At 58.0% G+C, this 56306-nt stretch carries 54 protein-coding genes and 2 pseudogenes (2 of these 56 cut by a window edge); 29 read left to right on the top strand and 27 right to left on the bottom strand.

Features of this window, described 5'->3' with window-relative positions:
• Positions 1–1087, top strand: the 3' portion of a protein-coding gene (kynU, locus tag HX811_RS19930; RefSeq protein WP_003212302.1) for a kynureninase. The gene continues 164 nt to the left of window position 1, outside the view; 1087 of the gene's 1251 nt are visible here — the last part of the coding sequence; its start codon lies beyond the left edge, outside the window; the stop codon is at positions 1085–1087.
• Positions 1088–1252: 165 nt separating this feature from the next.
• Positions 1253–2659, top strand: coding sequence for an amino acid permease (locus HX811_RS19925; RefSeq protein ID WP_177047047.1), 1407 nt, complete (start codon positions 1253–1255; stop codon positions 2657–2659).
• On the opposite strand, the gene HX811_RS19920 is transcribed toward HX811_RS19925, so the two are convergent.
• Positions 2605–3501, bottom strand: a complete 897-nt coding sequence (locus tag HX811_RS19920; protein ID WP_177047045.1) for a LysR substrate-binding domain-containing protein — start codon at positions 3499–3501, stop codon at positions 2605–2607. The genes HX811_RS19925 and HX811_RS19920 overlap by 55 nt on opposite strands.
• A gap of 190 nt (positions 3502–3691) precedes the next feature.
• On the opposite strand from HX811_RS19920, the gene HX811_RS19915 reads away from it, so the two are divergent.
• The 5 genes from HX811_RS19915 to HX811_RS19895 all read left to right on the top strand — a co-directional run bounded on the left by HX811_RS19915 (position 3692) and on the right by HX811_RS19895 (position 8753).
• Positions 3692–4456, top strand: coding sequence for a sulfite exporter TauE/SafE family protein (locus HX811_RS19915; RefSeq protein ID WP_177040602.1), 765 nt, complete (start codon positions 3692–3694; stop codon positions 4454–4456).
• 117 nt (positions 4457–4573) lie between these two features.
• The gene (locus HX811_RS19910; RefSeq protein WP_008436691.1) at positions 4574–5164 is read left to right on the top strand and encodes an NAD(P)H-dependent oxidoreductase; all 591 of its coding nucleotides are present in this window, start codon (positions 4574–4576) and stop codon (positions 5162–5164) included.
• 41 nt (positions 5165–5205) lie between these two features.
• Positions 5206–6102 carry a LysR family transcriptional regulator gene (locus HX811_RS19905; protein WP_177047043.1) on the top strand — a complete coding sequence of 299 codons (897 nt, stop codon included), beginning with the start codon at positions 5206–5208 and terminating at the stop codon, positions 6100–6102.
• A gap of 104 nt (positions 6103–6206) precedes the next feature.
• A complete protein-coding gene (locus HX811_RS19900) occupies positions 6207–7100 on the top strand; it encodes an NAD-dependent epimerase/dehydratase family protein (RefSeq protein WP_177047041.1) in 894 nt (297 codons plus the stop codon).
• A 207-nt stretch (positions 7101–7307) separates the two neighbouring features.
• Complete coding sequence (locus HX811_RS19895) at positions 7308–8753, top strand: SulP family inorganic anion transporter (protein WP_087693438.1); 1446 nt, start codon at positions 7308–7310, stop codon at positions 8751–8753.
• 129 nt (positions 8754–8882) lie between these two features.
• On the opposite strand, the gene HX811_RS19890 is transcribed toward HX811_RS19895, so the two are convergent.
• Positions 8883–9275, bottom strand: coding sequence for a lysozyme inhibitor LprI family protein (locus HX811_RS19890; protein ID WP_177040605.1), 393 nt, complete (start codon positions 9273–9275; stop codon positions 8883–8885).
• A 193-nt stretch (positions 9276–9468) separates the two neighbouring features.
• Between HX811_RS19890 and HX811_RS19885 the strand changes: the two genes are divergently transcribed.
• From HX811_RS19885 to HX811_RS19870, 4 genes are read left to right on the top strand one after another with little or no spacing between them, the layout of a single operon-like run.
• Positions 9469–10872, top strand: coding sequence for a gluconate:H+ symporter (locus tag HX811_RS19885; protein ID WP_177047039.1), 1404 nt, complete (start codon positions 9469–9471; stop codon positions 10870–10872).
• Positions 10873–10887: 15 nt separating this feature from the next.
• Positions 10888–11748, top strand: a complete 861-nt coding sequence (locus tag HX811_RS19880; protein ID WP_102604479.1) for a MurR/RpiR family transcriptional regulator — start codon at positions 10888–10890, stop codon at positions 11746–11748.
• Position 11749: 1 nt separating this feature from the next.
• Positions 11750–13213: an amidohydrolase family protein gene (locus tag HX811_RS19875; RefSeq protein ID WP_177047037.1), complete on the top strand. Its 1464-nt coding sequence runs from the start codon at positions 11750–11752 to the stop codon at positions 13211–13213.
• A 29-nt stretch (positions 13214–13242) separates the two neighbouring features.
• On the top strand, positions 13243–13611 hold the full coding sequence (locus HX811_RS19870) for a glyoxalase superfamily protein (protein ID WP_177021603.1): 369 nt from the start codon (positions 13243–13245) through the stop codon (positions 13609–13611).
• Between the two features lie 651 nt (positions 13612–14262).
• On the opposite strand, the pseudogene HX811_RS32280 reads toward HX811_RS19870, so the two are convergent.
• The 6 genes and pseudogenes from HX811_RS32280 to HX811_RS19845 form a co-directional block, all read right to left on the bottom strand.
• A pseudogene (locus HX811_RS32280) lies at positions 14263–14859 on the bottom strand (methyl-accepting chemotaxis protein); the annotation flags it as partial.
• Positions 14860–15117: 258 nt separating this feature from the next.
• Positions 15118–16149: pseudogene (locus HX811_RS32275) on the bottom strand (methyl-accepting chemotaxis protein); the annotation flags it as partial.
• Positions 16150–16366: 217 nt separating this feature from the next.
• Positions 16367–22111 (bottom strand): membrane-targeted effector domain-containing toxin, encoded by a 5745-nt coding sequence (locus tag HX811_RS19860; RefSeq protein WP_177047033.1) that lies wholly within the window; start codon positions 22109–22111, stop codon positions 16367–16369.
• A gap of 64 nt (positions 22112–22175) precedes the next feature.
• On the bottom strand, positions 22176–23978 hold the full coding sequence (locus HX811_RS19855; RefSeq protein WP_177047061.1) for a CocE/NonD family hydrolase: 1803 nt from the start codon (positions 23976–23978) through the stop codon (positions 22176–22178).
• Between the two features lie 19 nt (positions 23979–23997).
• A complete protein-coding gene (locus HX811_RS19850; protein ID WP_177028365.1) occupies positions 23998–25437 on the bottom strand; it encodes a YfcC family protein in 1440 nt (479 codons plus the stop codon).
• A 108-nt stretch (positions 25438–25545) separates the two neighbouring features.
• Positions 25546–26442 (bottom strand): LysR family transcriptional regulator, encoded by an 897-nt coding sequence (locus HX811_RS19845; protein WP_177009231.1) that lies wholly within the window; start codon positions 26440–26442, stop codon positions 25546–25548.
• A 172-nt stretch (positions 26443–26614) separates the two neighbouring features.
• Between HX811_RS19845 and HX811_RS19840 the strand changes: the two genes are divergently transcribed.
• On the top strand, positions 26615–27838 hold the full coding sequence (locus HX811_RS19840) for an OprD family porin (RefSeq protein WP_177047031.1): 1224 nt from the start codon (positions 26615–26617) through the stop codon (positions 27836–27838).
• Between the two features lie 6 nt (positions 27839–27844).
• Here the strand turns inward: HX811_RS19840 and HX811_RS19835 are convergent, their stop codons facing one another.
• The 4 genes from HX811_RS19835 to HX811_RS19820 all read right to left on the bottom strand — a co-directional run bounded on the left by HX811_RS19835 (position 27845) and on the right by HX811_RS19820 (position 30866).
• Positions 27845–29302, bottom strand: a complete 1458-nt coding sequence (locus HX811_RS19835; RefSeq protein ID WP_177047029.1) for a glycosyltransferase family 39 protein — start codon at positions 29300–29302, stop codon at positions 27845–27847.
• Between the two features lie 111 nt (positions 29303–29413).
• The gene (locus HX811_RS19830; RefSeq protein WP_177047027.1) at positions 29414–29962 is read right to left on the bottom strand and encodes a nucleotidyltransferase family protein; all 549 of its coding nucleotides are present in this window, start codon (positions 29960–29962) and stop codon (positions 29414–29416) included.
• Entirely contained in the window at positions 29959–30468 is a 510-nt protein-coding gene (locus HX811_RS19825; protein WP_177047025.1) for a hypothetical protein, read from the bottom strand. The genes HX811_RS19830 and HX811_RS19825 overlap by 4 nt, the downstream gene beginning before the upstream one ends.
• A 110-nt stretch (positions 30469–30578) precedes the next feature.
• On the bottom strand, positions 30579–30866 hold the full coding sequence (locus HX811_RS19820; RefSeq protein WP_177047023.1) for a DUF6124 family protein: 288 nt from the start codon (positions 30864–30866) through the stop codon (positions 30579–30581).
• Between the two features lie 726 nt (positions 30867–31592).
• On the opposite strand from HX811_RS19820, the gene HX811_RS19815 reads away from it, so the two are divergent.
• Both HX811_RS19815 and HX811_RS19810 read left to right on the top strand, forming a co-directional pair.
• Positions 31593–32636 (top strand): DUF1837 domain-containing protein, encoded by a 1044-nt coding sequence (locus HX811_RS19815; protein WP_236639983.1) that lies wholly within the window; start codon positions 31593–31595, stop codon positions 32634–32636.
• On the top strand, positions 32629–35268 hold the full coding sequence (locus HX811_RS19810) for a DEAD/DEAH box helicase (protein ID WP_177047022.1): 2640 nt from the start codon (positions 32629–32631) through the stop codon (positions 35266–35268). The genes HX811_RS19815 and HX811_RS19810 overlap by 8 nt, the downstream gene beginning before the upstream one ends.
• Positions 35269–35558: 290 nt before the next feature.
• Here HX811_RS19810 and HX811_RS19805 read toward each other — a convergent pair whose 3' ends face one another.
• The 5 genes from HX811_RS19805 to HX811_RS19785 all read right to left on the bottom strand — a co-directional run bounded on the left by HX811_RS19805 (position 35559) and on the right by HX811_RS19785 (position 39952).
• Positions 35559–36875, bottom strand: coding sequence for a hypothetical protein (locus tag HX811_RS19805; RefSeq protein ID WP_177047021.1), 1317 nt, complete (start codon positions 36873–36875; stop codon positions 35559–35561).
• 124 nt (positions 36876–36999) lie between these two features.
• Positions 37000–37287: a hypothetical protein gene (locus tag HX811_RS19800; RefSeq protein ID WP_073860045.1), complete on the bottom strand. Its 288-nt coding sequence runs from the start codon at positions 37285–37287 to the stop codon at positions 37000–37002.
• A complete protein-coding gene (locus HX811_RS19795) occupies positions 37284–38264 on the bottom strand; it encodes an integrase domain-containing protein (protein ID WP_177047020.1) in 981 nt (326 codons plus the stop codon). Before HX811_RS19795 ends, HX811_RS19800 begins: the two co-directional genes overlap by 4 nt.
• On the bottom strand, positions 38242–38601 hold the full coding sequence (locus HX811_RS19790) for a hypothetical protein (protein ID WP_177046899.1): 360 nt from the start codon (positions 38599–38601) through the stop codon (positions 38242–38244). The genes HX811_RS19795 and HX811_RS19790 overlap by 23 nt, the downstream gene beginning before the upstream one ends.
• Positions 38585–39952 carry a YfjI family protein gene (locus HX811_RS19785; RefSeq protein ID WP_177047019.1) on the bottom strand — a complete coding sequence of 456 codons (1368 nt, stop codon included), beginning with the start codon at positions 39950–39952 and terminating at the stop codon, positions 38585–38587. Before HX811_RS19785 ends, HX811_RS19790 begins: the two co-directional genes overlap by 17 nt.
• A 1340-nt stretch (positions 39953–41292) precedes the next feature.
• On the opposite strand from HX811_RS19785, the gene HX811_RS19780 reads away from it, so the two are divergent.
• From HX811_RS19780 to HX811_RS19770, 3 genes are all read left to right on the top strand, one after another.
• Positions 41293–41595, top strand: coding sequence for a hypothetical protein (locus tag HX811_RS19780; protein ID WP_028617989.1), 303 nt, complete (start codon positions 41293–41295; stop codon positions 41593–41595).
• 112 nt (positions 41596–41707) lie between these two features.
• Positions 41708–41926, top strand: coding sequence for a hypothetical protein (locus HX811_RS19775; protein ID WP_028617988.1), 219 nt, complete (start codon positions 41708–41710; stop codon positions 41924–41926).
• 62 nt (positions 41927–41988) lie between these two features.
• On the top strand, positions 41989–42420 hold the full coding sequence (locus HX811_RS19770) for a hypothetical protein (RefSeq protein WP_177047018.1): 432 nt from the start codon (positions 41989–41991) through the stop codon (positions 42418–42420).
• A gap of 506 nt (positions 42421–42926) precedes the next feature.
• On the opposite strand, the gene HX811_RS19765 is transcribed toward HX811_RS19770, so the two are convergent.
• The 6 genes from HX811_RS19765 to HX811_RS19740 all read right to left on the bottom strand — a co-directional run bounded on the left by HX811_RS19765 (position 42927) and on the right by HX811_RS19740 (position 48795).
• Positions 42927–43472 (bottom strand): hypothetical protein, encoded by a 546-nt coding sequence (locus HX811_RS19765; RefSeq protein WP_177047016.1) that lies wholly within the window; start codon positions 43470–43472, stop codon positions 42927–42929.
• Between the two features lie 428 nt (positions 43473–43900).
• Positions 43901–45157 carry an integrase domain-containing protein gene (locus HX811_RS19760; RefSeq protein ID WP_177047059.1) on the bottom strand — a complete coding sequence of 419 codons (1257 nt, stop codon included), beginning with the start codon at positions 45155–45157 and terminating at the stop codon, positions 43901–43903.
• A gap of 273 nt (positions 45158–45430) precedes the next feature.
• Positions 45431–46627, bottom strand: coding sequence for a HEPN/Toprim-associated domain-containing protein (locus HX811_RS19755; RefSeq protein ID WP_177047014.1), 1197 nt, complete (start codon positions 46625–46627; stop codon positions 45431–45433).
• Positions 46569–47798: an Arm DNA-binding domain-containing protein gene (locus HX811_RS19750; RefSeq protein ID WP_177047012.1), complete on the bottom strand. Its 1230-nt coding sequence runs from the start codon at positions 47796–47798 to the stop codon at positions 46569–46571. Before HX811_RS19750 ends, HX811_RS19755 begins: the two co-directional genes overlap by 59 nt.
• 159 nt (positions 47799–47957) lie before the next feature.
• The gene (locus HX811_RS19745; protein WP_177047010.1) at positions 47958–48635 is read right to left on the bottom strand and encodes a hypothetical protein; all 678 of its coding nucleotides are present in this window, start codon (positions 48633–48635) and stop codon (positions 47958–47960) included.
• A complete protein-coding gene (locus HX811_RS19740) occupies positions 48628–48795 on the bottom strand; it encodes a hypothetical protein (protein WP_177047006.1) in 168 nt (55 codons plus the stop codon). Before HX811_RS19740 ends, HX811_RS19745 begins: the two co-directional genes overlap by 8 nt.
• Before the next feature lie 147 nt (positions 48796–48942).
• Here HX811_RS19740 and HX811_RS19735 point away from each other — a divergent pair, with 147 nt between their 5' ends.
• The gene (locus HX811_RS19735) at positions 48943–49125 is read left to right on the top strand and encodes a hypothetical protein (RefSeq protein WP_177047004.1); all 183 of its coding nucleotides are present in this window, start codon (positions 48943–48945) and stop codon (positions 49123–49125) included.
• Positions 49126–49132: 7 nt separating this feature from the next.
• Here the strand turns inward: HX811_RS19735 and HX811_RS19730 are convergent, their stop codons facing one another.
• From HX811_RS19730 to HX811_RS19715, 4 genes are all read right to left on the bottom strand, one after another.
• On the bottom strand, positions 49133–49585 hold the full coding sequence (locus HX811_RS19730) for a hypothetical protein (protein ID WP_177047002.1): 453 nt from the start codon (positions 49583–49585) through the stop codon (positions 49133–49135).
• 40 nt (positions 49586–49625) lie between these two features.
• Positions 49626–49784: a hypothetical protein gene (locus HX811_RS19725; protein WP_177021569.1), complete on the bottom strand. Its 159-nt coding sequence runs from the start codon at positions 49782–49784 to the stop codon at positions 49626–49628.
• Positions 49785–49849: 65 nt separating this feature from the next.
• The gene (locus HX811_RS19720) at positions 49850–50170 is read right to left on the bottom strand and encodes a response regulator transcription factor (protein ID WP_177047000.1); all 321 of its coding nucleotides are present in this window, start codon (positions 50168–50170) and stop codon (positions 49850–49852) included.
• Positions 50171–50305: 135 nt separating this feature from the next.
• Positions 50306–51034: a LexA family transcriptional regulator gene (locus HX811_RS19715; RefSeq protein WP_177046999.1), complete on the bottom strand. Its 729-nt coding sequence runs from the start codon at positions 51032–51034 to the stop codon at positions 50306–50308.
• Between the two features lie 106 nt (positions 51035–51140).
• Between HX811_RS19715 and HX811_RS19710 the strand changes: the two genes are divergently transcribed.
• The 11 genes from HX811_RS19710 to HX811_RS19660 form a co-directional block, all read left to right on the top strand.
• On the top strand, positions 51141–51437 hold the full coding sequence (locus tag HX811_RS19710; protein ID WP_177046998.1) for a Cro/CI family transcriptional regulator: 297 nt from the start codon (positions 51141–51143) through the stop codon (positions 51435–51437).
• Positions 51434–51628, top strand: a complete 195-nt coding sequence (locus HX811_RS32270; protein WP_177046997.1) for a Cro/CI family transcriptional regulator — start codon at positions 51434–51436, stop codon at positions 51626–51628. The genes HX811_RS19710 and HX811_RS32270 overlap by 4 nt, the downstream gene beginning before the upstream one ends.
• 276 nt (positions 51629–51904) lie before the next feature.
• Positions 51905–52237 (top strand): hypothetical protein, encoded by a 333-nt coding sequence (locus HX811_RS19700; RefSeq protein WP_177046996.1) that lies wholly within the window; start codon positions 51905–51907, stop codon positions 52235–52237.
• The gene (locus HX811_RS19695; RefSeq protein ID WP_177046995.1) at positions 52234–52503 is read left to right on the top strand and encodes a hypothetical protein; all 270 of its coding nucleotides are present in this window, start codon (positions 52234–52236) and stop codon (positions 52501–52503) included. The genes HX811_RS19700 and HX811_RS19695 overlap by 4 nt, the downstream gene beginning before the upstream one ends.
• Positions 52500–52805 carry a hypothetical protein gene (locus HX811_RS19690; RefSeq protein WP_177046994.1) on the top strand — a complete coding sequence of 102 codons (306 nt, stop codon included), beginning with the start codon at positions 52500–52502 and terminating at the stop codon, positions 52803–52805. Before HX811_RS19695 ends, HX811_RS19690 begins: the two co-directional genes overlap by 4 nt.
• Complete coding sequence (locus HX811_RS19685) at positions 52802–53566, top strand: BRO family protein (protein WP_177046993.1); 765 nt, start codon at positions 52802–52804, stop codon at positions 53564–53566. The genes HX811_RS19690 and HX811_RS19685 overlap by 4 nt, the downstream gene beginning before the upstream one ends.
• Positions 53563–53874 (top strand): hypothetical protein, encoded by a 312-nt coding sequence (locus tag HX811_RS19680; RefSeq protein WP_177046992.1) that lies wholly within the window; start codon positions 53563–53565, stop codon positions 53872–53874. Before HX811_RS19685 ends, HX811_RS19680 begins: the two co-directional genes overlap by 4 nt.
• A 100-nt stretch (positions 53875–53974) precedes the next feature.
• A complete protein-coding gene (locus tag HX811_RS19675; RefSeq protein WP_177046990.1) occupies positions 53975–54202 on the top strand; it encodes a hypothetical protein in 228 nt (75 codons plus the stop codon).
• Positions 54199–55005, top strand: coding sequence for a helix-turn-helix domain-containing protein (locus HX811_RS19670; protein ID WP_177046988.1), 807 nt, complete (start codon positions 54199–54201; stop codon positions 55003–55005). The genes HX811_RS19675 and HX811_RS19670 overlap by 4 nt, the downstream gene beginning before the upstream one ends.
• Positions 54989–55819: an ATP-binding protein gene (locus tag HX811_RS19665; RefSeq protein ID WP_177046986.1), complete on the top strand. Its 831-nt coding sequence runs from the start codon at positions 54989–54991 to the stop codon at positions 55817–55819. Before HX811_RS19670 ends, HX811_RS19665 begins: the two co-directional genes overlap by 17 nt.
• Positions 55816–56306: the beginning of a replicative DNA helicase gene (locus HX811_RS19660; protein ID WP_177046984.1), read on the top strand. The gene runs 883 nt beyond the window's last position; only the first 491 of its 1374 coding nucleotides appear in the window; the start codon lies at positions 55816–55818; its stop codon lies off the right edge, out of view. Before HX811_RS19665 ends, HX811_RS19660 begins: the two co-directional genes overlap by 4 nt.

The following is a 56306-nucleotide window of genomic DNA, read 5'->3' as shown; positions in this document are numbered from 1 at the left end:
GTGGGGCAATGGCCTGATTCGCAGCTGGAACAGTGCCGGCTGGGCCGACCTGTCCCAGCGCCTGGGCAATCGCCTGGCACCGCTGATCGGTGCCCGCGACGGTGAAGTGGTGATCACCGATACCACCTCCATCAACCTGTTCAAAGTGCTCAGCGCCGCGCTGACCGTGCAACGCGAACGCGCGCCAAGCCGCAAGGTGATCGTCAGCGAAGCGAGCAATTTCCCCACCGACCTGTACATCGCCGAAGGCCTCACCGAACTGCTGCAACAGGGCTACTCCCTGCGCCTGGTCAACAGCCCGGACGAACTGCCGAAAGCCATCGACCAGGACACGGCCGTGGTGATGCTCACCCACGTCAACTACAAGACCGGCTACATGTACGACATGCAGGCCCAGACTGCCTTGAGCCATGAATGTGGCGCGCTGGCGATCTGGGATCTGGCGCATTCGGCGGGCGCGGTGCCGATCGACCTGCATCAGGCCGGTGCCGATTATGCGATTGGTTGCACTTACAAATACCTCAATGGCGGGCCCGGCTCCCAGGCGTTTGTGTGGGTCAACCCGGCGCTGGTGGATGTGGTTACGCAGCCGCTGTCGGGCTGGTTCGGGCATACCCGACAGTTCGCCATGGAATCGCGTTATGCCCCGAGCCAGGGCATCGCCCGCTACCTGTGCGGCACCCAGCCGATTACCTCGCTGGCGATGGTGGAGTGTGGCCTGGATATTTTCGCCCAGACCGATATGGCCAGCTTGCGCTCTAAATCCCTGGCGTTGACCGACCTGTTTATCGAGTTGGTGGAAAGCCGTTGCGCCGCCCACGACCTGACCCTGATCACCCCGCGTGAGCATGCCCGACGGGGTAGCCACGTCAGCTTCGAACACCCGGAAGGCTACGCGGTTATCCAGGCCTTGATCGCTCGCGGCGTGATTGGTGATTATCGCGAGCCGCGCATCATGCGTTTCGGGTTTACCCCGCTGTACACCAGCTTTGCTGAAGTGTGGGATGCGGTGGAAATCCTGGGTGAGATTCTCGATCAGAGAACCTGGGACCAGCCGCAGTTCAAGGTTCGCCACAGCGTCACCTGAGTAAACGCAGAGCAAAAAATGTGGGAGCGGGCTTGCTCGCGAATGCGGTCTATCAGTCTCTGATGTATTGACTGGCACACCGCATTCGCGAGCAAGCCCGCTCCCACAGGGAACAGTGTTTCAACCAGAAAGCAGTGCAATCACAATAATAAAGGGGCACGCCACGTGACCACGCCAAACCAAGGCTTTGCCGAAATCACCAATCGCGAACTGGGCCTCAGGCGCCAGCTCACTTCCGGCCAGATGAGCATGATCGCCATCGGTGGCGCCATCGGCACCGGGCTGTTCATGGGCAGCGCCTACGCCATCGGCTATGCCGGGCCCAGCGTGCTGGTGAGCTATGCCATCGGTGCGCTGATCACTTTGCTGTTGATGGGCTGCCTGGCGGAGATGACCGTGGCGCATTCCACCTCGGGCTCCTTCGGCGCGTATGCCGAATTTTACGTCAGCCCGCTGGCCGGTTTCCTGGTGCGCTATGCGTACTGGGCGGCGATTGTGCTGGCTGTGGGCGCCGAGGTCACGGCGGTGGCGATGTACATGAAGTACTGGTTTGCCAACGTGCCGGAATGGGTGTGGATCGTCTCGTTTTCCAGCGTGCTGATCGTACTCAACGCCATCAGCGTCAAGACCTTCGGCAACTTCGAGTACTGGTTCTCCACGATCAAGATCAGCGCCATCGTTGGCTTCATCATCCTCGCGGTGTACGTGGTGTTCGGCTCCGGCAACCCGGATTACGGTGTGCAGAACTACACGGCCCACGGCGGCTTTTTCCCGAACGGGTTGAGCGGCATGTGGATCGCGGTGATCGTCTCGATCTTCAGTTACCTGAGCGTGGAAATGATCGCGGTGGCCGCCGGTGAAGCGGCCGACCCGGAGCAGGCGGTGAAAAAAGCCTTCCGCGCGACCATCGTGCGCCTGGTGGTGTTCTACCTGCTGACCCTGGCGCTGATGTTGGCCATCGTGCCATGGAACCAGGCCGGCCACGCCCAGAGCCCGTTCGTCACGGTGATGCAGACCATCGGCATTCCCGGCGCCACCGGGGTGATGAACTTCGTGATCCTGATCGCTGCGCTGTCGGCGATGAACAGCCAGCTCTACATCACCACCCGCATGATGTTCAGCCTGTCCCGCGCCGGTTTTGCGCCCAAGTCCATGGGCGCCTTGAGCAAGAGCGGGATCCCGTTGAACGCCTTGTTGCTGTCCAGCTCGGGCATTGCCCTGGCGACCCTGCTGAACGTGGTTTACCCGGAAAGCTCGTTCACCCTGATGATGGCGATCTCGATGTTTGGCGCGATCTTCACCTGGTTCATGATCTTCCTCACGCACCTGTTTTTCCGTCGCTACCGCAAGCGTCACGGCGGGGCGAAGCTGTCGTTCCAGCTGGCGCTGTTTCCCTACAGCACACTGCTGGGCCTGGTGCTGATGGGCGAGGTGATGATCACCACGTTTTTCACCGATGCGTTCAAGATGACGCTGGTGTTCGGGGTGCCGTTCCTGCTGATTCTGTCGGCGGTGTACTACGTATTTTTCCGCAAGGGCGCGGCCAAGGCATCGAACAAGGCTTTGGCATAACCAGGCAATTGCTCGAACTCGCGGGCGCATAACAGCAGTTTGCGACAGGCCCAATCCTCGCTCAGGGTTTGGGCCTTGAAGCGCCGCTCCAACGGCCAGCGCTCCAGCGCGGCCAGGGGCACGATCCCCAGCCCGGCGCCCCGGGCGACCATGCGAATCAGCCCGTCAAACCCATCTGCGCGGATGCGTGTCTGCAAGCGAAAGCCTGCGTGCAATGCCTGTTCCTCCAGGTACACCGCCAGCGCGCTGTCGGCGGCCAGGCCCACGTAGTCGTGCTGCAGGCTGTCGATAAAACTCACGGTGCGCCCGGCCAGCGGATGTTCCAGCGGCATGATCAGCACCAGCGGGTCGTCGCGAAAGGGCAGGGTTTGCAGGCCGTGGGTATCTACTGCGTCGGAAATAAGCCCCAGGTCTGCCGCGCCCTGGCGCAAGGCGTGGGTGATGCGCAGGCTTGGCAGTTCCTGCAGGTCGATGTCGAGGTTGGGGTGCTCGTGCAGAAAGTCCGCCAACAGTTCCGGCAGGTACTCGCTCAGGGCGGTGGTGTTGCACAGCAGGCGCACTTGGCCCTTGACGCCGTTGGCGTATTCCGCGAGGTCTTGCTGCAGGTGATCGGCTTGCTGCAACAGCAGGCGGGCGTGACGGGCGAGGGCTTTACCCGCAGCAGTCGGGGTGACGCCACGGCGGCCACGTTCAAGAAACTCGATGCCCAGGGAGGCTTCCATCGCCCGGATCCGTGCACTCGCCGCCGCCAGGGACAAATGGCTGCGGCTGGCGCCGGCGGTGATATTGCCGGTGTCGAGGATGTGCAGGTACAGGCGCAGGTCGATCAGGTCAAAGTGCATGGGCTGGGGATCTCAGTGTCTGTACGGGCCTCTTCGCGAGCAAGCCCGCTCCCACATTTAGATCTGTGAACCCTTTCAAAATGTGGGAGCTGGCTTGCCTGCGATGAGGTCATCTGCCTCATGCAAAACAAGAGGCTGCCTCAGTATATGGCGAATTTTCAGACATCACCCAAACCTGCAAAATCGACCCATGAATACCTTACTCGCGTTCTACCAAAACCTCGGCCCGGCCCTGACATGGCTGGTGATCGGCACCTTCCTGCTGGCCGGTACGGTCAAGGGCGTCATCGGCCTGGGCCTGCCCACCGTCGCCATGGGCATGCTCGGCCTGGCTATGTTGCCGGCGCAGGCTGCGGCGTTGCTGATCATCCCGTCCACCGTCACCAACCTCTGGCAACTGGCCTTCGGCGGTCACCTGAGCGCGTTGATCAAACGCCTGTGGCCGATGCTCCTGCTGATTTTCCTCGGCACCGGGCTGGGCTCGGTGTGGCTGGGCATGGATGGCGGGCATTGGGTGGTGCGCGCGTTGGGCGGCGCGCTGCTGGTGTATGCCTTGAGCGGGCTGTTGCTGCCGACGTTCAAGGTAAGTCCGGCCACCGAGCGTTGGCTGGGCCCGCTGTGCGGCGTGCTGACCGGGGTGATCACCTCGGCCACCGGGGTGTTTGTGATACCGGCGGTGCCGTATCTGCAAGCGTTGGGCTTGAACCGCGATCAGCTGGTACAGGCGTTGGGGCTGTCGTTCACCGTGTCGACGCTGGCGCTGGCAGCCGGGCTGTTCTGGCGTGGCAGCCTGGGCGGCGGTGAATTGAACGCCTCGTTGTTGGCGCTGGTTCCCGCGCTGCTCGGGATGTGGCTGGGCCAGGCCCTGCGCCAGCGCATCAGTGCCGTGCTGTTCAAGCGGGTGTTCTTTATCGGCATGGCCGCGCTGGGAGGTCATCTGCTGATCAGTGGTTAACAATATGCCGCTGATTCGTGCGCCTTGGTCAAATGTATTTTGCCGCCGGGACGCTTATTCCAACGGACTGACCCCGTTACCCTGCCTTCAGACATTTTTAATCTTTAGGCACCCCCTATGAAAAAAGTACTCCTGCTCAACGGCGGTAAGAAATTCGCCCATTCCGACGGTCGCTACAACAGCACCCTGCATGAAGCCGCCCTGGCGGTACTGGACCGTGGCGGCATCGACGTCAAGGAAACCCACATCGACGCCGGCTACGACGTGGCCGAAGAAGTCGCCAAATTCCTCTGGGCCGACGTGATCATCTACCAGATGCCCGGCTGGTGGATGGGCGCTCCGTGGATCGTCAAGAAGTACATTGATGAAGTCTTCACCGAAGGCCACGGCAGCCTGTACGCCAGCGACGGCCGCACCCGCTCCGACTCGTCGCAGAAATACGGCAGCGGTGGCCTGATCCAGGGCAAGCAATACATGCTGTCCCTGACCTGGAACGCTCCTCAGCAAGCGTTCGACGACCCCACCGACTTCTTCGAAGCCAAGGGCGTGGACGCGGTGTATTTCCCGTTCCACAAGGCCAACGAGTTCCTCGGCATGACCGGCCTGCCGACCTTCCTCTGTGTGGACGTGATGAAACGCCCGGCCATCGAAGCCGACGTGGCGCGTTATGAACAGCATCTGGCACAGGTGTTTAACCTGAGTCTGTAATGCGGCTAGTATCCGTGCAGCCGCTATAAAGAGGATTCACGTTGAAAGCCCGATCCGATGAGCTACAGATCTTCGTCTGCGTGATTGAATGCGGGTCGATTTCCGCCGCAGCCGAGCAGGTCGGGCAGACGCCGTCGGCGGTCAGCCGCACTTTGTCGCGCCTGGAAGCCAAGCTCGACACCACCCTGATCAATCGCACCACCCGGCGCATGGACCTGACCGAAGAGGGCAAGTATTTCTTCGAGCGGGCCAAGGTGATCCTCGAGCAGATGGACGACCTGGAAGAACGCCTGTCGTCGCGCCAGCAAACCCCGTCGGGGCGCCTGCGGATCAACGCGGCGTCGCCGTTCATGCTGCATGCGATCGTGCCGTACATCGCCGAGTTTCGTGGCCTGTACCCGGATATCCAGCTGGAACTGAACAGTAACGACCTGATCATCGACCTGCTGGAACAGAGCACCGACATCGCGATTCGTATCGGTGCCCTGGCCGACTCGACGTTGCACGCCCGCTCACTGGGGTGCAGCCCGCTGCATATCCTCGCCAGCACGGCGTACCTGGAACAGCACGGCACGCCCACTACCGTTGCCGAACTGGCCGAACACACGTTGCTCGGCTTCACCCAGACCGAAACCCTCAACCACTGGCCGTTGCGCCATGTGCACGGCGATCGCTGGCAAATCCAGCCCGGTGTCGCCGCTTCCAGCGGTGAAACCTTGCGCCAGCTGGCGCTGGAAGGGCAGGGCATCACCTGTTTATCGGACTTCATGACCGCCCAGGACATCAAGACCGGGCGCCTGATACCGGTGCTGGCCGAGTTCAACAGCGGCTATCGTCAACCGATCAATGCGGTGTACTACCGCAACTCGCAATTGGCCTTGCGCATCCAGTGCTTCCTGGACTTTATCCAGGGCAAGCTGGTCAGCTACGCCAGCTGATTCGTGACCTCTGCGCAAGATTGAATTGGGCAATACGGACTTATTCGGAATGGATAGGTCCGCAATACTGAGTCCATCAATTACTCACGCAGGGAGACACCTCCATGAACGTATTCATCACCGGCGCTGCCGGTTTTATCGGCGGTTCCATCGCCACTGGCCTGGTCAAGGCCGGCCATAACGTCACCGGCCTGGTGCGCAGCACCGAACAGGCTGCGGAAATGACTGCACTGGGCATCACGCCGGTAATCGGCACGCTGGATGACAACACGCTCTTGACCGAACAGGCGAAGAAAGCTGACGCGGTGATCAACGCCGCCAGCAGCGACCATCGCGGCGCCGTGGAAACCTTGCTGGCCGCGCTGCGCGGTTCCAACAAAACCTTCCTGCACACCAGCGGTTCGAGCATCGTTGGCGATGCGTCGGGCGGTAAGTCCAGCGATGTCATCTACTTTGAAGACAACCTGCCGGCGCCGACTGTCGACAAGGCTGCTCGCGTGGCCATCGACAACCTGATCCTGGCTGCCGCCAAAGATGGCGTGAACTCGGCAGTGATCTGCAACACCCTGATCTACGGTCACAGCCTGGGCGTCAAGCGCGACAGCGTGCAGTTGCCACGCTTGCTCAAGCAGGCACGCAAAAGCGGTGTAGTGCGGCATGTGGGCACCGGGCAGAACATCTGGTCCAACGTGCACATTGAAGACGTGGTTGCGTTGTACCTGCTGGCGCTGGAAAAGAATGTGCCGGGCACTTTCTACTTTGTGGAGAGTGGCGAAGCGGCGTTTGTCGACATGACCACCGCGATTGCCGAAGCGCTGAAGCTGGGTAAACCACAGGATTGGCCATTGGCGGATGCCGAGGCCGAGTGGGGTTATGAAATGGCCAACTATGGCCTGGGCTCCAACAGCCGGGTGCGCGGCAAGCATGCGCGGGAATTGCTGGGATGGGCGCCGAAGCGGACTTCTGTAGTCGAGTGGATTCGCAACGAGATGGTGTGATGTTCGCTTGAGACCGAGGCGAGCTCTTCGCGAGCAAGCCCGCTCCCACACTTAACCGAGTTCCAACTTTGGAATGCGGTCAAATGTGGGAGCGGGCTTGCTCGCGAAAGGGGCGACTCGGTCCAACGGTCTTACCCAACACTAGCCCCACCCCGCCCAATTCCGTACCATCCCCAGCCTTATCCCTCGCAACTCCCCGGTACTTCAATGAACCTCACCCGTCTGCGCGCCGACGCCCTGGCCGGACTCACCACGTCTTTTGCCTTGCTGCCCGAATGCATCGCCTTTGCCCTGGTGGCTCATCTCAACCCGCTGATGGGCCTCTACGGCGCATTCATCATCTGCACCCTTACCGCGCTGTTCGGCGGCCGGCCTGGCATGGTCTCCGGGGCCGCCGGCTCGATGGCGGTGGTGATCGTCGCGCTGGTGGTGCAGCACGGCGTGCAGTACCTGCTGGCCACGGTGTTGCTGGGCGGGTTGATCATGGTCGCCTTCGGCCTGTTGCGCCTGGGCAAGCTGGTGCGCATGGTGCCGCACCCGGTGATGCTCGGGTTCGTCAACGGCCTGGCGATCATCATTGCCCTGGCGCAGCTGGAGCATTTCAAGAGCGGTGACACCTGGCTCAGCGGCACGCCGCTGTACGTAATGACCGGCCTGGTCGCGGCAACCATGGCCATCGTCTACCTGCTGCCGCGCCTGACCCGCGCCGTACCGCCAGCCCTGGTGGCGATCCTCGGCGTTGGCCTGGCGGTGTACCTGCTCGGCCTGCCGACCCGCACCCTGGGCGACATGGCCCACATCGCCGGCGGCCTGCCGACCTTCGCGCTGCCACAGATTCCCTGGACCCTCGAAACCCTGCACATCATCGCGCCCTACGCGATCCTGATGGCCATGGTCGGCCTGCTGGAAACCCTGCTGACCCTCAACCTCACCGACGAAATCACCGAAACCCGCGGCTACCCGGACCGCGAAAGCGTGGCCTTGGGTGCCGCCAACATGGTCTCGGGCCTGTTCGGCGGCATGGGCGGTTGCGCGATGATCGGACAAACCGTGATCAACCTCAGTTCCGGCGGGCGCGGGCGCTTCTCCGGGGTATTTGCCGGGGTGATGATCCTGCTGTTCATTCTGTTTCTGTCACCGCTGATCGAGCGCATTCCGCTGGCGGCGCTGGTGGGGGTGATGTTTGTGGTGTCCCAGCAGACGTTTGCCTGGGCTTCGTTGCGGGTGATCAACAAGGTGCCGCTCAACGACGTGCTGGTGATCATGGCGGTGACGGTGATTACCGTGTTCACCGACCTGGCGACGGCGGTGCTGTGCGGGATTGTGATTGCGGCGCTGAACTTCGCCTGGCAGCAAGCGCGCGAGCTGTACGCGGATGAACATATGGAAGCGGACGGCAGCAAACTCTATCGGGTGCACGGCACGCTGTTTTTTGCCTCGACCACGCCGTTTTTGAATCGCTTCGATCCGGCCAACGACCCGGCCCAGGTGACGCTGGATTGCCGTCACTTGAGCTTCGTCGACTATTCAGCGATTGCTGCGTTGATGACCCTGCGCGAGCGCTACACCAAGGCCGGCAAGCATTTGCGGGTGCTGCACCTGTCCGAGCGCTGCCGCAAACTGCTCAAGCGTGCACGGGTGCAGCACGACTGACCGTTGTTGAAGTGCGATGATCGTTCCCACGCTCTGCGTGGGAACGCCGCTTTGGACGCTCCGCGTCCGCTCTTAAAATCGTGACGCGGAGCGTCACAGGATGCATTCCCACGCAGAGCGTGGGAACGATCATGGTCCGACCAGGTTTTCCAATTCCTGGGCGCGGGTCTGGGTCATGTCCAGCACGCAGCCGGAGCCGTTGACCTGATCAATGGTGCCGCCGGTGGCCGAGCCGATGAAGCCGCAATTGGCATCGCGAAACTTGATCCACTGGCGCTGTACGTCCTGCAATTGCTGCTTGCGGTTGCCTTCCATCGCCGTCATCGCGGTTTTGTAGGCGGTATTCAGGCGCGCGTCCTGCACCTTGGTTTCCTTGGCGTTGCAATCGACCATGTCGGCGGTGGTGTTGGCGCCGTCCATGCATTTTTTCAGTGCCGGGTTCTCATCGGCCGAGGCCGTGCCGCACAAGGCCAGCAACAGTGCGCCGGCGGCGAAAGGAACAAGCAGGGGGTTACGATTCATTCTGGGTTTTCCTGGTCATGAGTCGGTGTGCAGTCTAAGACTCGGCCTGCGCAGTTGAGTTTCCAGCCCCGGCGATCTTCATGTAAAAACGCCCCCCGAATTTTCATCCACTGACCCTGGGCATATCCCTGCGCGACAGGGCTTGTCTGTGGGCGAAAATTACTTTCATAAAAATTGAAAATGCACCTCGGTAATGATTTATGACTTTCACAACCTATTCGACGTGACCCTTTCCGAGGAGTACCGCATGGCCGCATCACCGGGGTATTGGCTGTTGATCTACGCCGCCATCGCCATCATTGCATTGATCGTATTGATCGCGCGTTACCGGCTCAACCCGTTTATCGTCATCACCCTGGTGTCTATCGGCCTGGCGCTGTTGGCCGGGATGCCGGCGGACACGATCATGGGCTCCTACGAGGCCGGCGTCGGCAAGACGCTGGGGCATATTGCGCTGGTGGTCGCGCTGGGCACCATGCTCGGCAAGATGATGGCCGAGTCCGGTGGCGCCGAGCAGGTGGCGCGCACGCTGATCAACCGGTTCGGCGAGCGTAACGCGCACTGGGCAATGGTGTGTATCGCGTTCCTGGTGGGGCTGCCGCTGTTTTTCGAGGTCGGTTTTGTGTTGCTGGTGCCGATCGCGTTTACCGTGGCGCGGCGGGTGGGCGTGTCGATCCTGATGGTCGGCCTGCCGATGGTGGCCGGCTTGTCGGTGGTGCATGCGCTGGTGCCGCCGCATCCGGCGGCGATGATGGCGGTGCTGGCCTATAACGCCTCGGTCGGGCAGACGGTGCTGTATGCAATTTTGATCGGCATACCCACCGCGATCATTGCCGGCCCGCTGTACGCCAAATTTATCGTGCCGCACATTCACCTGCCGGCGGAAAACCCGCTGGAACGCCAGTTCATCGACCGCGCGCCGCGCACCCGCCTGCCGAGTTTCACCCTGACCATGGGCACCATCCTGTTACCGGTGGTGCTGATGATGATCGGCGGCTGGGCCAACCTGATTTCCACACCGGGCACCGCCTTTAACCAGTTCCTGTTGTTTATCGGTAACTCGGTGATTGCGCTGCTGGTGGCGACCCTCGTGAGCTTCTGGACGCTGGGCCTGGCCCAGGGTTTCAACCGCGAATCGATCCTCAAGTTCACCAACGAATGCCTGGCACCGACCGCCAGCATCACCTTGCTGGTGGGCGCGGGCGGTGGTTTGAACCGGATTCTGGTGGACGCCGGGGTCACCAATGAAATCCTCGGCCTGGCCCACGCCTTCAACCTGTCGCCTTTGGTGATGGGCTGGCTGTTCGCTGCGCTGATGCGCATCGCCACCGGCTCGGCCACCGTGGCCATGACCACCGCCTCGGGGGTGGTCGCACCGGTTGCGATGGGCCTGGGTTATCCACACCCGGAATTGCTGGTGCTGGCCACCGGCGCGGGTTCGGTAATCTTTTCCCACGTAAACGACGGCGGCTTCTGGCTGATCAAGGAATACTTCAATATGACGGTGATCCAGACCTTCAAGACCTGGACCGTGCTGGAGACCCTGATTTCGGTGGTCGCCTTCGGTCTGACTTATGGTTTGTCCTGCATCTTGTAACCCGGAGCCGAACCGATGGACATCCTCTACCAGATCCGCGCCCGCCAGGATTCCTTCAGCGCCGGCGAAGGGCGTATCGCCAGGCTGATGCTCGATGATGTCGGCTTTGCAGCGTCCGCCAGCCTGGAAGAATTGTCCCAACGGGCCGAGGTCAGCACCGCCACCTTGTCGCGTTTTGCCCGCAGCGTCGGCTGCCGCGACCTGCGTGACCTGCGCCTGCAGCTGGCCCAGGCCAGCGGTGTCGGCAGCCGTTTCCTCGACCCGGCGGGCCTGCCGGAGCAGTCGGCGTTCCACCGGCAGATTCTCAGCGATATCGAGGCGACGTTGCGCCGGCACCTGTCCGGTTTCAACCAGCGCAGTTTTGTCGACGCCGTGAGCCTGCTGGGCAATGCGCGGATGATCCACGCGTTCGGCATGGGCGGGCCGTCGAGCCTGTGCAGCGACGAGTTGCAAGTGCGCCTGGTGCGCCTGGGCTACGCGATCAACGCCTGCCACGACCCGGTGATGATGCGCGTGACCGCCGCCACCCTGGGCCCGGAGCATGCGCTGATCGTCTGCTCGCTGACCGGCATCACCCCGGAGGTATTGGGCGTGGTGGCGCTGGCACGCAACTACGGCGCAAAAATCATCGCCATCACCCTGCCGGATTCACCGCTGGCGCAGTTGGCCGACGTGCTGCTGCCGCTGCAACCGGCCGAAACCAGTTTTATCTACAAGCCAACGGCGGCGCGCTACGGAATGCTGTTGGCCATCGATGTGCTCGCTACCGAGCTGGCCTTGGCCATGCCGGACGACAACCAGGAACGCCTGCGACGGATCAAGCTGGCCCTGGACGATTATCGCGGTGGCCCTGACAGCCTGCCGCTTGGAGATTGAGATGAAGTACCACACGCTGATCCGCCAGGCGCTGATCATTGATGGCAGCAACACCCCCGGCTATGTCGCCGATGTGGCAGTGCACGAGGGGCGTATCGAGAAGATCGGCGACCTGTCCCGGGACAGCGCCGAGCATGAAATCGACGCTGCCGGGCGCGTGTTGGCGCCGGGGTTTATCGACGTGCACACCCACGACGACACGGTGGTGATCCGTCACCCGCAGATGCTGCCCAAGCTGAGCCAAGGCGTGACCACGGTGATTGTCGGCAACTGCGGCATCAGCGCCTCGCCCGTGAGCTTGCAGGCTGATCCGCCGGACCCGATGAACCTGCTGGGCACCGCCGAGGCCTTTGCCTACCCACGGTTCAGCGATTACCGCGCGGCGGTGGAAAACGCCCACCCGGCCGTCAATGTGGCGGCCCTGATCGGCCACACCGCGCTGCGCAGCAACCATATGGACGACCTGCACCGTACCGCCACGCCGGGTGAAATCACCGCGATGCGCGTGCAGTTGCAGGAGAGTCTGGCGGACGGTGCCCTGGGTTTATCCACCGGGCTTGCATACGCCAGCGCCTTCAACGCCGAGACCGATGAAGTGCTGCAGTTGAGTGAAGAACTGACGGCGTATGGCGCGGTGTACACCACCCATTTGCGCAGCGAATTCGAACCGGTGCTGGAGGCGATGGACGAGGCTTTTCTGATCGGCCGGCATGCCAAGGCGCCGGTGATCATTTCCCACCTCAAGTGCGCGGGCGCCGGTAACTGGGGGCGCAGTCCGCAGTTGTTGGCCTCGCTGGAACACGCGGCGAAGACCCACCCGGTGGGCTGCGATTGCTACCCGTATGCGGCCAGCTCTTCGACCCTGGACCTCAAGCAAGTCACCGATGCGTTTCGCATCACCATCACCTGGTCTACGCCGCATCCGGAAATGGGCGGGCGGGATCTGCAGGATATCGCCGCCGAGTGGGCGGTGCCGCTGATGGACGCCGCACGCCGCCTGCAACCCGCCGGGGCGGTGTATTACGGGATGGACGAGACCGACGTGCAGCGCATCCTGGCGCATCCGCTGTCGATGATTGGCTCGGATGGTTTGCCGGAAGATCCGTTTCCTCATCCACGTCTGTGGGGCGCGTTTCCCCGGGTACTAGGGCACTTCAGCCGGGACCTTGGCTTGTTCCCGCTGCACACCGCCGTGCACAAGATGACCGGACTGTCGGCGGCGCGCTTTGGCCTGGCCGGGCGCGGTGAAATCCGTGAAGGACACTGGGCCGATCTGGTGCTGTTTGATCCGTTGCGGGTGCGGGATGTGGCGGACTTCAAGGAGCCGCAACGCGCGGCGGAAGGGATTGACGGTGTGTGGGTCAACGGCGTGCTCAGCTACAGCGACGGGCAGGCCAACGGGCAGCGTCCCGGACGATTCCTGGCGCGCAGTGGGGATTTGCGAAAGGGATTTGCGGCCGTATAGTGGCCGCTCTCAAACACGGAGCAATCGCCATGCACTTAGGAAAAGTCACCCCCATCTTGCGCAGTTTCGACGAGGCCAAAACGTTGGAGTTCTACGTCGACTTCCTGGGGTTCAAGGTCGATTGGCAGCACCGGTTTGAAGACAACTTTCCGCTGTACCTGCAGGTGTCGCTGGGGGACTGCGTGCTGCACTTGTCCGAGCACCATGGCGATTGCACGCCAGGTGCGGCGGTGCGGATTCAGGCTCAAGGGTTGGAAGCGTACCAGCAACAATTGCTGGCCAGGAATTACCGCAACGCCAAGCCCGGTATTGAAGACACGCCGTGGGGCAGCCGCGAGATGAGCATCAGCGACCCGTCTGGGAACCGGTTGGTGTTTGTTGAAGAAGTCAGCAGCTGAGGCTGCGCGCATAAATCGCAGGCAATAAAAAACCGCCTTAGTAGGGCGGTTTTTTATTGCAATCCCAGTTCGCGGCTGGGGTTGCGCCTCACCGGAAGCATTGACCTGCTGACCGGATACTACTGTCGGTTCAGGCATCACGCAAGGCCTGGTGTCACTCGGTGTTTTCAGTTCTTTGAGATCTACGCTATTTAAGGACGACTGCAAAAACTGGCAATAAATTCTTGGAGCGTTACCGGTGGATTAGTTCTCCCAGGTCACACCTTTGAGCGGGATGTTGGTTAGTATCGCCCCCGTTCTGTGTATGTCGTTTGTAGGTGGGCTGGGTACGCGCGCGAATTTATGGACCGAACGCCACGGGCTAGTAATCCGTGCCGGATTCATGCGGGAGGAACCAAAGCCCGGCCGCCTCACTGGAAGCATTGACCTGCGTCCGAAGGCTCACGTGTTCCGGTAAGTGCGCTGGAGGTAGGCCCAACTGATGGAGGGCCGAGTATGTCCAAGTTTGCACGACGTACGTGGGACCTCGTAGTGAACTCCCTGCGTGTTTATCACGTGTGGAAATTCCTGCGGGACAGCTTTGATGACCGTTAAGGTCTGAGAAGTGGGCCGCCCCGGTTTCGACCGGGGCGGCTTTTTTGTACCTGGGATTTACACCCGGAAATGGCTGACCATCTGCTGCAACTGCCCGCCCAAACGCGCCAGTTCCACACTCGACTTGGCCGTCTCGTCACTGGCCGCTGCAGTCTGCTCCGACACGTCCCGCACATTCACGATACTGCGGCTGATCTCTTCCGCCACGGCACTCTGCTGCTCGGCGGCTGCGGCGATCTGCTGGTTCATCGACTGGATATTCGACACCGTACGGGTGATGTTTTCCAGTGACACACCGGCCTTGCGCGTCAGTTCGACGCTGCTGTCGGTGAGGCTGCGGCTGTTGTTCATCACGGCGGCCACTTGCTGGGTGCCGTTCTGCAAACCGGCCACCAGGCCTTCGATTTCTTCGGTGGATTTCTGGGTGCGCTGGGCCAGGCCGCGCACCTCATCGGCGACCACCGCAAAACCGCGACCGGCTTCACCGGCACGCGCTGCTTCGATGGCGGCGTTGAGCGCCAGCAGGTTGGTCTGCTCGGCCACGGCCTTGATCACGTCCATCACGCTGCCGATCTTGTTGCTCTCTTGTTGCAGGTGCGTCATGGCGTCGGTGGAACGTGCCACTTCAGCTGCCAGGCGCTCGATCTGGGCGATGGCTTCGGCCACCACCTTGTCACCGGCACGGGCTTCACCGTCGGCGGCCGAGGCAGCCTGGGACGCTTGTTCGGCGTTGCGTGCGACTTCCTGCACGGTGGCGGTCATCTCGTGCATGGCGGTGGCCACTTGATCGGTCTCGATCTTCTGGCTGTTGACCCCGGCACTGGTCTGTTCGGTCACGGCCGACAGCTCTTCGGCGGCGCTGGCGATCTGGGTCACGCCGTCGCGGATGCCGCTGATCAGTTCACGCAGGGTGGTGCCCATGCGCTGGATGCCTTGCTGCAACACGCCGAGTTCGTCGCGGCGGGTCACCTGGATGTCGTGGCTCAGGTCGCCGGAAGCGATGCGCTCCACCACGGCGAGGGTCTCGCGCAGTGGGCGGGTGATCTGGCGGGTGATGATCACCGCAGCCACGATGCCCACCAGCAAGGCCAGCAATGTGCTGATCAGTTGCAGGCTGCGGGCCTGGGCGCTTTCCGCGTCACGACGTTGCAACTGGATGTCGTACAGCTTGTCGCTGATGGTGACAATGTCGGTGCCCTGGGTGGTCATTTCTGCCCGGGCCGAGACGATGTTGGCGTTGGCCGCCTTGTAGTTCTGCACCGCGCTGCGATAAGCACCGAGGGCGGTTTCCAGGGCCGTCAGTGCAGGCTGTTGGCTGGCGCCAAACGCTGCGTGCAGGCCTTTCAGACCGTCGATGGCTTTCTCGATCTGCGCGGCGGCGCGGGCTTCAGTCTCGGCGTTGACGTTACCGGTGTAGCCGCGCACTTCGTAGCGGGCCAACTGGAACTGTTCCTTGGCGCTGGTCACGGCCTCGAACTGGGCAAAGCGCTCGGTGCTCTCGGGCATCTGGCGCACGCTGGCGTCCAGGGCACTGATCTGCGCATTGGCGATGTCAGCCTTGTCGCCCATGACCTGGCGCGCGGCGTTACCGTTGCGGTAGGCCTCGCGCATTTTGTTCAAGGACTGCTGGTAAGCGGTGATGATCGCTTTTTGCTCATTGAGCAGCTTGAGGTTGTCCGGGCTCTTGAAGCTGTCCAGCAGCTTCTGTTGCTGGGCGACAAAACCGTCGAGGTTGGTCTGCACGTTTTGCGCCACGGCTTCGTCGCCGTTGGCCAACATGTATTGCAGGCGCACGATGCGCAGTTTGGTCAGCGAAGCGTTGAGCTGGGTGATGTCGCTCATCCAGTTGCTGCGGTCGATCAGGCCGCCCAGGCTGGTCCAGCCGGTGAGCGCGAGGATCGAGGTGAGGACCAGTACCAGGCCGAAGCCCAGGCCCAGTTTCATATTGACGCTGATGTTGCCGAACCAACTATTCATCGCATTCCTCCAGGAACAGATTTGCGGGTACATCCGGTTGCTGGAAGTAGCGACCAGCCGATGGGTAGTCAGGAGGTATCGGCAGCCCTGGCGAGAGCTGAAACGGTTTTTTCGTGAGGGCAGGATTTATGGAACGTGAGCGACGAGCGGTCGCACCGCCCTCATGCAGAGGGCGGTGCGAGGATCAGTGGACTTGGCGCATTCTTTTGCTGGTGGTGATGATGTCGATCAACGCTTCCCTGCTGCTGAAACGGCGGTCATCCAGGTTCCAGCGATTGACGAAGTGCCCCCTGGCATCCTGCTGCAACGCGGTGTGGACCAGTACGTCGTCGCGGTTTTTATGGACCATCTCCAACCCGTCGTCCAGGGTGCGCTGAAGCAGGTAGTCGCCTTTGCGCCGCAGGCGTTGTTCGAGGCTGAGGGGGGGTGCGGGCGTGGCAGGTAGCGGCAATGGCGCACCGGCGACTTCGACGTTTTTCTTGAAGTCGTAGCGCACCAGTGGCCATTGCTGCTCGCGCGGCAGCGCCTGGACGCTGGCGGGCTCACGCACAAAGCCGCTGGCCGAGCCGGGAGGCACATCGTCCAGCAGCAGACTGATGCCGTTGTTGAGCTCGGCAATGCCCGGCACGCCGCGATGGGTATTGGCGTGCGTTTCGCCCACCAGCGCGACCCACTTGTGTGGCCCCTGTTGAAGCTGATCAGCGCGGATCACCTGGGTTGCAAAGTAGTTGAACATTGATGTCCTGGAGGCGGGCATGCCGTCCACCCGCAAGCTGGCGACACAGTCGAGTGCGCGGATCCGCACGTTATGCTTCATCGCCACCTGCACCAAGCTGACAAAACCGTAGGGGCTGTCGGCCGGTACGCCATGGCCTTTGTCCAATGCGTTGAGGTAGCTCCACAGTTCATCTGGCATAAAGCCCAGGCTGTGGACGATATCCAGGTCGGCTTGATGCAGCTCGGTGGTGAGTTGCTCCATGTACAGGGTTTTTACTTCTCGCGGGCCCTTCAGGTATTCCATGTGCCGGCTGAGGAAGCCTTTGCTCGACGTACCGGCGTGGGCTTCGCCGACTACCAGGCCATCGGCGGTGTCCAGCAGTTGATCGATAAATTTCGCCTCATCCAGGGCCGGGTCGACCGCAGGCAGTGCTCCTCGAGCAGGCGGTGTGTGTTCGGTAAAAAACGCCTGGGCCTGATCCTGAAGTTTTTTGCGGGTCTGGTCGAACGTGGTTTGCGCCGCGCGACGGCTGCTGGCGGTCTCCCTGTAGGCGGTGGCGAAGAGCGCTTCACGCGTGCCTATCGGCAAGGTGATTTCCTCGCTGATCAGGCCCAGGTGTTCATGGGGCAGGTCAAAGGTGCTGAAGTGGCGCGGCGCCTCAACAGGCAGAGGGCGCGTTGGCCGTAGCGCGTGTGAGCGCTCCGCCGAGGGCCCCGGGTGCGGCGCCGGTTGGCGTGCCGTGTGCAACGACAGCTTCAGGTCGCCCTTGGCCAGGGCATCGCCGGGAATGCCGCCGGCCACATCCGCGATGACTCGGGTGGGTTGGTCGAAGGCGTCGTCGACCCGCAGGGCAATGCTCTTTTGCAGGTCGGCCAGGCCCGGCGTGCCGCGATAGGTACTCATGCGTTTTTGATCAACCAACGCTATCCAGCGCTCGCCCGGTTTTTTCGCCTGGTCATCGTTGATGAGGGTGTGGGAGTAAAAGTTGGTCAGCCGGTTGGCGCGAATCGGTGCCGGGCGTGAATCAAACAGGCACAGGGTGTTTTCCAGGTCGTAGGAGCTTGAGGCGTTCAACGGCCTGACCTCAATCCCGTGCTGTTGCGCGGTCTTTACCAGCATCCAGTGGCCGTACAACCCTTCGGGGTCGCGGTAATTTTCCTTGTCGATGGATTTGAGCTGGCCCTCGGCCCGTTTGGAGAAGCCACTGGAAAACCGTGAGTGGGTTTTCAGGTGATGAATGTCGCGCCACAGCGGCTCGATATAGAGAACCATCACGTTCAGTTCGCGCAGGTATTGCATGTTTTCGATCAGCACCTGTTTAGCTGCGGTGGAAAACGGTGCCTCGCCCACTACCAGGTGGTGCGCGTCATCGATCAGCAGCTTGAGCAAATCACGCAGGGCGATGTCTGGCGCCGGGTTCAGGGTTTCGGCCCGGGGAACCACGGCGGGCAACCGTGCAAAAAACGCGTCGGCGTCATCCGTCAGGGCCCTGACATTGTCCAGGTGCTGTTTGAGTGCCGGGGCGAGTTGCCGACGCGAGATCCAGATGCTGTGGGTATTGAGGTCTCGATCCAGGTAGGCGATCTGCAGGAACAGCGCCGACCTGTCCTCGGGGGCGATGACGGCCGCTACGTCCCGGCGAAACTTTTCCGACAACTCATAGGGCTGCCCGAGTCTTTCAGGGCCAGGCATGCCACCGATGACACCGGAGCGCTGCCACTGGCCGTCCACCGTCTGGTTCACCAGCTTGCCGGTGGAGCGCAATTGCCCGCTGGCGTTGTCGTAGCGAAACAACAGGAATCGCCCCAGGCTGTCCGGGGTGTGCGAGGCCCACAGGCTGTCGCCGGCAAACAGCACGGGCTGCATGCCCTGGGGCAAGGGGGGTTGCGGTTGCAGTTGCTTGATCAAGCTCATGGCCTGTTGGTCCTTGGTCACCCGGGCAATATGGCGCAACGGCGGACGGGCGAGCTTGACGGGGGCGAACAGCAGGGGCCGCAGGTCGGTCAACAACGTCCCGCCGGCATTGAGCAGCGCACCCAGATAGTGTCCCAGCGCGGCGGCGGTGTCGTTGCGGCTGTAGGCATGCAGGGCGAGCATCGAATCCTTGAACACCAGCAAGCCGCCCAAGGCCAGGCTCAGTGTCGGGAAGGGCGCGGTCAGCACGGCAATGGTGATTTCGCCGATCACGCTGACCAGCTCCATGATCATCTGCAAGCGCCCGGTGGTGGTGCTTTTGACTTCGTCGATACGGTGACGCAGCTTTTTGTCGTAGGTGTGGTAATGCAGGTTCTTCAGCGGCAGTGCGGTGCGAGGCACTTCGTCGAACACCGGCTTGGAATACACCCCCTTGAGCTGTGCCGGCAGGCCGGCCACCAACGCATGCAACCTCGGCTCGAACGCCGCGCGCTCAACGCTGGCGACCCGGCTGATGTAGTAGGTGTCCATGCCTTCAAGCTTTTTCAGGCGTTCGTTGAATTCCCGTTGCGGCCTGAAGGCGATGCCATCCGGTGCGTGCGGGGTGTAGAGCAGGGGCAGGTCGTTGGCGTGGTGGAACAGGTAGCAGCCATCGATCACTTGCCCGCTGATGTGCAGGGGATAGAGCCGATACCGATTGCGCACGGCATCGCTGTTATCGGCCAGGCTGTCGATGCTTTTTTCCAGCCAGGCCAGGTCGCTTGTTGCCAGGCAGCCTTGCAGGCAGCACTCAAGCGCAGCGACGTGCATGTGCAGTTGGGCAACCTCCAGGGCCATGTTGCGGCGCCATGCATAGTGGGGGCCTTGCGGGTCCAACAGGGTTTTCTCGACCTCGGCGACATAGCGGTCACCGATCCAGGTACCTCTGACCGAGTTGCTCACCGTTTGCGCGGTGAGTCGACTCAGGTCGACGCCGGGCGGTCCCTTGAACTGCGCGGTGGTGCTGGCGTCGGGGTTGATAAAGCCCAGGCTGGCGTCGTAGCCGTTGCGGTACAGCGTGGTGTAGCTGACGCGTTCGCGCGGGGTGATCACGCCCACGAGGTTTGGGTCTACCGCCGGGATCGGGTTGCCGAGCAGTTGGTTGAGGGCGGCTTTTGCCGCCTTGTGCAAGTAACTGTCGAAGTCGGGAAACTGTTGTGGGCTACCCGGGCTTGCGGCGTAGGCCTGTGCCGCGCCCAGTGCCTGTTCCTTGAGATCGGCGAGTTTCTGTCGGTCGGCTGCCGATGCCTGGCTCAGCCACTTTGGCATCTGATACAGGTATTCATCGGCCTGCATGGCCAGCGTCGTGGTGCTCATTTCCACCAGGCAGGCCTCATAGGTGGAGGGCGCGCCGAAACTGATCATCAAATACTCAAGGCTGGCCGGGGTAAAACCCAGGGCGGAAAGCATCGCGCTGTATTTGGGCCGGATCCGGCTGACCAACTGTTCAAGCAGGTAGTCTTTCATGCTGCGCGAATCGGGAGCGGACGCTATCTCCTGACTCCAGCCGAGGATATGCGCCTGCAATTCCCGCTCGCTGCCAAAGGCCTGGAACTGTTCGGCGCGTGGCGCATGAGGCGTGCACAGCAGCAAGCGTTTGACCGCGCCCGTTGCATCGGTCTGGCGCAGCACCCACAGGTCCTTGAGCGGAGCCTTGTGCAGGAACAGACAGCAGGCGGTAAGTGTGGGCGATGGACCTTCACTCAGGGTCTGCAGCAGTGCGTAGTCGTCCGCGCTGATATGGTTTTGCAACGATGCACTGTAGGCCAGCGCGTGCAGGCGGCTGTCGAGCATCTGCTGCATGGCTTCCTGTACGGCGGGCAAACTGTGGGCGCGCTTTTGTTCTTCGGCGAAGCTCAGGCTTGGTTGAACCTTGGCCAGCAGGTCGGCGAGGTAAGCCGGGGTGACGTCCTGGAACTCGGGCGGCAATGGCTGCTGGGCGTAGGTCAGTTGGGTGTGCTCGAGAAACTCGGAACCGGCGTGTTCATCGCCACGGTGCAAGCCACGTACCGCCAGTTGCACCAGGTTGTTGTGCTGGTTGTACGAGTTGCCTGACTTCAGGGTGCGCTCGGTGCTGATCTGCAGTTGCTCGGGGATCAGGCCCTGGATATCCAGGTCGTCGTCCAGGTGCTCAAGCAATTGCAGGCGCGCCATGGCCTCCGGCGAGGCCGCCGGGCCGAGCAGCGCCAGCACTTGCAGGCTGAGGTGTTCGTAAGTGCGCAGGTGTTCGGCGAGGGTTTTGCGCTGAGACTCATTGGCGCTGCGGTACCAGTCGGGGGCGGATTCGTGGAGCAGTTTTTCCAGTAACTGTTGCGCGCGCAGTTCCAGGCGCGAGGACAGGTCCCAAGGCGAGCAGCGCAGCGCCTGGTCCAGTTCGAGGGTCATTCTGGCGACGTCTGTCGGCGCGGGGTGGCCGTCCAGGCCAAGGGCAAACGCGATGTCCTGATGTTGTTTGTCCTGCAGGGCGTTGTAGGTGTGTTCGTTCAGCGGGAGGCTGTCGATAGGGCCTGGCACCAGCGGCCAGATACTCGCCGCGCGCAAGTGCTGGTAACGGCGCGGCAAGTGTTGCAGCAGTTCCTGACGCCAGGCCGCCTGCTTCATGCGCTCTTGCAGCGTGCGATCCAGGTGTTTGAGCGAGGTGAAAGCCTCCAGGCCTCGGGAAGGGGTGAACAGCAACACATCACCGTCCTCGATTTCCAGGTGGGTGGCCGGTGTCTGGCTACGCGTGAGGACGAACGCCCCGGCGAACTCGATGGTCTGCTGGCGGTAGCGAAACGTCAGGCGATGGATTCCCGGGCGCAGCTCGGGGCCGCTGACGATATTCGTCACCAGCAGCTGGTCGGCAGGGCTGAGCAGGCGATCCTTGACCTTCAGCCTGGCCTCGGCCTCCAGCATCGGCTGGTGGCTGTCGAGTATCCAGTTCTTGCGTAGATGGCCGTTGGGCCGCCGTTCGATTTCCAGGGCCGCCAGCTTCTTGTGCAATGCCTGGCTGATGCGCGTGCGGTTCAACCGGCCGGGTTCGCCCTGGATCACCCAGTCGCCGGGGACGGTGTAATGCACCTGTGCGTTCTGCAGGCTCCAGCGGCTTTCTTCTGCCAGGGCGGTGTGCAATGCCTGCACCTCCAGCAACTCGGTAGAAGACTGCGCTGCCGGTGCGTGGCCGTTGGGGAAAATCTGTAGACGATGACCGATTTGCAGCAGGTAGCCGTTCAGTTGTTCCGGGGTAAGTGGTGATGTGTTCGGGGGCTGGGCGGGCATGGCCGGTCCTCAGGGAGTCAATGGTCCCTGAGGGTGCGCAGTCTCGGCGTGTGGATGGCGGTAGTTAGTTACTCAAGGCCTCGACCACGGTCAGTATCAGGCGTGACGGGCAATCGGTACTCAGGTGTAGCGTGTTGCGCGCCACCCTGGGATGTTCTGCCTGGCCGGGTGCTTCGCCGCTGTTGGGGTTGACGTCAAAGCGCGGGAAGTTGCTGCTGGCGATGTCCAGGCGCAACCGGTGGCCGCGCTGGAACAGATTGCAGGTGGCGAAGGGTTCGATCGCCACCTTGACCCGCTCACCCGGGGTCAGCAGGGTGGGGTGCTCCCAGGTGTTTCGGTAGCGGGCCCGCAGGATGCCGTCGGTGATGTTCATGGCGTAGCCGTCCGGGTAGACGTCGACCAGTTTGGCGGTGAAGTCGGTGTCGGGCGCATCGCTGTCGATCCATAGCTCTACGCGCAGCGGGCCTGCGACGATCAGGTCGTGGCTGAGTGGCTCGGTCTGGAAGCTTAAGACATCGCTGCGCTCGGCCAGGGGGCGCTGGTCGCCACGGGTACCGAAGAAGTCCGCCCGCTCGCGTTGGTCGAAAGCGCCGCCGACAAAAATCGGCGCGCCGGAGGTCAGGGCGCCACCGATGGTCGGCACCGGATCGGCCGGGTCGGCGCAGTAGCTGAGCTGGCCCTCGGTGGTCGGCGGTTCAGGTTGCAGTTGGCGTTGTGCGGTGAGGTGCAGGGTGAGTTGCCGGCTATCCGGTAGCGGCCATTGATGACTGTCGATCCAGTGCCCGCCATGTTGCAAGCGCCCCTGTTGATCGCGCTCACCGGTGCCACCGCCCATCAAGAACACCTTCACCGCCGCGGCTGCAGGCAGCGGCGAACCCTTGAGGGTGCGTTCAAACCAGTCCAGGCGGCAGCTCAACCAGTCTTTCGCCACCTGCCCGTCGAAAGCCGCTGGCGCACCAAATTGCGCATCGCCACTGTGAGTGATATTGCGATCACCATGCAGCCAGGGGCCCATGATCAACTGATGCTGCGCCGTACTGCCGGCGCAAAACGCCGCGTAGTTGGCGAGGGTCGAACTGACATAGGCATCGTACCAACTGGACATGAACAGCACCGGGATATCCGGCAGATCGTGGTAATGCCCTTCGGCGTAGATGCCCGGCGCTTGCCAGTACGGGCCGAAGTCGCCCTGGGCCCACTGCTCCAGCAGATAGGCTTCGTACTCCGGCACATGCCGCAGGGGCGATTGCCCGGCGTGCCACGGCATGCGCTTGAACCACTGGTGGATGTCTTCCTGTTCCAGGGCTTCGAGGATCTTCGGATCCGCCAGTGCCGCCGGGCTTTCCTTGGCCTGGCGAAACGCCCAGGTGGCTTGCTTGAGCTCCAGCGCGCCGCCCTGGCGAATCCCGCATTGGTAGGCATTGGCGAAGCCGCCGCTGTCCAGCACCATGCTGGCGAGGCCCGGCGGATGCAGGCAGGCCATCGCCAGTTGCGTGTGGGCGGCGTAGGACAGGCCCATGCTGCCAATCTTGCCGTTGCACCACGGCTGCTCGACGATCCAGGCCAGGGTGTCGCAACCGTCTTTGCCCTCGGCGGTGTATTTGGTGAACACGCCTTCGGAGGCATAGCGCCCGCGGCAATCCTGGAAGATCGCGACAAAGCCCTGGGCCGTGAACCGCGCGGCCATTTGCTCGCGGGAAATATGCTGGCCGTCGAGCTGGATTTCCGAGCGCGATGGTTTGCTCTTGTCGTACGGGGTGCGTTCGATCACCACCGGAAAAGGGCCTGGACCTTGGGGCAAGTAGATATCGGTGGCCAGGTGGATGCCGTCGCGCATGGCGATCATCTGGTTGTGCAACGTCTGCATGGGGAAAACACTCATGGGTTCAGTACCCGGTGCCTACGGCAATGGCCAACAACACCATCGCCAGCACCGCATAGATCAGAAACAGCGGCAGGATGTAGCGTGCCCACTGGCCCCAGCCGACGTTGGCGGTGGCCAGCAATACCAACAGGCCGCTGGAGGTCGGGGTGATCATGTTGGTCAGGCCGTTGCCCATCAAAAACGCGAACACCGTGGTTTGCGGGCTGACGCCGGAGAGCTGTCCCAGCGGCCCGAAGATAGGCATGGTCACCGCCGCCTGCCCCGAGGTGGACGGGATCAGTACATCCAGGCCCAGTTGTGCGAAGAACATGCCGTAGGCCGAAACCACCGGGCCATGATCGCCCACCAGATTGGCGAGGCTGTTGACGATGGTGTCGAGCACCTGGCCGGTGCTGAGGATGATTTCCACGGCGGTCGCCAGGCCGATCAACACACCGGCGATCAGCACCTTTTTCATGCCGTCGACAAAGGCGCTGGCGGCGGTGCTGGCGCCAAGCCCGGCGATCACCGTGAAGGCCACGGTCAGCAGCAGGTAGAACGCCGACAGCTCGTGGTATTTCCACTCCCAGCGGTTCGAGGCGTATACCAGGAAACCAATACCGGCCCCCAGCACGATCAGGTTCAGCAGGTGGCGCAGGGGCAGCGGTTTGCGTTCGAAGGTGATCTGCGCGCTGGCATCAAACCCATGCTTGCGGATACTCCACAGTACGAACGCGATGCCCACCAGCAGGAACGTGCAGTAGGCCAGGACGCGCATGCTCAGGCCGCTGAAAATCGGCAGCCCCACCATCGGCTGCGCCACGGACAGCGCCACCGGGTTGGAGATGGAGGCCAGGTAGCCGATCTTCACCGAGATGGCCACGATGGCCAGGCCGATCAGGTTCGACAGCCCCAAGCGGTTGGCCATGGCCACCATCAACGGCACGATCAGGATGAATTCCTTGGCCAGGCCCATGAAGGTGCTGCCGGCGGAAAACACCAGCATCAGGCTGGGCACCAGCACGTAGATATTGCCCCGGGTCAACCCCAGCAGGCGTTCAAGACCGGCATCAATCACACCGGCCTTGTTCAACACGCCGAACATCCCACCGATGAACAGCACCATGAAAATCAGCGCGGCGCGTTTTTCGATGCCTTGGGGAATGGCCATGAAGCCCTCGACCAACGATACCGGCCGAGCGACCGTATCGCTGGCCTTGCGCGGTTCGAGGGAGAACAGTTGGCCCAGGGAGTCGTGCTTTTCCAGCACCTGATAGGAGCCCGGAACCACCAGGCCGTTCTGGCGCTGGAACTTGCCCGAGTTCACCGCGTAGGTGAAGGCGACAGCCAGCAGCACGATGCTCAACAGAATGATGGCCGGGTTGATCTGCTTGCGCTGCGCGGGTTTTTCCACCGGCGTTTCAGTGGGCGAGTGGGTACGGACGATCTGCGGTTCGGTCATGCTGGTTGCCCCGGTGTGCGCTGTTATTGTTGTGTCGGGTGACACTTGTGGAGCGGACACTAGGGCAAAGTTTTAACGGCGACAACGTTATGCGCGGGCTGGGTTGGGCTATGCGTTTTGTGCGGCCAGGCGGTGCTTGAGGTGCTCGGCAAACGCCGTCACCACCTTGGACCTGGGTTCATCCGCGCGAAACGCCAGGCCGAATGCATAGGGCAATGCCGGTCGAAACGGGCGGGCCACAATCGGCAAATGCATGAAGTGGCTGGCCAGCAAACCATTGACGATCGACACCCCCAACCCCTCGGCGACAAAACTGCATGCGGCGCCCACCGAGTGCACTTCCACCCGCACTTGGGGCGTCAGGTTGGCTGCGCGAAACACCTGGTTCAACTCCGCCCGCAGGGCCCGTTGCCGGCCCAGCATTACCAGCGGCACGTCCCGCAAGTGTTGCACTTCGATGCAGGCGTGGCGGGTCAGCGGATGGTCAGCGGGCATCACGCACACGCCTTCTGTTTCCAGCACCGGTTCAATCTCGAAGTCGGGAATCTCGGTAGGCAAGCGCACAAAACCGAGGTCGGCGGAGCGGTCGAGCACGGCCCGTTCGATCATGTCGTAGGAACCGGTCAGCAGCTCGACCACGATGTCTTCCCGGCCCTTGAGGAACTCGGCGACGATCCGCGGCAGCAGCTCCTGGGTCATGCTGGTGGGCACCCCGACCTTGATCAGGCTCTTGCGCGAACGGCCCACGCGCATCTCATCTGCCAGGCGCTGGATACGCTGCATGCCGTCGACCAGGCCGGCCACTTCGGCGAGCAGTTCTTCAGCCTCCGGGGTCGCCATCAAGCGGCCCTTTTTGCGCAGGAACAACGCGAAACCCAATGCCTCTTCCAGCTGGCTCAACAACCGGCTGACTGCCGATTGCGACAGGCCCATGCGGGTCGCCGCACCGATGGTCGAACCGGTGGACATGATCGCCTTGAAGGCTTCGAGCTGCTTGAGATTCACCGTGATTTTCCTGTGGTTTGAGGGCTTTGCGCATAGCCTGATGCGCTTCTCGCATAACGTTGCCGGGCGTTCGAGGAGCCGTTAGTGTCCGCCGCAATGCGACGCGCCGTCCAGCGTATCGCAGGCAGCAACTGCCCATAAAAAATCACAATACGGCATTCGGGAGACGGTTATGCGTGAGCTTTTCACGAGGGGAGGAGTGGTGTGCACGGGCTTGCTGGCGAGCCTGTCACCGGCATTGATGGCCCAGGGTTTCTGGGAGGATTCCCACGGCAAATTGACCTTGCGCAATTACTATTTCAACGACGGTTACCGCGACGGCGGCGAGGACCGCAAGGAGTGGGCCCAGGGCTTTTTGCTCAACCTGCAATCGGGTTATACCGAAGGCACGGTGGGTTTCGGCCTCGATGCGCTGGGGTTGTCGGGGATCCGGCTCGACTCCAGCCGCGCCCATGCTGGCACCGGGCTATTGCCGGTGCACGACGATGGCCGCGCGGCCAGCGAATTCTCAAGCCTGGGCGTGACCGCGAAGATGCGCATCGGTGAAGCCGTGGTGAAAACCGGCACGCTGCTGCCGAAGATTCCAGTGCTGGTGTACAACGATGGCCGGCTGTTGCCACAAACATTCCAGGGCACTCAGGTCGAGTACAGCGGCGTCCGTAACCTGTACGTGCACGCCGGGCATCTGGACAAGTTCAAGCTGCGAAACTCGACCGACAGCGTGGACATTTATCCCCAGGGCTACAGCGGCAAAAAGGGCAGCGACTTTGATTTTGCCGGCGCCACCTATGCCTTCACGCCCAAGCTAAGCGGTACCTGGTACTACGGCGAAATGCGTGAATTCTATCGCCAGCAGTTCTTTGGCCTGGTGCATAAACAGCCAGTGGGTGCCGGCAGCCTGACCAGTGACTTGCGTTACTTCATCAGCAACGAAGCGGGCGAGGCACGCAATGGCAAGGTCGACAGCGACATGTTCAGCGGGTTGTTCACCTACCGGCTAGGGCCGCAGGCGCTGGGCGTGGGTTATCAGAAAGTCACTGGCAATACCGCGTTGCCCTACGCCAGCGTGTCGACGGTGTATTCCTTCAGCAACGCAGGTGTCGGCAAATTCATCCAGGCCGGTGAGCAAACCTGGATGCTGCGTTATGACTACGACTTTGTCGCCGTGCTGCCGGGCCTGACCTTCATGACCCGTTACTACAAGGGCCAGAACGGTGATTTCAAGGGCCGCGAAGCCCGTGAGTGGGAGTCGGACACCAACCTGCGCTACGTGATCCAGGGCAGCACCTTCAAAGGCGTAGGCATCGAGTTGCGCAAGGCCACGTATCGCTCGACCTATGCGAGCGATCGTGACAACTACCGGGTCTACCTCACGTACGACCTGGCGCTGTGGTGACAGGCCCTACTGCTCGACGAAATAGTACGGCTGACGGTTGATCGCCATCTCCTTGACCACCGTCACCGGGACGTTCAGCCGGTCAGTATTGTCCACCAGGGCCACGTTGCCGGGCTTGGCCGCGAGGTAGCTTTTGAGTTCCTCCGGCGTCTGCAGAATCGTCAAATAGGCCTGCATGTAGAACACCCCGGCGCCGGCGATTCGCTCGTTGGCCTGATACAACACCACTTCCTTGCCCTGCGCCTGCATCGCCTGGATCTGGCTGATCACCGGCACAAACGACTGGCGCAAATCGGCCTTGGGCGCGAACCAGAAAGCCGCAATCAGGTAGCAGGCCACCACCACGGTGAAGAAGCCACCTACCAGACCCCGTCGGTTTTCATAAACGTGTTCGGCAACGTGTGAAACCTGCCCACGACTTTTCAGCCAGCCCAGCAGCACGCCGCCATACTCGGCGGCCAGCACCGCAGCGGCGGGTGTCAGCGCCATCAGGTAAACCGTGCGCTTGCTGGAGGCGAACGTCAGCAGGGTGAACTGCGCCACCAGCCACACGCTGAAAAACAGGCGGTAGCGGTTACGCACCAGGCTTTTACGGAAGTGCCACAGCCCCAGGTACACCAGGATATTCCACGGCAAAAACGCTTCGGGCAATTTGACGATGTAGTAATAGAACGGCTCGTAGTGGCCGGCTTCGACAAACGAACCGCTGAAGCGCCCGACACTGTTGGTCAGCAGCACTTCACGTACTGCTTGCAGCCCGTCGCGCTGGTACAGGAAACCCAGCCAGATCATCAGCGGCACCAGCGCCAGCAGCGTGAACAGCCCGGGCTTGATCCAGTCGCCCAGCTTGAATTGTTTGTCCATCAGGCTGGTGCTGGCCAGATAGACGAAGATCACCACACCCGGCATGGCCAGGCCCAGAACCCCTTTGCTCAAGGTGGCGATCACCATCCCGAGGGTGAACAGCAACCAGGTGCCCAGGTTGGAACTGTCACGCTCCGACGCGGGCCGAGCGGCCTGATAGAACGCCAGCAGGGCCATGGTGACACCAAGGGTGAGCAGCGAGTCCTCACCCACACCGCGCACGTTGCTCCAGTAACTGGCCATGGTCGCCAGCATCAGGCCCGCGACAAACGCCAGCGTCTTGGGCCGGCCAAACTTGCGCAGCATCCCGTACAGCAGCATCACGCTGAACAGCCCGGCAAATGCCGACGCCAGGCGCACTGCCCAAGTGGTACCGCCAAACAGGCGAATCGCCCCGGCGTCGAGCCACAGGCTCAGCGGCGGTTTTTCCAGGAAGGGTTCACGGAACAGTCGCGGCACCACCCAATCGTTATCCAGGTGCATGGCCATGGCGATCCCGGCCACACGGGCCTCGGTCGAGCCTTGCAACTCGTGATTGCCAAGGGAGAAGAAGAACAACAGCGCAGCGAGCAGGAGCAGCAGAGGAGCGGAACGCGTCATGGATTCTGGCTACCGGGGCAGGGGGCCGTTCGGGGGAACAGTCCGGGCGATCGGTGAGTATACGAGGGCGATTCTTAATAATTCGTGAATGAATGTGAGGTTTTTGTAGGGTCAGGATTGTTTCAGCAGTGGCCATTGGGTTAGCCAGCGTTTGGAGGTGATGCGTTGTTGGTAGATGGCGTGTTTTTCCTGGGTGAAGCGGGGCGTGGGTTTGAGTTGGAGATTGAACAGGTCTTCCAGGCCGAGAGGGGCTGAAACTTCGCATACGTCCACTGCGGTTCTTCTGACGGCTACTGCGGTGGCGGTCTCGGGCCAGAAGCGCATGGCGTCGCTGGCGTTGCGGTAAGGTGCATCGCCGTTTCGCAGGTGCATGCGGGCCTGGTTTTTGACGGACCAGTCGATGGAGGGTTCTGCTGCGCGTAACAGCGCTTCGAGGCGGCGGTCTTCGTCGGGGCTGGTGCAGGTGGCCTCGAACCACAGTACGTCGACGTCACCGGTCAGTGGTGATAGGGGGCGACCGTGGAGGTGATCCCATACGGCGTTGCGTACGAAGCCGGCGCCGATCCAGCAGTCGGGGAGGGCGAGGGAGCGGACGACGGCCAGTAGGTGCCAGCGTTGGGCATCGCTGCTGATCAGGGTCTGGAGGGCTTTCTCGCTCAAAGGATTACGGCCTCTTTTACAACAATCCCCAGGTCATTGCTGACTTTCACCACCCTCACCTCATCGCGATAACCGATCCACGTGGGGCGGCAGATTTTAATCGTATTATTCAGCTCAGCATCGAAGACCGTGATTCCGCTGCAGCTTTTACTGCCGCCTGACGAATATTCGTAGTGAGCCGTATAGCTGCTGCGGGTGCCGCCCGAACATAAAATGGCCAACGAAAACAGCGTCACCGAGAACAGCGTGCATAGGATGAACATCCCGGCAAACGCCTTAAGCAGCGTCCATTTTTTTTCGAGCCGCAGCTGAGGTTTTCTTACCCGCCAGACAATCACGGACGCAGCCAGGGTCAGGACGAGAGATGCGGATAAACAGGCTTTCTCCGCGACCGGTTTGAAGTGGATGGCCGGTGAGATGCTGAACTGCCATATAAACAGCACGGCCAACAGAAGCTGTACGCCCAGCACGACAGGTATCAGGTAGGCGTAGGAATTCTTGTTCACTGCGGCACACATCCTTATGTTTCAAAAAAGGTGGGGTTTATTTTAAAAGAAAATAGACCCTCACCTTTTTCTTACTTTTGGGGCGCTCAAACGGATCGTCATGTTTTCTGTCAGGAAACGGTCCTTCCCGCAGCTTCTGAGTCTGCCGTTGGCGCAAGAATGTCCAGTGCGCGCGTCACCAGCAACTCACCGAGGACGCTCAATTGCTGGGTGGCGAGGAGTTTATGGCGAAAGGCGCCATCGAACTCGAAAGCCAGGTCGGTAGTGAGCGCGTTCAGTGAGGCGAGGGTTTCGCAGGCCTGTACGAGCAGGGTTTCGGGGTCGATGTTTTGGGCGATACAGAAGATATCCGTGCCGGATTGGCTGGGGCATGGAGGATTGGGGGTGATTTTTTTCATGGTGAAGCTCCTACACTGATGATGGGAGCTGCCATTCCCCTGCTGTCAAACAGGTTTGGGTGGCAGCTGTACGCGGGTTGACAGACCGGAAGTGTAGGAACCCGGCGCACCCGAAGATGCCCCACGCACAGCCGCCATGAAGGAGCGGAATGCGCGAAGCATGCCGGCTTATCAAGGGGAGTGAAAGGTTACACTTTTCGGCCTGTCAAAGCCGGTAGCTGATGAGCAGCAACCAGGGAAGGCTATCTTTGTGGGGGGGCATGCGCCAGTTCATGCAGGGCGCGATGTCTTGCGGGAAAAATCCGAAGGCCCATTCGGCGGTGTGTTTACAGGAGCCCAGAAACAGCAAAACCCGCACGAGGCGGGTTTTGGTGGTGCTTCGTATTTGGTGGGCCGGGGTAAGTTGAAACGGCGCTATATCCAATTGATTTTTATCGTAAATCCGATTTTCAAATGTTTGTAGGAATACTGTTTGGAATACCAACTATCAAAAAATGCGCCCTAGAAGCATTTTTCAATGCTTGCAAATGACATTGAAAAAGCGGTCGCCCAGTGTGATGCGGAGTTTTGAAATGTAGAGGTAATGCCTTCGGACCTAGCACAGGTTATGGCGAGCAGCGGTATCGCTTGCGCGCTATCGTTTTGCTACCATCGAGCAGGCATGTCCGGTAGCCCTGATGCCTCAACGATCTGCGAGGAAATAGAATTCAATGCAAGGAAAGCATGGTGAGCGATAGCCCTGACGCTACTCTAATTGGTCTCGCCTTAGAGAAGCTACTGAACGACTCAGACCTTGATAAGGTTATCGGCTGCCTAACTGAGACACCAGAAGAGAAGGAACAGCATCCGTCCCTGAGGCTTCTACATCTGAGATTTAACGAAGATATTCCAGATATTGACGGACTCGCCGACCATCTATCGAGCGCTTCGATGGACTATGTCTTGAGTCGAAGGAGGCGTGATGCTTTCTACTTAGAGTTGAGTAAGGCAAAGAACTCAAGTCTTAGAGCTGTGCCAAAAATGATGAGAGCTGTTAAGGACGCTTTCATTGAATTCCGCTCCGCTTATCCTGAACGAGCAAGTGAAGTTGGGGAAGTTCTTGCTTACAGTGTTGCCCTTCATCATCTTGGTGCTGCACAGCTCGTTTCAAAAATGTCCCTAAAAACTTCCCATAATATGCCGGTACATGGATTGGATGGAATTCATGCGCGATTTGAAGGAGGAGTTTTAACGGTTTTTTTTCTAGAGTCGAAAGTGACTTCTACGGCGAGCTCTGGTGGAAGGGACTACGCAAAATCTTTGGCAGGCTTTGGTTCTAATAAGAAGCAGTACTTGAGAGAGTACGCACTGATAGGCGATGTGGGTAATCTGGATGTATTGAAAGGTGAGGAGCGAGAGCAATTGCTTGAGTTTCTGAACCCATACTCAACAAAAGACTTTCCAAAAAGAGAGCGCTCCATCGGAGTTATTTGTTACTCGGAAAATAAGCTGTTCGCAAACACCATACCCGTAGATGATGGCGATCCTCGAAAGCATGAAGAACATTTTGCAAGCTTATACTCCGCTGATCGATATAGGCATCAGAAAAATCTCTCGAATCAGCTAGAAAAACATGGAGTAACTGCTGCAAAATGTGTGGTCTATCTCGTCGCAGTTCCTGATGTCGCCGTGCTACGTGAAGAGTTTTACAGAGCAATAGGAATTGAAGGAACAAATAGTGACTGTAAAAAATTAATAGACGACGAAGATATGGAGTTCGAAGATGAGTAGCTTTGCCACCGAACTCTCAAAGCGTCTACTCAAAGCGAAAGACTTCACCGATGCGCTGATTAATTTGCAGACTTTCGGTGCTGGGACGACCTTGCCAGAAGATATTTATTTATGCACGTCTAGGCCGGATGCAGCTCAACTCGACAAGCTTCTCTACTGCGCTTCTGTACTTGCCCATTCTCAGGACAGTGCGCATGTCTCTATTGCGCAAAATATTGCTTTGAACTCGGCACTTATCGCGTCGACACCTGAGGTTTTAGAAAGAACAGCAATAATTCTCACTGAGCTCGGAAATCTTCCTAGCGCTGCCTACACAGAGCTAAAGCTTAATGCGAAAAGAAGCAGTCTGACCAGCATTCTACAACGTAACCTCATTCGTGAACTTAATAGCGTTACGGTGGGTACTCATACGGTTGCACTCACTGATTATCAAAAGCAAATATGGAACTCGCTTGGAGATGGCGATGACCTCGCAATCTCCGCACCAACCTCCGCAGGAAAGTCATTTTTGGTAATTGAGCACCTATCAAGGCGTGCTATTGAAGACGACGAATTCATGTGTGTGTATATAGCACCAACCCGAGCCCTTCTCTCAGAGGTTCTTAACAAACTTAAGAAGCGGCTAGAGGATAATCAAGAAATACGTATCTCCGAAATCCCAACCTTTATGGACTCGAAGAAACAAATATTTGTTTTGACCCAAGAGCGATTTCAGATTCTCTTGGCTGGCACCAGTGCCTCATTCGATCTGATCGTGGTAGATGAAGCGCAGAATCTTTCCGACGGATCGCGAGGAATTATACTTCAAGATTGTATTGAGCAGGCATTTCATCGAGAGAAGGCGCCACATATAGTACTGCTAGCGCCAGGGGCCGAAGGTTTTAAGGAGGCGACTGAAAGTTTTGCCATTCCGGATGTTCGAGAGGCAAGTACTACCGTGTCGCCCGTACTTCAGAATAGGATCATAGTATCTAAAGTTCTTGGCGAGACGACGCTTGATTTTAAGCTCATTGATAGTGGTCTTGCTCATCCTATAGGTAACATTAACTTCACGCCTTCAGTTAACAGTTCCATCTCCTTATTAGCCGCTGTCGCTATCAAGCTAGGGCAGTCTGGAAGTTCGCTGATTTACGCTAAAACTCCAAGCGAAGCCGCGACGTTAGCGGCGATAATCTCACAAGCGAGTCAAGTGAAGAAAAAACATCAATCTAAATCAAATTTAGATCTTGTCGAATTTATCGAAGATCATATACATCCTGACTACCAACTTATCGAAATGGTTAAGAATGGAGTGGCTTTTCACTATGGACAGATGCCTGCTCTTTTAAGGGAGGCAATTGAGATAGCATTCAAAAAAGGTACAATTGATTTTTTGGTATGCACCACCACTCTATTTCAAGGCATAAATCTTCCGGCGCGTAACGTTTTTATCAATACCCCAAAACGGGGGCGTGGCGGTAAAACCTCTCTTGAACCGGCCCTCCTTTGGAATTTTGCAGGTAGGGCTGGAAGAATGTGCGACGATATTGTCGGAAATGTCTTCTTGGTGGATTATGATAATTGGGATGAAAGACCTCTTGATGAAAAAACTCCGTTTCAAATAGAGCCCGCTTTAGGGAAGACAATCAACAACGAAACTAAACTAGTAATATCCGCTTTAAATCAAGAGTTAGGTAAGGTCGATCCAAGGGATGAAAAGATAAGGCAGGTTATAGCATGTGCTGGTCTTTTGGTTTCAAAAGCAAGACATGGGAGTTTGGACGATTTTATTCTCAGGACTGCTCCGGAACTAAGTTATTTTGATAGCAAAAATATGTGTGAGTCTGCAGAAAAAGCGTCTATTGCAATCTCTATTCCTGATGCTGTTTTGAATTTGAGTTGGACGTTAGATATCTTTGCTCTAGATGGCTTGCTACTATATTTTGAGGAGCAAATTAGGCTTGGTAAAGAAGGAAAGCTCATTCCGCTGAGCCCAGCGGAGCTTGGTGATAAATCATTTAAACACTATATGTATATCTTTAACTTAATGTACAAGCTAATAAAAGGCTGGAAGGGTAACCTTGGGAATTACGTAGCGCCCATCGCTGTTAGATGGATGGAAGGATTGCCATACCCCGTTATTATAAGTTATGAAGTTTCTAATGCACAAAGAGCGTTGGATGAGGAGTTAAAGAATAAAGAGGCTATGCGGAGAACTGGAGCCAGAATCAGGGCTAGTTCGAAGACGGAAATTAATAAGAATCAAGTCATCAACAAAACGTTTGATACTATAGAGTCACTGATAAGATTTCAGCTCGTACAAATGGGTAAGGCGTATGTCGATTTGTTACGACACGCATTTCACAAGGCAGGATCCCCTGAAAAGGCTCTGCGGATTTTTGATTTTTCCATGGCGCTGGAGCTAGGAATAAGCTCTGTTACCGGGCAGGCTTTGTTGGAATTGGGCTTGTCTCGTATTGCTGCGGCGGAGATCCAAAAGCTTCTGGTTGAGGAATCCAACGATGTTAAAAGTCTTAAAGAAGTGCTTCAGTCTTTCGAGTGGGACCTCTTTAAGCTGAGCCCAATAATCATATCCGAACTGGAGCGTTTGGGGCTCAAAACTGGGGCGGTTGACTCTGACGCAATTGCATAGCCAGTCAGCATGGTTGACTGTGAATTTGTCGATTGGTTGTGTGGGTTCGTAATAGAAGTCACAGTGGTAAGGGAGCTTTAGTTTATATGAATGGCACGGAAAGTCATTTCGCCGCTCTGCAGTGTGGTGAACTAAATTTATAACAGGCACTAAGTAGTGAGTATGCCAAAATCATCTTGAGATGGCTGGGTTTCGTTAGCTAATGACAGATCAGCTGTTATTTGGTTGCCGGCATTTTTTGTTTAGTGTGTGGGTTCATCATTAATGTTTAACCAAGGTTGGCGCCTATTCTATAATCTTTGGCTCATGATATTGTAGGTTTGGATGTGAGCCAAAATCCCTTGCTCTCGTTCAAGTTTGTCTGCTTCCTCTTTTAATTCTGAAGACCTGAACTCTCCAGAGGATACTTGGAATCCGTGTGAATTTCGGTCTGATGCGGTATTTGGAAGGCAAATACCAAAGATGTATTTGGCGTAGGGAAATTTATAAAGTGCTACAGTTATATGATCTCTCAAGTGTGTGCAAAGGAACTCTTCGAGTTGTTCATCTGTAACGCTCTTAGGTATGATTGGATAAACTAACCATAGATATAGTAATCCAGGTTTGTCTTTTGATTCGGATATGCTGCACCAAAATGTTGACGGATCTTCACTGATAATATCTTGCAAGGTTGCGCTAATAGTTTGACGGCTTAAGCGGGATTCGGAAGCCATTATTCTGAAATATTTTTCATGGTGTGAGAACGGCTTATCTTGCCCTACGATTAATGAGCCGGAGTTAAATTCAGTTGCTATGTGGTTGATTAAGTTGTCAATTGTATATGAGGGTGCTCTTATTCTATTACGCTCTGCTCTTATTTCACTTTCCATGTACATATTCCACAGTCCCGCTGGTATCACTTTTACACCTTGCACGGTATGAAAGGTCTCACTAGGTATATGGAAATCTCCATTTCCTGGTTGACTACACACATAAGCAGCGACTAGATTTTCTTCGCCACAAATCAAGAACCGTTCGGGCTCGCTCAGTGCCTCCTGCTTTCTCCGAAGGTAATCTATCAAGTCTCTAGTAGTGTCAAAGCAATCGAAAATTGCCTCAAGTGAGGTTTTACTAAATATATGAATAAATTCGGGGTATTTGGTGCCCACAGTCATAAAAGTACTGTCAACATTACATTGCGTGTCTATACGTAATCCTGGGTGCCCTAGAGACTCAAGGCAAATGTTCTCAGCACCATTAGCCACGGCTATGAGGTGTACGCGCATCTTTTCAGGGCTAGGAATTTTTAGTGGAAATGGTGATGAGGCATGAACGTCACAGAAAATGTTTTGAGGGAATTTTGTTATTTGACTAAGGGCGCCGCGTAGCTGACGAATACTTCCAGTTATGGCTTTTTTATACCAGCGCTTCCAAGCGACGTCCGAACTGGCTTTTTCATCAAACCGAATTAATTTGTCCGATATTATGATCACATCGTCACCAAACACTACCAGGGCATCGCATAGCTCTTTTCCTTTGGCATAATGAGGATTTTGATAGCTCCACATTGACAAAAAAGTTTTGCGTGTCAGTTCACCTAGCCTTTCTTCTGATTCGTTAAAGCTCATCCGTATGCTTTCCTGGAAAGTGTGTGTTGGGCTGAAGTATAGAATGTCGAGCCATTATTCTGGCTAGATATCGCGTTGTCAAAGCTCTCTCTATAACGGCTACATAGTTTCTAGATCAGGACCATCAGTTAACCTCACATCGAATGTATAGCGATGTTTTGCCTATCCGTCTCAGGATCAGCGATGCAGTGAGACGGTAGTAATACTTGGTAGGCACGGAGCTATCCTTGAGATGATGATGCAGAAACCAGTGCACATGTTTGAGCTGCCAATTCCAAGGATTGTCGCGGTGCCACCTTTGTTGAATGGCCGCCTGCATAATTCGGGCTTGCCGTAGGTGTCGATGTTGTGTGGCTGTCGATCCGGTCAGCGCTCCGCTTAAAAACAGCGCCATATCGAATGGTTTAGTCATGCCCGACCTCCTATGTAAGCCGAAACCACATCGAGCCGGCTATGTCCGAGCTCAACGCTGATCCGTTGTCGAGCCCGTCGATCGAGGTCGCGGTCCAGGCGATAACAGTGACCACCATTGACCGGAGCTGAGTGGCCCGTGAGTTGCTCGTAACGCTCGCAGGCATAGGCTGCTCGCAACTCATGAAATCCCCTCAGCCCCTGCTTCTGTAGTAAATCACGGGCGGGCCGCACCGTCTGTAGCAGGAAATTCGCGTAGCTTTCGCCTTGGAGCAATAAGTTGCGGCTACCGGTCGTTGAGGCGTGACAGGCCATCTGCAACGCCGCCTTCACTTCTTTATCAGCCATAACCCATCGTGGCGCCGCAGCTCCGGACCGGCCGCCTTTGGTACCGTCCTGAATATTGATGCGACCGAATCGCTTCGCTTCACTTTGTAAGCGTGGCAGATCCGCCAGGATAGCTTCACGAAGGCGCATACCGGTTGCACGAGCCAAACATACAATCGCGGCAACCCGGTCGTTTTGCTGCTGGCGAAGCGCTTTAATCACTCTACTCAGTTGTTGGTGGTCTTGGCCATCCGGTGCTCGGGTGCGTACGCTTGATCGCTGCATACCGAGTGCCTTGCTCGGGCTGGCGATTTTCACGTACTGATCACCGCGTAGCGCGGCGAGAGTACGGTTGACGCTGCTCAGGCGGTTCTGCGCGGTGGCGATGCAGATTTCACCCTGTTGGATTTGTTGGCACAGGTGTGCGGCGTAGCTGTTCAAGGTACTGCGGTCTATCTGGCGGGAATCGTTATAACCGGGACCTTCCGCAGACCGGCACCATTTCACAAAGGCTTGCCAACGATCACTGTGTGCTTTGACCGTAGCGAAGTGTCCGCCGGCAAACATATCTTTCAGCGCTTGTGGGCCGGCATAGCTGAGCTGTCGGCCGTAGCCAAAGTTGCGCCCGTCACACCGGCCGACCAATGCCATTTGCTTCACCGTTTTCATTGTCTTGCAGAAAGCGCAGTACGGCTTTCCAGTGGGTGCTGATCTTGTCCACTTGTAGCCAATGTGTGGGTTGAATCAGCAGGGCATTTTGCTGGTGCCGCAGCACTGCTCCTTCTTCGCGCAGTTGGTGGATCAGCAGGCCTATATCTGTAGGACCCAAGGCGGGTGTGGCGACAGCGGCGACACTGGCGACAACCGTTGTAGTTGCTGGTCCGAAGCATGGCGACACGGCGGCGACAGAAGTGGCGACACACCGCAATGCAGGTCGTGTTTGATGCTGAGCCTGGTAACGGCGCACCGCGTCATTGAGGCGGAACATGGCGCACCTCGAAGGTCTTTCCGTCATGAGAGTCTAGCCAGCTATGTGAGATCAATTCGACCAGCAGCGTAACGGTGCGATGACTGCTTTTGCGGGCAAAGCGAGGGCCATTACGATTAAGGTCGCGGACGGTAAAATGGCTCCAGCCTTTTTGCGTCAGCCAGCGCAGCAGGCGATCCGCTTCCTCACGCAACGTGTTGATAGGCTCTTGTTCTGTCAGGCGCTGAATCTCTGCCAGGTAGTAATCCATCAGCGTCGAGGCGCGCTGTATATGGGCTTCGCTCACCACATTCGCGTCTTCAATCACCGCCAAGACCCCGGCGATACGCAGCACGTTGGCTGCTGCTTTCCCCGCGACGGATTGAATGCCGGCCAGCTCGCCAAACTCACCAGATTGGCACTCGATGGTGTCATGAATATCAATCCAGGCAGTGCGAGCGCTGGGTGTCAATTCCAGTTTGCCAGGCTTAAGTGAACCATCCTTGTACAGCGACAGCGGCTTATCCAGCAAGGCGGTGATGCACGCTTGGTAGCGCTGAATCTTGGCATCTCGCGTAAGGTCGACGGCCTTGTACAAGCGCTGCCCCACCAGGCGTTTGGGCCAACTGATCAAGCAACGCCCAAGGATGCCTTGGCCATTGATCATCCTGTCTGTGAGTAGCTGGTTGGCCAGGTAAGGTTGCAGCATCAGATGTAGACTGAGGCGACGATCATAGGCGCGCAGGCTTTCCCCTGGCATGGAGCGCGCTCGGTCTATCGGGCTGCCATCCCAGAGCGCTGACAGGGTGGTTATGGCCTTGAGTTGGTTCTCTTTGCTCATCGTGCTGCTGCCCAAAAACTGGCCGCCCTCATCGTTGAATAACCCCATGCTGGGCAAGCCCTGGCATAGGTTTTTGATCAGCGCCTCAATGGTGGGCTCGGCGATGATCAACCTAGGCGGCACGGGGTCGGATAACTCACGAGCGTCGTGCTTTCCTCGAATGGCGGCGCGATTGGCTTTCAGTTGCTCCAAGTACAGCATCCACTGCCGTCGCTCCCACTCACGCGCAGCCGCCAGCGCCAGATGATCCACTGCGCTTTTCCGATCACCCGACGATGCCACCGTCAGCATGTACAGGGACAACGGATAAACACGGCCATCGAGATGCACATTGGCGTGCGACTGGGTCACCAGGGCGGCAGTGGCCAACACCGATTGCGCAGCCATGGCGCAGGGCACGCCGATGACTTCGGCCATACGTTCGACGGCTGGTCCCAATATTTGTCCCAACGCTTCGACCGGATACGCCAGCGGCTCGGGCCGGTATTCCAGCAGCGGCCGTGGCAGGTCGAACACTTCGCACAATTGCATCGTCATTCTCCTGGTGCTTCGAATTTCCCCCTCACTCTCCCCGCCACGGTTGTTGAGTGTTATCAGGGATCAAGGCCCCTGCAGCCTGTGAGGGTTGTCCATTTACGCGGGACGGGCGGCTCTTTACGACCGGGAGCTTGGGCATCTCATGATCTGGCCTCCTGAGCACCGATAGCGGTGGGCGGGTGGAGGCTGCGTTGGCTGACGAGACCAGCGCCGCGAGATCCTGAGTCTGTTGCAGGCAGTGATGCGATGACCGGGGCGTGCCTGACTGTCAGTCAGGTGCAGTCCATTCCTTGGGCTGCGGCACCATCATCGGCATCGCTGTTGCTGGTGACTTCGGTGTTTGTCACGCCGATTGTCACGAGGGGGGAAGCCGCAAAGCCCCATGCGAGTGGGGCTGCAGCAATTTGAGATGCGCCCGTCTCTTTAGGGAGCAAAGAGACGGGCAAAAGATTGGCGCAAGAAATGGCCAAGCGGATAAGTTGCTGCAGAACAGCCAGGAGGGGGCATGAGTTGCCGCAGTGGGCATTCTGGAAGAAGTGGCATCCATCACATCGCTGTGACCGTGCGAGCCGCCGGACGCTAATCGCACTTGGGGAGAACCACCACGATGTGGCGTAGCCTCAAAGGTTCTGGCTACCTGGGTACTGTCTAGGACAGCTGGTACGGTTCTGGTTTAGCGCTCGTTTTGCTTGCGGTCAACCGGATTTTTGGGGGGGAATCTTGCGCCAATCGGTAGCGCTGGAAGACCTTGGAGGCCGGTGGCTTTCCATGGCCGAGTGGTCGTTCGTCGGTTTTTAATGTGAGCCTGCGTCATTGCATGGACTTGACCACCCATTTGCATCGTCACTGACCAGTCAATTGCATTCGTGCTGATCAACCGTTTGCATTCGATTTGACCAGTACACGCCGTAGTGACGACCGGCTGATTCTGTTGAAAAAGTCAGCTTCGGTTTCCACGGAAGAAAAGTACGCGTCTGAGATTGAGATCCGTATTTTGGCGCAGACGGTTCAGGGCTCAGATTTTACGTAGTAGCGTGAAAAAAAGCGTTTTCACCGATCAATGCATGAGTAGCCAGGCCGGGTCGACTTTTTCAACACTATCGGCTGGGCAAAGGTCCATTGATCGAGCGGCGCAATCGGCACCTGGTGTTTGAGCCAAAGGTACCAGGGCACGCCTAGGGCGACGCCTTGACGCCGATGCCCAAGTGTTTGGAAATCAACGGTGGCATATGCCCTTGAAATGCGGGCGAAAAATGGCGTTGCGACAGATCTAGCGTTGTTGTATTGTTCTAGCAACGCTAGATTAAATTAACAACGCTAAATTGAGTGATGATATGAACAGGACAGAAACGGCTATTTTTGAACTGCATTTTGCAGAACTTTATCACACGGGGATGACGCTGATTCCGGCTTGGAAGGTACTTCACATGTTCGCCAAAGACCAGGGGCGATTGACAAAAGCTTTTTTTCGAGACGAGATTTTTTCGCTATGGAGTGACTACATCAGCGAAATCGACAACATCCACATCACCGTCAATGTTGTGCGCGCTGATCACGGTGTCTTGAAGCCAGCTGCGTACCTGCTGACGCGCAACGATTTCCGCTACACCGTTACCGATGATGAGAGCGACGACTGAGCCCGCAGACGATGGAAAATCCCGCCCAGGTACGACCAAGCCCCGCCGTTAAACGTGGGGCCGCGACCGTAGAAGAGGCACGGTTTTCGGGTCCTCGAAGCAGGTAGGCACCATGTTCAGCGAACGTAAGCAATTGCTAGATACTCCCGACCTAGATGCAATGGATCGTATGCTTGATTCGGTGTTTGAAGCAGTCGCAAGTGGCGAGCTAGCTCCAGAAAAAGCTTCTAACGGTTTGAAAGAGGTGATCGGTCTCATCGACTGCGGGAACCTTGGCGGCGCGCAAGATTGGTTCGAAAAAGGCTTGTCGCATATGAAGGAAGCGAAGTAAAAAAATCTGCTTCACCATCAGCCCGCCAACTTAGCGGGCTTCGGCAGTAGGGATTGGCTGTTGTGGCCGTCAAATTCAAAAAGGGACTCAAAGTGAAAAAGATTACCCGTATTCAATCAGACTGTGGCCAAGGGGCCTCTTCCCTGGTTCAAGTCGAAGCTGTCGCTGTTCGAGAGGAATTATACAAAGGTCCCGAGACCACCAAGTCCCCGTTTGACATCGTGACCGTTACCGTGCAATCGGCAACCGTCAGTACGACCCATACATTCCACGGTGCCGATGGTGGCTATGGTGGGTTCGGTAAAACGTTTCTGCCGGGCATCTTGCCTCTTCCACTGCAAGAAGATGAACGATTCGGGCAGGCAGTCCGTGAGCTGATGAAAGCCATGGTTGATGTGCACATTTCCGATATCAAGCAGATGGCCGAGATCCTGCTTGTCGAGAAGGAGAAGGGTCATCTGAACCTGACGAGTTTCGAGACGGTGATCGAGTAGCATCCGCTGCCGCAGGCTGCGCTGGCCCAAGGCTTTTGAGTCCCAGGGCAAGCGCAGCCTTGGGCAGCGATTGAGGTAAGCAGGAAAAGGTCTGTGCCTCCGCCAAGCTGATGGTCAAGTACGGGATTGTCCGATAATAGGAAGCGAGGAAATTTATGAGTAAACGATGTAAAGAGTCGCGCCACCGTTGGACGGACGACGGGGAGCCAACCTACGTTGCAGGAATGCTGACGCAACCGCAGACTTGCACTCGGTGTAGTGCCACAAGGGGGTATGTTGCGTCCATGTCGAGCGATGAGAAGCCAAAGCTGGCGCGGCTAATACCACCTGCTATAGCACTGGTAGTTTTGGCCGGGATTCTCTACTTGTACTTACGCCAGTAGCCATCTTGGAAGGCAGCGAGACCGTGCATTGAGCAACTAGTGCCCAATGCACCACACAGACAAAGCCACCTTATCCGAGGTCGTTCTCGCCACACTCACAAAGGCTGAGGTGGTGGTATGCCATCAGTACCATTGGCATACGCTGCGCTCGGGCATCATTTCGCCCGCAAGGTATTTCTGGGCGCACAGGGCAACATCTACGCCAAATGGAAGCGGTAGGTGCACGACTTCCCCATAGGCCACCTCGATCTTTTTCGCGATCACCTGGTGGGCCTGCAATACCTGCACATCCGGCGACCCCTCCTGCTTGAATTGCTGGCCGTTTGCGTTGAGCGAATAGCTGCGTCCCACCTGGCAGTTCAGATTGATTGCCACCGTTGCGCTGGTTGAGCTCGCCGAAATGATTTCGGCGGTGCCATCGATCACTCCAATGCCCATCGAACAGGCCGTTTTGGATTGGTTGCAATCACGCACATCTATAGGTGGGTAGCTGAGTTTTGTTGCCCCAACGGATGAATCCCTGACATCCAAGCGCGCCCATACGCCATGCTCGTGCTGATCGAAGAGATTGGGGTCGTACGCAACGGCCGAATCCCTCGGAACAGCCCAGGTACACCCCAGACGGCGTGTGGCAGCCAGTCGATCGTGGCGCGAAGCGAACGCCTTCACTCGGTCGCTTTTTACCTGTCATGGTTGATCGCTTTGGGTCGGTTGCAGTGCTTCGATGCTTGGCTGACGCACTCGCGCTGAGTGGCGCCCGCTGACACCCATCAACTGCAAACGGCTGGTCAGCGCGAATGCAAATGACTGGTCAAGTCGGATGCAAACAACTGGTCAGTGGCAATGCAATTAGGTGGTCAAGTGAGATGCAATTACGCAGAGCCCATGCGAGAGGGAATGCGGAGCCTTCCCGCTCGCGTGGGCTTGGCCGAGGAAGCCCTAAGAGAGAGGCTTGCAACGGCGACAGTCGCCACTTCTGTCGCCATGCTGCAAGCCAGGTATTACGCGGGTTGTCGCCGGTGTCGCCGCTGTCACCAAATCAACCATCACTCCATCTGGGGAGTAATTTTCGGTTACCGGCGGCGTCCGGTGAGCGCTCAGCGTATCGGCACGACGTTGTGGTCCCTGGTTTGATTGATCGCAGATGCCGACAGGTTGCCAGTGGCCGCTTTCTGGATGTGCTCACTCCACCAGGCCATCATCGGACGCCGGCGTTCGATGTAGTCAGCTCGGTTGTAAGCACTTCGGACTTCGTCCTTGTCGACATGCGCCAGCGCGACTTCGATTAGCTCCGGATCCCACCCATGCTCGTTCAGGATGGTGCTGGCCATGGAGCGCATGCCGTGACTGACCAAGCGGTCCTGGAAGCCCATGCGTTTCAACGCCATGTTGGCGGTCTGGCTGTTGGCGTGGGTGCGCGGATTTCTATCTGCCGGGAACACGTATTCCCTGTGGCCGCTGTGGGGCTTGAGCGCCTCCAGTAACGCAAGTGCCTGTTCGGTCAGCGGGATGGTGTGCGGACGACGCTTTTTCATGCGCTCCGGCGGGATGGTCCAGATGCGTCTGTCGAAGTCGATGTCTGCCCATCGGGTGGTAGCCGCTTCGGCAGGACGGGTCATGGTGTGCAGTTGCCATTCGATCAGGCAGCGGGTGATCCGCTTGATGCTGGCGTTCGCGATTTCGATCATGAGCTCGGACAGCTCGTCTGGTCGTAGCGCGGCCATGTTTTCTTTTTTTGGTTTCTTGAATACCGCCCGAATGCCACTGAGGGGGTTAGCGAAAATCAGCCCGGAGTTTACCCCGTAGGTCATGATCTCATTGAGCCGTTGGCTCAGTCGCTTCACTGTCTCGAGACTGCCTTTAGCTTCTATTGGGCGAAGCAGTTCGATGACCATCGGTGCGGTAATTTTCGAGAGTGGCGTTGTTTTCAGGTCTGGAAATACATGCAGTGTGAGCGACCGCCAAATGTCCTCGGCGTACGCTGGCGTGACGGAGTCCTTCTTCAGCTCGAACCAGGCGGTGGCCACGTTCTCGAACGTGTGTTCCGTCTCCGCTCGTTTGGCTTCGACCTGTGCACTGCGTTGCACTTTAGGGTCAATGCCTTGTGCCAGAAGCTCGCGCGCTTCAACCACTTTTTTCCTGGCGTTCGCTAGTGAGAGCTCTGGGTACGTGCCCAGTCCCATATTGATACGGTTTTTGGTTACCGGCTCGCGGTAGTTGAAGTTCCACAGCATCGAGCCGTTGCTCTTGACTCGGAGCTGAAGGCCATCACCATCGCTGAGGACGTAATCCTTGTCTTTTGCCTTGACGGCCTTGAGCTGGCGGTCGGAAAGCCGAAGGGCTGGAGCAGGCATGAGAGCTTCCTCTGACACCGTTTTGGTATTCCAAAAAATAGCACCGGAAGGCTTGGAATACCATTTGGAATACCCAAACGGCTGGAACTCAGAAAACCTCTGCGGAGCCCGATAGCGTTTAAATCCTTGATTTTGTTGGATTTCAGGCACAAAAAAAGACGTCCGTGGACGTCTTTAGTTGATCAATTGGTGGAGCCGGGGGGATTTGAACCCGCGTCTAACCCTTATATTACGTGGCTTACAGCCTCCAAGCTGCCATTTTGCTGTCATTGATTATCGGGCTGTCATTGAGCCGCAGCACGATACTATGTGGTCAATCAAGGCATGAAGCTTTCTAAAGTCGTACCCAGAAGGTTTTTTAAGAGCTTTTCGGAATTGGGAAACATAGAATTCTTTATCCGTTAGCGCACCCTGGTAACATTGCATATGGTTGTTAAAACTACTCCACCTTACAATTGGCGGCTTCGAATTCTTGTATTGAAGGTCAAGAAATAATTCAATTGAGACTGCGCTTCCATTAATGTTTGCTCGAAACAAACCGTTCGGTCCGATTGTATCGACGTTTTCAAAATCTGGAAGTGGCGGTAGCGTAGTGGTTTTGAGATTGCTTAAGGTTTTTATCTTTGAGCACTTTTGATGCTTTTCTAATCCTTCGGTGTCATTGTCAAATATTACGAGGCATTTGTTTTCAACCCCTATTCTCGCCAGACCTTGATAAAAATTAAAAAGGTTGCCTGTGCCAGTGAATGGATAGTTTTCAGTCATATCGATGTATTTGAAGAAATCCTTAATGTCAGGGCGCAAATAGCTAATTGCCTCTTTGATGACGAATGTATCGCTGGAGCCTTCAGTGATAATTAAATAGGAGTGCTCATTTTCCCAATCACGGAAAAGCTCCTCATCGCTCGTCCAGCCTCCTCCAATTATCCCGCCAGTGTGCCATTCAAGCTGTAAATCAAGATTCTTAGGGTTTTTTGAGAGCAACCACAATTGAATATAGGGATTAAGATTTTCAAAAAAAGACAGTGTGTTTCTATCCCTGGTGCCCACGGCTTCTCTTAAATCAGCAAATTCGGGCAGCCCGAACATCATCTGGGCGTATTCGCCAAGATCGTAATTTCCATCTTCTTCCGGATGGTCCTGAGGCGTGATAACAATGTTTTTTACAATGTTTGCAAAAGTGTCAAAGTCAATATCTAAAGGAGGGAGGTATTCAGGGTAGCTTAATTTATGTTCGTTAAAAATTTCCCTGATCGTGTATTCGTTGTAACCGTACAGTTCTAACCTTGGCTTTGCATCGCGAAGTGTTCGCCGGTAGCCATAGTTCTCGTATTCGCAATCATCATCTTTCGTAATGGACAGTAGAGCTCTATCCGAGGGAGTGAATAGTTTTGAATGGTTGATGTATCCGTTATTTTTCCCCCAGTCGATCTCTATCCCGCCAATCGTGAGGCTTACAATCGAGCCCATTGTGATTTGCTCCGTCTAATCGACTTAGTTCTGAGAAAACGCGTACTGCGTTTTCTCCCGCTGAATTATCTGCATTTGGCATCCACCTGCCATAAACTCGTGCAATCATAGTCCAATCACTATGCCCCATCTGTTTGGCCACCCACATTGGGTGTTCGCCTGCTGACAGCATCATCGACGCATAGGTATGGCGAGTTTGGTATGGGCGACGGTAGCGCACACCGGCTTTCTTCATCGCCGGCACCCACATCGTCTTTCGGATCGGGCCGTCACCCGCCCAGCGTTCAAGCATGCGCGGGTTCTGAAACACCTCGGCATCTGCGAGGAACGTGTGCGCCTTTTGCGCCTTCAACGCTTCCATCGCAGGGAGGAGCAGCTTCACGCTTCGGCGCCCAGCGGCGGTTTTTGTGGTCTCCGCCGTTCCCTTGCTGGCCTGGGTCATCGCGCGGCTCACCATGACCTCTTCACGCAGCCAATCGATATCACCCCAATCCAGCGCCCCCAGTTCGCTGGTGCGAAGGCCGGTCCAGATGGCGAACTGCATCATGTTGCGGGCTTGGCCGGAGAGGGTGCCCAGAATGGCCTGCTGCTCTTCGGGGCTGAATGGGTCGACGTCGTCCTCTTTCGGCGGAGCGGCCTTGCGCGAGTAGGTCCAGCCAGCCAGAGGGTTCAATTCGATTAGCTCCTCCTCTGTGGCGTCGTTAAGGGCGGAGCGCAGGCAGCTCTGGATATTGCTGAGCGTCTTGTTGCTCACCTCCAGAGTGTCGAGCCAGTCCCGCACCGTCTTTCGTTTCAGGTCCACCAGCATCGAGTCGCCCAGGGCCGGGATCAGGCGAAGCGTGACCAGCTTCCGGTACCCGTCGAAGGTACTGCTGGCGACATGCTTCTCCTTGGCAGCCAGCCACCGGGTCAAGAAACCATTGACCGTCTCGCGGGATGCCTCGGGCGCAAACTTCGCCGCCCGGGCAGATCCTGGAAAGGTCACCGAGTAGTCGAAGGTTCCGATCGATATCGCGTGCTCGATAGCGGCCTTGTGCTGCTCAGCCTTTTTCAGATTAGTGGCGGTGGGCTTGAGCGTGATCCGCTCGCGGCACCTGACGCCCCGATACATGAACGTGATTTCGATACTCGAATCGGAGACTGCCCGAACTCCCCTCCCGCCTCTACCCATGATTCGTATCCCTCTACATCGAGTAGCGTCCGGCCATCCGGCGCCTTGATCCATATCTCACCGAGCCGCCAGATCCCGTCACGGATCTTTGAGCGGATCGCGTCTTCTGTATAGCCAGACTCGCTGGCAAATTTCCTAACGGTCACATAGCGCATAGCTTCACCGCTCTTCGTGTCGCGACACGTTTTCGTTATCCGTGGATGGTGTCGCGACCTCTTTCGGCCCGGTGCCAAGGATCGGCGTCTTGCGATAGCACTCAGCCGGAAAGCCATACTCCCGGCAGGCGCAAACCGCGCCACAGTCATCCTCGTATTGCTCGATCCGCAACAGGCCGTGCTTCACTGCGATGTTTTGAATGTCGCCGCCGTCAAAGCTGCCGCCATCGAAGCTGGCGTTGATCATTTGAACGGCGAACGCTCTCAGCTGATTGCGCTCCCGCTCCAGCGTGTGAAGCGTCATACGCGCACCCATTACCTCCTTTGCACTTTCGCGAGCTTTGTCGATCTCGGTCTGAGTCAGGGTTTGCAGCCGCTCGTTCTCGGCTTTCAGCCTGCGCAGGGCCTCGTCCGGCACCAAGGTGTGGCCGTGCAACTCGCGGCCTAGGTAAGCCAGCAGATTCTTCGCCTCGTCGTGGTACATGTGGCGCTCGGCCTGGTTCTCGTCTTGGTCGTGCTCGCCATCCACGAAGCGCTTGAGCAGGAAGGCCAGCGAGTTGCGTTCGGCCAGCAAAGTGCGGAATGCTGGTGCCACTTCTGGCGTTTGGCAGCCGCCGTGTGGCGAACACATACCCGGTATCAGGCAGCGAGTCATGGATTTACGGCATATCAAATCAGTCACGGTCTGCTCCCCGCTGAAAGTGGTCAGCCAGTACCCGGCGCGCGTCGATCCCGCACGAAGCCGACATTGCGTAGATCTGGCCGAAGGTGGTTTCCCGGCGCTGCAGGGCGTTGAACAGTTCGATCAGGCGCTGGCCCTTGGTACCGTTGCGGCGGCTCATAGATGGAACCCCTTTTCATATGGCCGACCTGCCGGTGCGCTAATCTGCGATTTTGCGCAAGTTGACGATTCGCTGGTTTCGGACGGGAGCAGGGCGGCCATTTGAAGTCCTATTTTTGGACCTGAGTCAGCGTGAGAAGCCTGGCCTGTGTCTCTCGCAGGGGTGGCCTGCTTTAGGAACAAACTGTCCGGCAAGCACCTGATCCCGGTGTTGTTCAAGATCCAGCAGGTGACGCCGCGCATGCTGTCGTGCTGGACGCTGATTACCTGCTCGCCGGCGGCAGCCTGGCCCGCGATCAGCAGCAGCGCGAGAAGGGCGGGGGAGATCTGACGGCGCTTCATGGCTGCGCATCCGCGCCGACAGCAAATGCCCTCATGACGCGATCGAGCTCGCTGTCGAGGCCTTCTTTCACCAGCAGATTGCCGTAGAAGTCACGCACCTTGATCGGCAGCGTCAGACTGAATGCGACGTCGCGCAGAAACTCGTAGCGACGGGCATTCGCGGCCATCTTGATGCGCTGGTCGATATGCAGCGATTCAGCCGCGACTTCGGCCTCACCCCGTATCTTTCCTTCGTCACCCTTATCGGCAGCGCTGAGCATCGCGAATATGCCGTACATGCCTGCTGAAAGAGCGATAAACAGAAACGCAAACATCGCGTTTTCGCCGCGCGATGGGCTTACTACATCGGGCGAGGTCTCCATCAGCACAGCACTCATAACGGCGGCCACAACTGCCCCGATGATCACGTTCCGGAGAAGCCTCCAGAGGTTGAATTTCTTACGGTCCATGTCCAACTCCTGCTGTTAATTTTGATGATGGTGGAGGGGGTTAATAGCCCAGCCAGGCGAGGACATCCGCCGACTTGTATTGCTCGTGAACACCAAGGTCTTCGTCGAACTCATCGACGCTTGATCCGTGCTTTTTCACTTCTGCCAGGGCCTCTGCGCGGGTGACGACGGTCGGCCAGCTCTCTTCGTAGGTTTCCATTTCACTTTCCCAGGGCCGAACAGATCCCGGCCGCGTTTTTGGCATTCGCAAAAATCAGGTTTGGTTTAAGCGATAAAAGTGCCCAGGAACTGGGCGCTGTCTTCTTGGCGCTGCGGTCCGGGGTTGGGGGCAATAACGCAGGCAGCCTGAATCAGGCCTAGCGCGAAAGCTTTTGCTACGAGAGCGGCCCGCCGAGTGACACCCAGTTTGGTTGTCAGTGCCAGAAGGCGTTTATCGATGGCGTTAGCTGAAACCCCCAGCTCGCGAGCGGCCTCTTTTGAGGTCTTACCAGCCGCCACTGCCATCAAACACTGCAGCTCACGCGGAGCTGCTCCGCGGCCCAGGAAGCCGGTGAAGCCTGCGAAGTTGATGGTTGTGGTGGTCATCCTTGTAGCTCCATACGGGTTGCGATGGAGTAAATATACTAGCGGTTATATTATCAAATCAATACTTATGGTTATTTTATTTTTCCGGGCCAAAAAAAACCCGCTGGGGTGCGGGCGTTTCGGGAGTGTTATTACTCAGAGTTTCATCAGCGCCCGGACGACAACGCCAATTATTTTGCAATTACCGTTGATTGCCATCATCGGGTAGGCGGGGTTGAGCGGCTTTAAGAAGCGCTGACCACCATCCTCTACAAGCTTTTTGAAGGTTGCCTCGTTGCTATCGGTAAGCTTTGCCACGACAAGCTTGCCATGGCGTGCTTCTTCTTCTGTGTCCACAAGTATCAGCATCCCCTCAGGAATGCTCATTCCTGACAGAGAAGTCATAGAGTCGCCTTTTACTTCGAGCCAGAAGGCCGCGCCCTTGGCTTCATAGTCGGACAGTTCGTATCGATCCGAAAAGCCGGGCGGGTAAGGCTCATTGGCTTCTGCCCATGAGCCAGCTGCTACCCAGCTTAGGAATGGATAGCTAAACGACAGCCTTGGCTGTCCCACGTATTGAATGTTCGCGTCGTTGCTAAGGCCGGCGCCAAGGTTGGCGGCCGCAGCACTCTGCTCAATCTGCCTTGCAAGGCGAGGGCTGAAGGCTTGAACTGGGACGCCAAGCTTTTGCGCGAAGATCGCGGCCACTCTTGTATTTAACGGATTCTCGCCATTCAAATAATGGCTAACCGCCGCCTGGCTCACGCCCAGCGCATCCGCGAGATCTGACTGGGTCAGATTCATTTCTTTACGTTTCGCAACGTAAAGCGCCTTCAGGAGCGCGCACTCGTTTGCAAGTGCGTCTGGGAGGGTTCGTTTTTTCATGAGGTAAATTTATAACCATTAGTAGATCCTTGCAAAAACCATCGGTATGGACAAAAACAATACTGATAGTTATTCTTCGTGTCATTAGCCATTTTCAGGTGAGCCCATGACGCCCATCCAACTTCACGAATTTGTTGATCTGCATGGTCAGGACGAGGCCGCAAAAGTCTTGGGCTCAAGCCAGGCTGCAATCAGTAAAGCCATTAAGGCCGGGCGCTTAATTCTCATATCCGAAGAGCACCCCGGCTGCTTTACCGGTGTTGAGCTGAAGGGGTTCCCATCTGGAGGGGACCGAGAAAAGCCCCGCCTCGACCTTGAAGAAATTTTGAGCCAGATCACCAAAGTAGGCGAGTCCGCTGTTGGTGCTGTGGATGCATCCAGTATCCAGCAGGCAGTTCAGTGATCGGTGCGTGTGTCCGCGTTCCGCTCGCCGAGTATGTCGAGCGAGAAGGCAGGAAAAAAGCTGCGCTGGCGCTGGACTGTACTGGCCCAGCTCTATCCAAAGCAATTGCGGCGGGTAGAACCATTTTCGTGGACCTAGCGGAATGCGGCTTAGTTTCAGCAACAGAAATCAGCAAGTTTCCAAGTCGTTGATGAGGTGTGTTCCTCGGATGCGCAGGTCTGGCCGCCCTATGGCTGGATACCTGAAGTATTCTATGGCTACTGGATGTAACCCCAGTGCAAGGATTCAAGAATGAAGCACGCAGACGCACCAGAGCAACAAATAACAGGGCCGCCCTGATAGTGCGCCTGCTTCAAACTCTGTTTTTGGCGTAGTCCAAAAAGCAGAAAACCCGCCTGGCAGCGGGTTCTCAATCGGCACTTGTTGACGCAAGCGCTTAGGTATTTCTTCGTCTAGAGGACGATTTCATGCACCCAAAAAATAGCAACAAACAATCCGAAGCGCAAGACACGCTCACAACTGAAGTCGGTTTTTGCGAAACCCCTATCGATAACAAACGGGAGTGCATGCTCCAGGTCGTTCCCGGTATTGGCTCCCGTGACGCGATTCAGCAGGCGCGCACCCTCGCTTCTGGCCTCGGCCAGATCTGCCAGCACATGCACGAAAGCCTTAACTACGGTGAGATGGTGTATTGCGATGGCATGGCCACATTGAGGTTTGTAGCCGACAGCGTCAGTGCTTTGCTCTGGTCCGTTCAGAAAGGCCTTCCCTCGGAAATCGCAGAGAGGGGGCAAGCATGAAAAGTCAATCCCTCACACTTGAGCATGAGTTCATGGTCAGCGGTAGCCACGCTGTCCTTTCAGCAGCAGGTGGCGTGCCCGTTCACGAGTCGCTCGACGCAGCGACCAATCTGCTTGAAGCAGTATCTGCTGGCCTGCGGGAATTGATGTGTGTTCCGGCCGTATCCAACCAGGCGACGCTGGCATACTTCGCCGCCGAGAACGCCCTTGCACTCGTTTACGCCTCACATGCCGCCGTTGAACCGGCGGCCGGAGGTGCCGCATGAATGCTGTCCTTAACGCGCCAGAAATCCATGCGGTTGCTTCTGAGGCAGAGTTCCAGCTGATCTGCGCCAAGCAACAACTCGAATGGCTCGGAGCGCTTGCCCGTGCCATCGCGATGAACGTTGAGCACGGTAAGGGCCGAGATGTTCAGGTGCTCGCGGGCCTGGCCAAGTATCTCGATGACTCTGGAGTCTCTTCAATTGAGTCAGCGATTGATCACTTCAAGGAAATTGGTGTGGTGAACCCGGCGCCACGTTCTGCGCAACCCGAATACGTGGCGCGGGAAATCGGGGGTGATCAATGAACCTGGTTCCCTTCGACTTTCGCGGTACCGCCATCCGCGTCATCACCGGTGAGCACGGAGAGCCGTTGTTTGTCGCCAAGGATGTCGCCGATCTTCTGGATTATGCCGACACCGACAAAGCTATTCGCACTCATTGCAAGGCTGCGCAGACCTACCCCGTCGAAATGGCGGGTCAGGTCCGGCACGTGAAAGTGGTGCCAGAACGAGATCTTTATCGTCTTGTGATGCGCTCGAAGATGCCAGCTGCTGAGGCATTCGAGGAATGGGTGGTGGGCGAGGTACTGCCGAGCATTCGAAAAACGGGCAGTTATGAGCACCCGCTGTCGCCGGCCGAGCAGTTGCTGGCGAATGCCCAGCTACTGGTGGACATGGAGCGCCGCCAGGATCGCATCGATCAGGCAGTCGCCGGCATTGAAACCCGGGTGGCTAGCGTCGAGCAGGTCCGATACCTCGACTCAAGGCCTGCCGGTTTTGAGTCGATGACGACGATCCGCCACCGCATCAACCTCCGGCACGGCATTCCTCCCTGGGTTATCAACGCCGTAATGCGAGACATCCCCGGCGCGCCGCTGCCGTTTGCCATGGTGCGTAGCAACCACGCTGACGACGGTGCACAGCCGTATCCGATCTGGCCCACCGCCGATATCACCCGCCGCTTTGACCGGTTCGCCTCCGAGTGCGCGTTCGTCACCGCCGAGCGCGCTACCCACCCCGATATTCAGCAAGGCCGCTTCAAGCTGCGCCTAAGGACTTCCGCATGAACAACACCGAAACGCCCCCAGTTATCGAGGAGCGCAACGAGGCGTACTTCGAGCAGTTCGGCAATGACCAGCTGGCTTTCTTCGCCTGGCGCCTGCATGACGACTACCTCGATGTCCTGTTCGACGAAGAAAACCTGCTGGACAACATCCACGAGGCCGCCTGCTCTTTTGCTGAGGCTGCCATTGCTTTGCGCGTACTGACTCGTCGGTTGATCGGTATGGAGCCTTCCTTCGCCAAGTGCAAGGTCGACCACGTGCACATGGTCAGCTACGGCCTGGCCAAGCCGGATGGGGAGACGCTGCAATGACCAGATCCGAGGAACGAAAATTTCGTTCAATTGTGGCTGTGCTGTTCTTGGCTGGCTTCACCACCGAAGAAGTTCTCCGGCTGGTCAGGGAGCGCCGTATATGAGCATTCTCACCAGCGGCACCACCCTGCATGTCAGCGCCACGGCCGAAGTGGTCGCCGGCCCCTGGCCGAATTATTCCAATTGCCGCCACCTGCCTGAGCGCGACCGCTGGGAGGTCTACGCCATGGCCAAGGCCTCACGAGGCGCGCTGGAGGATCGCGGCGTGGTCATGACCGAGAGCTATGACGACTTCATCCGCCGTGTGACGCGGGAGCTGGACTTATGAGTGTTCAAGCCATGTCCTGGGCGCTCACCCAGCAGGTTGTCACCGATTCGCATACGCGTCATGTGCTGCTGTGCCTGGCCAACTACGCCGATCAGTCCGGGCGCGCTGCATTCCCTGCCGTTTCGAGTCTTGCGCTTGATACCGGTCTGGCGCCGCGCACAGTCCAATACCGCCTTCGTGAGTTGGAGTCGATTGGCTTGATCAAGCGTGGAAACCAGGCCGTTGCCGCCGCGTATATCTCCCAGCGCGATCGTGTTCCGGTCTGCTACGACCTCGACCTTTCACGGGGTGCACCGGATGCACCCCGCTCCGAACGGGGTGCACCTGACGACGCAACGGGGTGCACACCAGAACAGAACGGGGTGCACGCCACGACCGAACGGGGTGCACCGGGTGCACCCAATCCACCCACTAACCACCCATTAACCATCCTTAACCAAAAAGAATTCGCCAAGGCTCCTGAGAAGGCTGGAAAGATCAAGGCTCAAAAGTTCGATCCTTTGACTGCCAAACCGGCAAACGCATCGGAACAAGCCTGGGCCGACTTCTGCGAAATGCGCAAGGCAAAGCGTGCACCGCTGACCCTGCGAGCATGTGAACTGATCGCCAAGAAACTGGCCAACCATCCAGAGCCCGACGCCGTGCTGGACAAGTCCACCACCAGCAGTTGGTCGGACATCTACCCCGAATCGGTGTTGCCAGGCACTGGCGCCAAAAATGGTAAGCCATCCGCTTACAACAACTTGCCCCAGCACACAGACGATATGTATTCGCAGGAGGCTCCCAATGGCCCAGCGTTCTAATTTCCGCCGCCAGCCTGAACTGCGCACGTTCTCTGGCAACTGTCCGCACCATCCTGAAGTCGAGTCTCGCACTGAGGTGGAGCAGTTCGACGGATCAATGCTGGTCCGCCCGTGCAAGAAATGCCAGTTCCACGGCCTGCGCGTTGCGGAGCCTGGCAGTGAAGCGCACACCTTGGCCGTGGCTCAGGTTGCGGACGAACGCCTCAACAGCGCGCTCGTCGGCTCGGGTATCTCGCCTCGATTCTCGGACAGCACCTTCGCCACCTACCGCGCCACCGCCCCGGAGATGGTCGGAGCGCTGGAAAAGTGCCAGGGCTATGCCGATAACTTTGGCGAGCACTTCGCCGCTGGCCGCAATCTGCTCCTGACTGGGAATGTCGGTACCGGCAAGACGCATCTAGCCTGCAGCATTGTTCGTCAAGTCATCGGGCTGAACGCGATCGCGGTGATCACTACTGCCGCCGAGATTATCAGAGTGTTCAAACGCTCCATGGTCCGCGACTCAGGCTACACCGAAGGCGATGTGATCAATGAGCTGGCGAGCTTCGACCTGCTGGTCATTGATGAAGTCGGCGCCCAGTCGGGTACCCAATACGAGCTGGCGGTGCTGCATGAGGTGATCGACAAGCGCTACAACCTGATCCGCCCTACCGTGGTGGTCTCCAATCTGCATCCGACTTCTAAGCCGGACGGGGAAGGGCGCTGCGCCCCCAGCCTAGAGCAATACATCGGCGCTCGGGCACTGGATCGGCTGCGCGAAAACGGCGCCTTGCTGGCCGGTTTCACCTGGGCTTCGGCACGGGGGCGCACATGAACGACTTTCGCGAGCTGTACAGCGACGAAGCGGAACACGCGCTGCTGGGCTCCCTGATGCTGAATGGCGACCTGTTTGATTCGATCACGGCCAGCGTGACCACCGCCGACTTCCATGATCCGGAAAACGCAGCGTTGTTCCAGGTAATGCTCGACCTGCACGCTACTGGCGCACCGGTTGACCCGGTCACCCTTCACGACTTTAGGCCATATCTTCCCAGTGGGGGGACGACCATTGCCTACGCCGGCGAACTGGCCAAAAACACGCCCAGCACGGCCAACTGGAAGGCTTACGCGCGGACAGTCACGGAGCGAGCAGTACTTCGTCGCCTGGTGCGGGCGGCCGATGCCGTGCGCGAATCGGCCAAGGATAACAGGCCAGTGGCTGAGATCATCGCAGGCGCCCAGCAGGCGATGGCAGATCTTCGCGATCTGGACACCGGCGAGCCGGATTACAAACGCTTGGACGAAGTGGTGACGCGAAACAT

Origin of the sequence: Pseudomonas sp. F8002 (assembly GCF_013385495.1) — a bacterium.
GTDB lineage: Bacteria > Pseudomonadota > Gammaproteobacteria > Pseudomonadales > Pseudomonadaceae > Aquipseudomonas.
This window is presented reverse-complemented; position numbering and strand designations above follow the sequence as displayed.

What these genes read in the sequence shown, in the direction of transcription:
- HX811_RS19920 (WP_177047045.1), bottom strand. Translation starts at nt 3,501, where the DNA reads ATGCACTTTGACCTGATCGACCTGCGCCTGTACCTGCACATCCTCGAC.
- HX811_RS19915 (WP_177040602.1), top strand. Translation starts at nt 3,692, where the DNA reads ATGAATACCTTACTCGCGTTCTACCAAAACCTCGGCCCGGCCCTGACA.
- HX811_RS19910 (WP_008436691.1), top strand. Translation starts at nt 4,574, where the DNA reads ATGAAAAAAGTACTCCTGCTCAACGGCGGTAAGAAATTCGCCCATTCC.
- HX811_RS19900 (WP_177047041.1), top strand. Translation starts at nt 6,207, where the DNA reads ATGAACGTATTCATCACCGGCGCTGCCGGTTTTATCGGCGGTTCCATC.
- HX811_RS19895 (WP_087693438.1), top strand. Translation starts at nt 7,308, where the DNA reads ATGAACCTCACCCGTCTGCGCGCCGACGCCCTGGCCGGACTCACCACG.
- HX811_RS19890 (WP_177040605.1), bottom strand. Translation starts at nt 9,275, where the DNA reads ATGAATCGTAACCCCCTGCTTGTTCCTTTCGCCGCCGGCGCACTGTTG.
- HX811_RS19885 (WP_177047039.1), top strand. Translation starts at nt 9,469, where the DNA reads ATGATTTATGACTTTCACAACCTATTCGACGTGACCCTTTCCGAGGAG.
- HX811_RS19880 (WP_102604479.1), top strand. Translation starts at nt 10,888, where the DNA reads ATGGACATCCTCTACCAGATCCGCGCCCGCCAGGATTCCTTCAGCGCC.
- HX811_RS19875 (WP_177047037.1), top strand. Translation starts at nt 11,750, where the DNA reads ATGAAGTACCACACGCTGATCCGCCAGGCGCTGATCATTGATGGCAGC.
- HX811_RS19870 (WP_177021603.1), top strand. Translation starts at nt 13,243, where the DNA reads ATGCACTTAGGAAAAGTCACCCCCATCTTGCGCAGTTTCGACGAGGCC.
- HX811_RS19860 (WP_177047033.1), bottom strand. Translation starts at nt 22,111, where the DNA reads ATGCCCGCCCAGCCCCCGAACACATCACCACTTACCCCGGAACAACTG.
- HX811_RS19855 (WP_177047061.1), bottom strand. Translation starts at nt 23,978, where the DNA reads ATGCAGACGTTGCACAACCAGATGATCGCCATGCGCGACGGCATCCAC.
- HX811_RS19850 (WP_177028365.1), bottom strand. Translation starts at nt 25,437, where the DNA reads ATGACCGAACCGCAGATCGTCCGTACCCACTCGCCCACTGAAACGCCG.
- HX811_RS19840 (WP_177047031.1), top strand. Translation starts at nt 26,615, where the DNA reads ATGCGTGAGCTTTTCACGAGGGGAGGAGTGGTGTGCACGGGCTTGCTG.
- HX811_RS19835 (WP_177047029.1), bottom strand. Translation starts at nt 29,302, where the DNA reads ATGACGCGTTCCGCTCCTCTGCTGCTCCTGCTCGCTGCGCTGTTGTTC.
- HX811_RS19820 (WP_177047023.1), bottom strand. Translation starts at nt 30,866, where the DNA reads ATGAAAAAAATCACCCCCAATCCTCCATGCCCCAGCCAATCCGGCACG.
- HX811_RS19810 (WP_177047022.1), top strand. Translation starts at nt 32,629, where the DNA reads ATGAGTAGCTTTGCCACCGAACTCTCAAAGCGTCTACTCAAAGCGAAA.
- HX811_RS19805 (WP_177047021.1), bottom strand. Translation starts at nt 36,875, where the DNA reads ATGAGCTTTAACGAATCAGAAGAAAGGCTAGGTGAACTGACACGCAAA.
- HX811_RS19800 (WP_073860045.1), bottom strand. Translation starts at nt 37,287, where the DNA reads ATGACTAAACCATTCGATATGGCGCTGTTTTTAAGCGGAGCGCTGACC.
- HX811_RS19795 (WP_177047020.1), bottom strand. Translation starts at nt 38,264, where the DNA reads ATGGCATTGGTCGGCCGGTGTGACGGGCGCAACTTTGGCTACGGCCGA.
- HX811_RS19790 (WP_177046899.1), bottom strand. Translation starts at nt 38,601, where the DNA reads ATGTTCCGCCTCAATGACGCGGTGCGCCGTTACCAGGCTCAGCATCAA.
- HX811_RS19785 (WP_177047019.1), bottom strand. Translation starts at nt 39,952, where the DNA reads ATGCAATTGTGCGAAGTGTTCGACCTGCCACGGCCGCTGCTGGAATAC.
- HX811_RS19780 (WP_028617989.1), top strand. Translation starts at nt 41,293, where the DNA reads ATGAACAGGACAGAAACGGCTATTTTTGAACTGCATTTTGCAGAACTT.
- HX811_RS19775 (WP_028617988.1), top strand. Translation starts at nt 41,708, where the DNA reads ATGTTCAGCGAACGTAAGCAATTGCTAGATACTCCCGACCTAGATGCA.
- HX811_RS19760 (WP_177047059.1), bottom strand. Translation starts at nt 45,157, where the DNA reads ATGCCTGCTCCAGCCCTTCGGCTTTCCGACCGCCAGCTCAAGGCCGTC.
- HX811_RS19755 (WP_177047014.1), bottom strand. Translation starts at nt 46,627, where the DNA reads ATGGGCTCGATTGTAAGCCTCACGATTGGCGGGATAGAGATCGACTGG.
- HX811_RS19750 (WP_177047012.1), bottom strand. Translation starts at nt 47,798, where the DNA reads ATGGGTAGAGGCGGGAGGGGAGTTCGGGCAGTCTCCGATTCGAGTATC.
- HX811_RS19740 (WP_177047006.1), bottom strand. Translation starts at nt 48,795, where the DNA reads ATGAGCCGCCGCAACGGTACCAAGGGCCAGCGCCTGATCGAACTGTTC.
- HX811_RS19730 (WP_177047002.1), bottom strand. Translation starts at nt 49,585, where the DNA reads ATGGACCGTAAGAAATTCAACCTCTGGAGGCTTCTCCGGAACGTGATC.
- HX811_RS19725 (WP_177021569.1), bottom strand. Translation starts at nt 49,784, where the DNA reads ATGGAAACCTACGAAGAGAGCTGGCCGACCGTCGTCACCCGCGCAGAG.
- HX811_RS19720 (WP_177047000.1), bottom strand. Translation starts at nt 50,170, where the DNA reads ATGACCACCACAACCATCAACTTCGCAGGCTTCACCGGCTTCCTGGGC.
- HX811_RS19715 (WP_177046999.1), bottom strand. Translation starts at nt 51,034, where the DNA reads ATGAAAAAACGAACCCTCCCAGACGCACTTGCAAACGAGTGCGCGCTC.
- HX811_RS19710 (WP_177046998.1), top strand. Translation starts at nt 51,141, where the DNA reads ATGACGCCCATCCAACTTCACGAATTTGTTGATCTGCATGGTCAGGAC.
- HX811_RS19700 (WP_177046996.1), top strand. Translation starts at nt 51,905, where the DNA reads ATGCACCCAAAAAATAGCAACAAACAATCCGAAGCGCAAGACACGCTC.
- HX811_RS19695 (WP_177046995.1), top strand. Translation starts at nt 52,234, where the DNA reads ATGAAAAGTCAATCCCTCACACTTGAGCATGAGTTCATGGTCAGCGGT.
- HX811_RS19690 (WP_177046994.1), top strand. Translation starts at nt 52,500, where the DNA reads ATGAATGCTGTCCTTAACGCGCCAGAAATCCATGCGGTTGCTTCTGAG.
- HX811_RS19685 (WP_177046993.1), top strand. Translation starts at nt 52,802, where the DNA reads ATGAACCTGGTTCCCTTCGACTTTCGCGGTACCGCCATCCGCGTCATC.
- HX811_RS19680 (WP_177046992.1), top strand. Translation starts at nt 53,563, where the DNA reads ATGAACAACACCGAAACGCCCCCAGTTATCGAGGAGCGCAACGAGGCG.
- HX811_RS19675 (WP_177046990.1), top strand. Translation starts at nt 53,975, where the DNA reads ATGAGCATTCTCACCAGCGGCACCACCCTGCATGTCAGCGCCACGGCC.
- HX811_RS19670 (WP_177046988.1), top strand. Translation starts at nt 54,199, where the DNA reads ATGAGTGTTCAAGCCATGTCCTGGGCGCTCACCCAGCAGGTTGTCACC.
- HX811_RS19665 (WP_177046986.1), top strand. Translation starts at nt 54,989, where the DNA reads ATGGCCCAGCGTTCTAATTTCCGCCGCCAGCCTGAACTGCGCACGTTC.